The 57671-nt window shown below is 72.5% G+C and carries 43 protein-coding genes and 1 pseudogene (2 of these 44 cut by a window edge); 21 read left to right on the forward strand and 23 right to left on the reverse strand.

All coding sequences use genetic code 11. From position 1 onward, the window contains the following. The 4 genes from ACFXKZ_RS36835 to ACFXKZ_RS36850 all read left to right on the forward strand — a co-directional run. A protein-coding gene (locus ACFXKZ_RS36835) for a B12-binding domain-containing radical SAM protein (RefSeq protein ID WP_380006991.1) crosses the window boundary here: on the forward strand, window positions 1-521 show its end. Its footprint begins 1600 nt before the window's first position; 521 of the gene's 2121 nt are visible here — the last part of the coding sequence; its start codon lies beyond the left edge, outside the window; it ends in the stop codon at window positions 519-521. Then, complete coding sequence (locus ACFXKZ_RS36840) at window positions 518-1780, forward strand: MalY/PatB family protein (RefSeq protein ID WP_380006994.1); 1263 nt, start codon at window positions 518-520, stop codon at window positions 1778-1780. The genes ACFXKZ_RS36835 and ACFXKZ_RS36840 overlap by 4 nt, the downstream gene beginning before the upstream one ends. Beyond that, window positions 1777-3045, forward strand: a complete 1269-nt coding sequence (locus tag ACFXKZ_RS36845) for an MFS transporter (protein ID WP_380006997.1) — start codon at window positions 1777-1779, stop codon at window positions 3043-3045. The genes ACFXKZ_RS36840 and ACFXKZ_RS36845 overlap by 4 nt, the downstream gene beginning before the upstream one ends. 238 nt (window positions 3046-3283) lie before the next feature. Then, window positions 3284-5614 (forward strand): glycosyl hydrolase family 18 protein, encoded by a 2331-nt coding sequence (locus ACFXKZ_RS36850; protein ID WP_380006999.1) that lies wholly within the window; start codon window positions 3284-3286, stop codon window positions 5612-5614. 117 nt (window positions 5615-5731) lie between these two features. Here the strand turns inward: ACFXKZ_RS36850 and ACFXKZ_RS36855 are convergent, their stop codons facing one another. The 6 genes from ACFXKZ_RS36855 to ACFXKZ_RS36880 form a co-directional block, all read right to left on the reverse strand. Beyond that, window positions 5732-6541 (reverse strand): SAM-dependent methyltransferase, encoded by an 810-nt coding sequence (locus ACFXKZ_RS36855; RefSeq protein WP_380007002.1) that lies wholly within the window; start codon window positions 6539-6541, stop codon window positions 5732-5734. 228 nt (window positions 6542-6769) lie between these two features. Continuing rightward, entirely contained in the window at window positions 6770-6961 is a 192-nt protein-coding gene (locus tag ACFXKZ_RS36860) for a hypothetical protein (protein ID WP_380007005.1), read from the reverse strand. A 163-nt stretch (window positions 6962-7124) separates the two neighbouring features. Beyond that, the gene (locus tag ACFXKZ_RS36865; RefSeq protein ID WP_380007008.1) at window positions 7125-8096 is read right to left on the reverse strand and encodes an aldo/keto reductase; all 972 of its coding nucleotides are present in this window, start codon (window positions 8094-8096) and stop codon (window positions 7125-7127) included. A 160-nt stretch (window positions 8097-8256) separates the two neighbouring features. Beyond that, the gene (gene speB / locus ACFXKZ_RS36870; RefSeq protein ID WP_380007011.1) at window positions 8257-9219 is read right to left on the reverse strand and encodes an agmatinase; all 963 of its coding nucleotides are present in this window, start codon (window positions 9217-9219) and stop codon (window positions 8257-8259) included. After that, a complete protein-coding gene (locus tag ACFXKZ_RS36875) occupies window positions 9216-10160 on the reverse strand; it encodes a nitrilase-related carbon-nitrogen hydrolase (RefSeq protein ID WP_380007014.1) in 945 nt (314 codons plus the stop codon). Before ACFXKZ_RS36875 ends, speB begins: the two co-directional genes overlap by 4 nt. A gap of 1 nt (window position 10161) precedes the next feature. Beyond that, a complete protein-coding gene (locus ACFXKZ_RS36880) occupies window positions 10162-11700 on the reverse strand; it encodes a purine-cytosine permease family protein (RefSeq protein ID WP_380007017.1) in 1539 nt (512 codons plus the stop codon). Window positions 11701-11844: 144 nt separating this feature from the next. Between ACFXKZ_RS36880 and ACFXKZ_RS36885 the strand changes: the two genes are divergently transcribed. Further along, window positions 11845-13446: a PucR family transcriptional regulator gene (locus ACFXKZ_RS36885; RefSeq protein WP_380007020.1), complete on the forward strand. Its 1602-nt coding sequence runs from the start codon at window positions 11845-11847 to the stop codon at window positions 13444-13446. Window positions 13447-13739: 293 nt separating this feature from the next. On the opposite strand, the gene ACFXKZ_RS36890 is transcribed toward ACFXKZ_RS36885, so the two are convergent. Further along, the gene (locus ACFXKZ_RS36890) at window positions 13740-14282 is read right to left on the reverse strand and encodes a DoxX family protein (protein WP_380007023.1); all 543 of its coding nucleotides are present in this window, start codon (window positions 14280-14282) and stop codon (window positions 13740-13742) included. Window positions 14283-15561: 1279 nt separating this feature from the next. Here ACFXKZ_RS36890 and ACFXKZ_RS36895 point away from each other — a divergent pair. The 4 genes from ACFXKZ_RS36895 (at window position 15562) to ACFXKZ_RS36910 (ending at window position 20985) form a co-directional block, all read left to right on the forward strand. Beyond that, a complete protein-coding gene (locus tag ACFXKZ_RS36895; RefSeq protein WP_380007026.1) occupies window positions 15562-18075 on the forward strand; it encodes a nitrate- and nitrite sensing domain-containing protein in 2514 nt (837 codons plus the stop codon). Continuing rightward, window positions 18072-18584, forward strand: a complete 513-nt coding sequence (locus ACFXKZ_RS36900) for a hypothetical protein (protein ID WP_380007029.1) — start codon at window positions 18072-18074, stop codon at window positions 18582-18584. Before ACFXKZ_RS36895 ends, ACFXKZ_RS36900 begins: the two co-directional genes overlap by 4 nt. A gap of 328 nt (window positions 18585-18912) precedes the next feature. Continuing rightward, window positions 18913-20145, forward strand: coding sequence for an ABC transporter substrate-binding protein (locus ACFXKZ_RS36905; protein ID WP_380007034.1), 1233 nt, complete (start codon window positions 18913-18915; stop codon window positions 20143-20145). A gap of 48 nt (window positions 20146-20193) precedes the next feature. Then, on the forward strand, window positions 20194-20985 hold the full coding sequence (locus ACFXKZ_RS36910) for a class I SAM-dependent methyltransferase (protein ID WP_380007037.1): 792 nt from the start codon (window positions 20194-20196) through the stop codon (window positions 20983-20985). Between the two features lie 108 nt (window positions 20986-21093). On the opposite strand, the gene ACFXKZ_RS36915 is transcribed toward ACFXKZ_RS36910, so the two are convergent. From ACFXKZ_RS36915 to ACFXKZ_RS36930, 4 genes are all read right to left on the reverse strand, one after another. Then, window positions 21094-22290: a type III PLP-dependent enzyme gene (locus tag ACFXKZ_RS36915; RefSeq protein WP_380007040.1), complete on the reverse strand. Its 1197-nt coding sequence runs from the start codon at window positions 22288-22290 to the stop codon at window positions 21094-21096. Next, a complete protein-coding gene (locus ACFXKZ_RS36920; protein WP_380007044.1) occupies window positions 22287-24011 on the reverse strand; it encodes an IucA/IucC family protein in 1725 nt (574 codons plus the stop codon). The genes ACFXKZ_RS36915 and ACFXKZ_RS36920 overlap by 4 nt, the downstream gene beginning before the upstream one ends. Before the next feature lie 123 nt (window positions 24012-24134). Next, window positions 24135-25844, reverse strand: a complete 1710-nt coding sequence (locus tag ACFXKZ_RS36925; protein ID WP_380007047.1) for an IucA/IucC family protein — start codon at window positions 25842-25844, stop codon at window positions 24135-24137. Continuing rightward, on the reverse strand, window positions 25841-27049 hold the full coding sequence (locus tag ACFXKZ_RS36930; RefSeq protein ID WP_380007050.1) for an acetyl-CoA carboxylase biotin carboxylase subunit family protein: 1209 nt from the start codon (window positions 27047-27049) through the stop codon (window positions 25841-25843). The genes ACFXKZ_RS36925 and ACFXKZ_RS36930 overlap by 4 nt, the downstream gene beginning before the upstream one ends. A 348-nt stretch (window positions 27050-27397) precedes the next feature. Here ACFXKZ_RS36930 and ACFXKZ_RS36935 point away from each other — a divergent pair, with 348 nt between their 5' ends. Then, complete coding sequence (locus ACFXKZ_RS36935) at window positions 27398-28207, forward strand: siderophore-interacting protein (RefSeq protein WP_380007053.1); 810 nt, start codon at window positions 27398-27400, stop codon at window positions 28205-28207. A 253-nt stretch (window positions 28208-28460) separates the two neighbouring features. Here ACFXKZ_RS36935 and ACFXKZ_RS36940 read toward each other — a convergent pair whose 3' ends face one another. Beyond that, window positions 28461-28754 carry a hypothetical protein gene (locus tag ACFXKZ_RS36940; RefSeq protein ID WP_380007056.1) on the reverse strand — a complete coding sequence of 98 codons (294 nt, stop codon included), beginning with the start codon at window positions 28752-28754 and terminating at the stop codon, window positions 28461-28463. 161 nt (window positions 28755-28915) lie between these two features. On the opposite strand from ACFXKZ_RS36940, the gene ACFXKZ_RS36945 reads away from it, so the two are divergent. The 3 genes from ACFXKZ_RS36945 (at window position 28916) to ACFXKZ_RS36955 (ending at window position 30897) form a co-directional block, all read left to right on the forward strand. Next, window positions 28916-29203, forward strand: a complete 288-nt coding sequence (locus ACFXKZ_RS36945) for a hypothetical protein (protein ID WP_380007059.1) — start codon at window positions 28916-28918, stop codon at window positions 29201-29203. A gap of 81 nt (window positions 29204-29284) precedes the next feature. After that, window positions 29285-30232: a D-2-hydroxyacid dehydrogenase family protein gene (locus tag ACFXKZ_RS36950; RefSeq protein WP_380007062.1), complete on the forward strand. Its 948-nt coding sequence runs from the start codon at window positions 29285-29287 to the stop codon at window positions 30230-30232. 32 nt (window positions 30233-30264) lie between these two features. Beyond that, entirely contained in the window at window positions 30265-30897 is a 633-nt protein-coding gene (locus tag ACFXKZ_RS36955) for an AAA family ATPase (protein ID WP_380007065.1), read from the forward strand. A gap of 27 nt (window positions 30898-30924) precedes the next feature. On the opposite strand, the gene ACFXKZ_RS36960 is transcribed toward ACFXKZ_RS36955, so the two are convergent. Continuing rightward, window positions 30925-31764 (reverse strand): hypothetical protein, encoded by an 840-nt coding sequence (locus ACFXKZ_RS36960; protein ID WP_380007068.1) that lies wholly within the window; start codon window positions 31762-31764, stop codon window positions 30925-30927. Window positions 31765-32728: 964 nt separating this feature from the next. Here ACFXKZ_RS36960 and ACFXKZ_RS36965 point away from each other — a divergent pair. Continuing rightward, entirely contained in the window at window positions 32729-33547 is an 819-nt protein-coding gene (locus ACFXKZ_RS36965; RefSeq protein WP_380007071.1) for a SpoIIE family protein phosphatase, read from the forward strand. Between the two features lie 7 nt (window positions 33548-33554). On the opposite strand, the gene ACFXKZ_RS36970 is transcribed toward ACFXKZ_RS36965, so the two are convergent. The 7 genes from ACFXKZ_RS36970 to ACFXKZ_RS37000 form a co-directional block, all read right to left on the reverse strand. Then, complete coding sequence (locus ACFXKZ_RS36970; RefSeq protein WP_380007074.1) at window positions 33555-35216, reverse strand: PucR family transcriptional regulator; 1662 nt, start codon at window positions 35214-35216, stop codon at window positions 33555-33557. Window positions 35217-35507: 291 nt separating this feature from the next. Then, on the reverse strand, window positions 35508-36437 hold the full coding sequence (locus ACFXKZ_RS36975) for a GNAT family N-acetyltransferase (RefSeq protein ID WP_380007077.1): 930 nt from the start codon (window positions 36435-36437) through the stop codon (window positions 35508-35510). Next, window positions 36434-37339, reverse strand: a complete 906-nt coding sequence (locus tag ACFXKZ_RS36980; protein ID WP_380007080.1) for an ATP-binding cassette domain-containing protein — start codon at window positions 37337-37339, stop codon at window positions 36434-36436. The genes ACFXKZ_RS36975 and ACFXKZ_RS36980 overlap by 4 nt, the downstream gene beginning before the upstream one ends. After that, window positions 37336-39192, reverse strand: coding sequence for a dipeptide/oligopeptide/nickel ABC transporter permease/ATP-binding protein (locus tag ACFXKZ_RS36985; RefSeq protein WP_380007083.1), 1857 nt, complete (start codon window positions 39190-39192; stop codon window positions 37336-37338). The genes ACFXKZ_RS36980 and ACFXKZ_RS36985 overlap by 4 nt, the downstream gene beginning before the upstream one ends. A gap of 2 nt (window positions 39193-39194) precedes the next feature. Beyond that, window positions 39195-40184: an ABC transporter permease gene (locus ACFXKZ_RS36990; protein ID WP_380007086.1), complete on the reverse strand. Its 990-nt coding sequence runs from the start codon at window positions 40182-40184 to the stop codon at window positions 39195-39197. After that, window positions 40181-41752, reverse strand: a complete 1572-nt coding sequence (locus tag ACFXKZ_RS36995; protein ID WP_380007089.1) for an ABC transporter substrate-binding protein — start codon at window positions 41750-41752, stop codon at window positions 40181-40183. Before ACFXKZ_RS36995 ends, ACFXKZ_RS36990 begins: the two co-directional genes overlap by 4 nt. After that, window positions 41749-43221, reverse strand: a complete 1473-nt coding sequence (locus tag ACFXKZ_RS37000; RefSeq protein WP_380007092.1) for a serine hydrolase domain-containing protein — start codon at window positions 43219-43221, stop codon at window positions 41749-41751. The genes ACFXKZ_RS36995 and ACFXKZ_RS37000 overlap by 4 nt, the downstream gene beginning before the upstream one ends. Window positions 43222-43570: 349 nt before the next feature. Here ACFXKZ_RS37000 and ACFXKZ_RS37005 point away from each other — a divergent pair, with 349 nt between their 5' ends. Next, a complete protein-coding gene (locus ACFXKZ_RS37005) occupies window positions 43571-44470 on the forward strand; it encodes a serine hydrolase (protein WP_380007095.1) in 900 nt (299 codons plus the stop codon). A 91-nt stretch (window positions 44471-44561) separates the two neighbouring features. Here ACFXKZ_RS37005 and ACFXKZ_RS37010 read toward each other — a convergent pair whose 3' ends face one another. Further along, window positions 44562-45293, reverse strand: a complete 732-nt coding sequence (locus ACFXKZ_RS37010; protein ID WP_380007098.1) for a spermidine synthase — start codon at window positions 45291-45293, stop codon at window positions 44562-44564. A gap of 119 nt (window positions 45294-45412) precedes the next feature. After that, the gene (locus ACFXKZ_RS37015) at window positions 45413-46876 is read right to left on the reverse strand and encodes a carboxylesterase/lipase family protein (RefSeq protein WP_380007101.1); all 1464 of its coding nucleotides are present in this window, start codon (window positions 46874-46876) and stop codon (window positions 45413-45415) included. Window positions 46877-47135: 259 nt separating this feature from the next. Between ACFXKZ_RS37015 and ACFXKZ_RS37020 the strand changes: the two genes are divergently transcribed. The 3 genes and pseudogenes from ACFXKZ_RS37020 to ACFXKZ_RS37030 all read left to right on the forward strand — a co-directional run bounded on the left by ACFXKZ_RS37020 (window position 47136) and on the right by ACFXKZ_RS37030 (window position 52824). Beyond that, a complete protein-coding gene (locus ACFXKZ_RS37020; RefSeq protein ID WP_380007104.1) occupies window positions 47136-48779 on the forward strand; it encodes a CocE/NonD family hydrolase in 1644 nt (547 codons plus the stop codon). A 283-nt stretch (window positions 48780-49062) separates the two neighbouring features. Beyond that, window positions 49063-50935: pseudogene (locus ACFXKZ_RS37025) on the forward strand (M4 family metallopeptidase); the annotation flags it as partial. A gap of 614 nt (window positions 50936-51549) precedes the next feature. Further along, window positions 51550-52824, forward strand: coding sequence for a DUF3533 domain-containing protein (locus tag ACFXKZ_RS37030; protein ID WP_380007107.1), 1275 nt, complete (start codon window positions 51550-51552; stop codon window positions 52822-52824). A gap of 22 nt (window positions 52825-52846) precedes the next feature. Here the strand turns inward: ACFXKZ_RS37030 and ACFXKZ_RS37035 are convergent, their stop codons facing one another. Next, entirely contained in the window at window positions 52847-53587 is a 741-nt protein-coding gene (locus ACFXKZ_RS37035) for a TetR/AcrR family transcriptional regulator (RefSeq protein ID WP_380007110.1), read from the reverse strand. Window positions 53588-53805: 218 nt separating this feature from the next. Between ACFXKZ_RS37035 and ACFXKZ_RS37040 the strand changes: the two genes are divergently transcribed. The 3 genes in view from ACFXKZ_RS37040 to ACFXKZ_RS37050 are tightly spaced (at most 34 nt apart) and all read left to right on the forward strand, a layout consistent with a single transcriptional unit that may run on beyond the window. Further along, a complete protein-coding gene (locus ACFXKZ_RS37040; protein ID WP_380007113.1) occupies window positions 53806-55548 on the forward strand; it encodes an FAD-dependent monooxygenase in 1743 nt (580 codons plus the stop codon). 34 nt (window positions 55549-55582) lie between these two features. Then, on the forward strand, window positions 55583-56182 hold the full coding sequence (locus tag ACFXKZ_RS37045) for a VOC family protein (protein ID WP_380007116.1): 600 nt from the start codon (window positions 55583-55585) through the stop codon (window positions 56180-56182). Further along, window positions 56179-57671: the beginning of an indolepyruvate ferredoxin oxidoreductase family protein gene (locus tag ACFXKZ_RS37050; RefSeq protein WP_380007119.1), read on the forward strand. It continues 2101 nt past the right edge of the window; the window shows 1493 of its 3594 coding nt (coding positions 1-1493); it begins with the start codon at window positions 56179-56181; its stop codon lies off the right edge, out of view. The genes ACFXKZ_RS37045 and ACFXKZ_RS37050 overlap by 4 nt, the downstream gene beginning before the upstream one ends.

A 57671-nucleotide genomic window follows, 5' to 3' on the forward strand; every position in this document is an offset into this window, starting at 1 on the left:
ACGGGGAGACGCGCGGCAGCATCGACGAGACGATCGAGGCGGTGGGCGGCCTGATCGACGCGCGCCTGATCGACCTGGCCAGCCCGAACATCCTCACCTACCATCCCGCCACGCCGATCACCCGCGTACACGGCATGCACGATCGGCTCGACTACCACTCGCCCCGGGTGGACAACCGGCGTCCCTACACCTACTTCGAGGAGGCCTTCCCGGGCGTGGTCTCGGTGGTGCTGGCCGAGGACGACATCTGGCACATCCACCGCGAAACGGAACGCCGCTGGGGGGCGGTACGCAACGACTCGTCGCCGCTGCTCGGGGAGGGGGACGGAGGCGGGGTCGGGGTCGTGCCGGAGGAGGGGGAGGGCGAGACGGCGGACGACCGGGATGACGGGCCGGGGGGCGCGGAGCCGGGCGACAGGCCGGGGGGCGCGGAGCCGGGCGGCGGTATGCCCGGCGGCTCGCGGCTCGTGGCCGGTTTTGTACCGGACGTGGCCGCCGCTGCCGAGAAGTCCGGCCGATGAGCGCGGACGCGGCGCCGGCGGCCGACTTCGAACCCTCGTACCCCGCCGGGCACGAACCCGCCTTCGGGCACGAACCTGCCTTCGGACACCGGGTGTTCGACGCGCTCGACCCGGATGTCCTGGCCCGTCGCGACGGAGAGAAGTGGGCCTACGCACCCCGGGACACGCTGTCCGCGTGGATCGGCGACATGGACTTCCCGATCGCGCCCGAGATCCGCGCCGCGCTGATCCGGCGGATCGACGGCGACCTGGGCTACCCGGTGTGGTTCGACGCGACCGAAGGGGCGCCGCTGGGCGAGGTGTTCGCGGCCCGGATGAAGCGCCGGTTCGGCTTCGCCGCCGAGCCGACCCACCTGCGCCTGTTCACCGACGTCAACCAGGCGATGTCGGCGGTCCTGCACCTGGCCACCCGCCCGGGCGACGCGGTCGTCCTGCACACGCCCGCCTGCCCGCCGTTCGTCGACGACCTGCGCCGGATGGACCGGCCACCGCTGACCGTGCCGATCGAGGAGGGCCTGCACGGCTGGACGCTCGACCCGGACCGGGTGGCCGCGACGCTCGACCGGGCGGACCGTTGCCGGGTGTTGTTCCTGGTCAACCCGCACAATCCCACGGGCCGGGTGCTACGCCGGGACGAACTCGAAGGGCTGGCCGAACTCGCCCTGCGGCACGACCTGTTGGTGATCTCCGACGAGGTACACGCGGACCTGACCCACCCGCCGCACGTACACATCCCGTTCGCGTCCCTCGGACCGGAGATCGCCGCTCGCACGGTCACCGTGACCTCGGGCAGCAAGGCGTTCAACCTGGCGGGCATCCGCTGCGCCGCCGCGCACATCGGCCCGCCGGAGCTGCGGGTCGCGGTGGACGCCCGGCGGGGGCTGCTCTTCGGCCAGGTCGGCGTGCTGGCCGTGGCCGCCTTGACGGCGGCCTGGGCGGAGGGCGACGCGTGGCTGGACGAGGTGCGCGTCCTCCTCGACCGCAACCGCCGCCGCCTCGCCGCGGGACTGCCCGAGGGCATCCGCCACCACTCCCCCGAGGCGGGCTTCCTGGCCTGGCTCGACTGCCGCCCGCTGGGCCTGGGTGACGACCCGTACGTCTTCTTCCGCGACCACGCCAAGGTCCTGCTCTTCTCCGGCCCCTCCTTCGGCCCCGAAGGAAACGGCTTCGCCCGCCTGAACTTCGCCACATCGGCGGGAGTCCTCGACGAAATCCTGAACCGCATGCACTCAGCGCTCCGCGCACCCGGCCGCACATGAGGCGTGCAGCGGCGGCGAGCGTCGTTGCCGGGCCGCCCGCGCATCGTGATCGCAACGTGTTGCGTTGGCTGGTCGCGTATACGGCATCTGTGGTCGGCGACAGCGGGTTCTTTCTCGCCCTGGGGTGGGCCGCCAATCAGCACGGTGGGCCCGCGCGGGTCGGGTTGGTCATGGCGATCGCGGCGATCCCCCGCGCGGTGCTCATGCTCGGCGGCGGTGTGGTCGCCGACCTGTTCGGGCCGCGTCGGGTGGTGATCGGCAGCGATGCCGTGCGCTGCCTCGTCGTGCTCGGCGCCGCGGCGGTCCTGGTGTTGTCCGCACCCGGGCTGTGGCTGCTGATCGCCGTCGCGCTGGTGTTCAGCGTCGTCGACGCGTTGTTCATGCCGGCCGTGGGCGCGCTCCCGCCGCTGTTGGCCGCGCCCGGGGAACTGGTCCGGGTCCAGGGCATGCGCGCGCTGTCCATCCGGCTCGGCCAGACCGCCGGGCCGCCCTTGGCCGGCGCCGCACTGGCGCTCGGCGGCCCGGCCGCCGCGTTCACCGTCGCGGGCGGGCTGTTCGCGCTCTCCCTCGTGCTGCTGCTCGCGGTACGGATACCCGGCGCCGGATCGACCGCCGCCGCCGCGACGGATGCCCCCACCGGCGGCCGTTCGCGGGCCACCGCGTGGCGCGAACTCGCCGACGGCCTGCGCTACATCCGCCGCCGCCCACTGATCCGTCGCCTCGTCCTGGCGAGCGCGCTGATCGAACTCGGCGCCGGCGGCCCGCTGAACGTGGGCATGGTCGTCCTGGCCGACGCACGCGGCTGGGACGCCTCGGGCGCCGGCTGGCTCGCCGGCGCGTTCGGTATCGGCGCGGGCGCGAGCGCACTGCTCCTCACCGTGACCGGCCGGCTGCCCCGAGCCGGCGCCGTCCTGATCGCCGCCCTGGCCGCCGGCTCCGCGGGCCTGGCCGGCCTCGGCGCGACCACCGCCCTGCCCGTCGCCGTCGCCGTCGCGGCCTGCGCCGGCCTGCTGTTCGGCCTCAACGGCGGCCTGAGCCACGCCCTCGTGCAGACCGCGACCGAACCCGCCTACCAGGGCCGGGTCGCCTCCGTCCTCAGCCTGACCGCCTTCGGCCTCGGCCCGATCGCCTTCCCCCTGTTCGGCGCCACCGTCGCCGCCGGCGGCCCGGGCCCCGCCTATGCGATCTTCGCCGGGATCAGTGCCCTCGGCGCCGCCGTCGGGCTGACCTCCCCGACCGTTCGCCGCGCCGAACTCCCGCGCTGAGCACGGGCGGTCCGCCGCACCGGCCGGCAAAAACCGACGTCGGCGCCGCGTCCCGCGCATCCACTGTTGACCTTTTGGTCCAGACCACTTACCGTCCTAGAGGCGTTTTGGTCCAGACCAATTTCGCCGGCGACCGCTTCTCGACCGCGACCGACGTCCCCGTCACGCGGTCACCCCGGTGAGGCGCGCACGTGCACGGTTCCGCACAGCCCTGTTCCACGCACACAGGGAGAGAGCCATGTCCCCACACCCACGCACAGTCCGCGGCACACTCCGCGGCAGATTCCGCAACAGCCTGCGCAGCCGCGCGGCCGTCCTGATCGCCGTCCTGGCCCTGCCCCTGGCCGTACTCACCGGTCTCAACGCCGGCGCCGCGCAGGCGGCCGGCAAGCTCACCGCGACGTTCTCCGTCCAGGACAACGGCTCGTGGTGGAAGGGCACTTACGTCGTACACAACGGCGGCACCGCCGCCGTCACCGGCTGGCAACTCGAGTTCGACCTGCCACCCGGGGTCACCATCAACGGCAACTACTACGGCGACGCCACCGTCACCGGCAGCCACGTCTCGGTCAAGAACGCCTACTACAACGGCACCATCGCCGCCGGCGGCAGCACCGACCCGTTCAGCTACTGGTTCGTCGGCAACGGCCCCGCCGGCACGCCCACCCACTGCACCGTCAACGGCGACAAGTGCGACGGCACCCCCGACGTCCCGCCCACCGCACCCGGCACGCCGCACACCACCACCATCACCGCGCACTCCATCTCGCTCGCCTGGACCCCGGCGGCCGGCGGCGACTACCCGGTGGCCGGCTACGAGGTGACCTCCGGCGGCACCACCGTCGCCACCACCACCGCCACCACGGCCACGTTGACCAACCTGACCCCGGCCACCGCGTACACCTACGCGGTCCGGGCCAAGGACAAACGCGGCAACCTGGGCCCGGCGAGCGCCCCGGTGACGGTGACCACCGTCGACCCGGCAAGCGACCCGACCCCGCCGACCGCACCGGGCACGCTGCGCAGTACCGGCAAGACGTCCGCCACCGTCGCCCTGGCCTGGAACGCGTCGACGGACAACGTCGGCGTGGCCGCGTACGACGTCTATCGCAACGGCACCCTGGCCACCACCGTCGCCGGCACCGCCACCGCGGCCACCGTCGACGGCCTGTCCCCCGCCACCGCCTACACCTTCACGGTCAAGGCCCGGGACGCGGCGGACAACTCCTCGCCCGCCTCCAACGCGGTGGACGTGACCACCGACGACATCGCCGGCGCCGGCAAGAACCTGCGCGTCGGTTACTTCGTCCAGTGGGGCATCTACGGCCGCCAGTACTTCGTGAAGAACCTGGACACCTCCGGCTCGGCCGCCAAGCTGGACGTGATCAACTACGCCTTCGAGAACATCGATCCGGTCAACCTGACCTGCATGGCCGGCGTCACCAAGGGCACCACCGCCAACCCGCAGGACCCCGACCAGGGCACCGGCGCGGGCGACGCGGACGCCGACTACGCCCGGCCGATGTCGGCCTCGCAGTCGGTGAACGGGGTGGCCGACGACGGATGGGCCAAGCTGCGCGGCAACTTCAACCAGATCAAGCTGCTCAAGGCCAAGTACCCGCACCTGAAGGTGGTGGTCTCGCTCGGCGGCTGGACCTACTCGAAGTTCTTCTCCGACGCGGCGGCCACCGAGGCGTCCCGGCAGAAGTTCGTCAAGTCCTGCGTGGACACCTGGATCAAGGGTGACCTGCCGGTCTACAACGGCGCGGGCGGCCCGGGCACCGGCGCGGGCGTGTTCGACGGCATCGACATCGACTGGGAGTGGCCCGGCTCGCCCGACGGGCACGCCGGCAACCACTACAACGTCAACGACAAGCAGAACCTGACCCTGCTGCTCGCCGAGTTCCGCAAGCAGCTCGACGCCACCGGCGGACAGCGCAAGCTGCTCACCGCGTTCACCCCGGCCGACCCGGTCAAGGTGAACCAGGGCTGGGACCTGTCGAAGATCTTCGACTCCCTGGACGTGGCCAACATCCAGGGCTACGACTTCCACGGCGCGGGCAGCGACAACTCGTGGGAACCCAACCGCGCCGGCCACCAGGCCAACCTCTACACCGACACGCAGGACCCCTACCCGACCCACTTCAGCATCGACGACGCGGTCAAGATCTACACCGACGCCGGGGTCAATCCACGCAAGCTGACCATCGGCTTCCCGTTCTACGGACGGGGCTGGCAGGCGGTGGCCGACGGCGGGGTACACGGCGAGTGGCAGTCCGCGAACGGCGCCGCACCGGGCCAGTTCGCCGAGGAGGCCGGCACCCGCGGCTATCAGAACCTGCTGAGCAGCGTGCCGAATCTGACCGTCTATCACGACGCGCAATCCGTCTCGACCTACGGCTACACCGGAGCCGGCGGACAGTGGTGGACGTTCGACGACGCCTGGTCGATCGGCCAGAAGACGGCCTACCTGAAATCCAAACACCTACTCGGCGCGATGATCTGGGAGATGTCCGGTGACACCCCCAACGGAGCGCTGATGACGGCAATCGACAACGGCCTCAAGTAGCGCCACACAGCGCCGACTTCGGCACCACGCACAGCGCACCACGCACAGCGCACCACGCACCGACCGTGCCGCCGTCCGGACCACCGGGCGGCGGTACGGCCGCCTCCGGGCCGATCCTCACGCCTCCGGAACGCGGCCCAGGCCGCCGATCATGGTCAGGCCCGCGTACGCCGATTCGTCCGTCACCGGAGCGTCGGGACGCCAGTGCGGCAGCAGCACCACACCCGGCTCGACCGTTTCGGTACCCGCGAAGAAGCCCTCTATCGTCGCTCTACTGCGGAAGCGGCCACTACCGAGGGTGGACAGGAACAGGTGCTCCAACTCGCGCCCCTCCGGCGTGGAATCGCAGAAGTGGGTGATGAACAGGTAGCTGTCCGGGACCAGGGCCTCGCGGTAGGTGCGCACCAGCCCCGCCGGATCGTCCGCGTCCGCGAGATGGTGCAGCACCGCAACCATGAGCAGCCCCAACGGCCGCTTCAGATCCAGGAGTTCGGTGATCTCCGGCCGGGTGAGCACGTCCCGGGCATCCCGCACGTCGGCGTTCACCACCCGGATGCGATCGTTTTCCGCCAACAACGCGCGGCCGTGCGCGAGTACGATCGGATCGTTGTCCACGTAGACGACCCGGGCGCGCGGATTCTCCTCCTGCGCCACCTCGTGGGTATTGCGCGCGGTGGGTAATCCCGACCCGAGGTCGAGAAATTGATCGATGCCCTCCCGGGCCATATAGCGCACACCGCGCTCCAGGATCGCCCGATTCACCCGAGCACCCGTACGGGCGTTGGGCATCACGGCCATCGCCTTGTCGGCGATCACCCGGTCGATCGCGAAATGATCCTTGCCGCCCAGGATCGCGTCATAGACCCGCGCGACACTGGGCACCCCCATATCGACTCCCCCGGGCCCCCACTCGGGTGAAGTCTCCATCTCCGTCTCGTCGTTCGACGGAACCCACCACTCCTCGGACACAGTTGCCCCCCGACCGACTCATCCTCGGCGCCACTGCGGTCCCTACCGTCCACACCGGTGACGTCCGCGGATCCCCGCCTATGTCCCGGAGGCTATCCGCCAACCGCCCGGATAATCCGTCACATCGCCACTCCGTTCCGCGACTGTTACCCCACCGATGGTGATCTTGTGCCGGCCGCCGTGGGACTACCGCCGAGGCCGGGGCCGGATCCGGACGCGAAACCCGAAGGCGACACCACCCGCGGTCCCCGCCATCAGCGCGCTCAGCAGCCATTCCCGACTGCACGCCGCAAGTACCGCGATCAGCACCGCGATCGCCGCCGGCGGCCCCCACAGGAACACCTCCCGGCGCGCGTCGCGACCGCGCTCCACCGCCATCCACGCCCTCTTCCGCCCGGATCGACACCGACCCGGCAAACACGCCGATCCCGGCGGCGCCGCCCCGAACACCCACCGAGGCATCGGCTGCGCGCAGTGTACGCGCGCGCCGCCGACACCCCGTCGACCCCGGCGTCACCGGGCGGGTCGCCCGACCCGGGGATCAGGCGAATCCCGCCACCGGCCGCGGCGTGTACGGGCGTTCCAGCCGGTCCACCTCGGCCTCCGTGAGGGTCAGCGACAGGGCCGCGACGGCGTCGTCGACGTGTACCGGCTTCCCGGCGCCGACGATCGGCGCGGTCACCCCGGGTCGGCTCGCGATCCACGCCAGCGCGACCTGGGCCCGCGATACCCCGCGCTCCTCGGCGATCTCGGCCACCGCCTCGACGATCGGTCGATCCGCCTCGCCGTACAGCGTTTTGCCGAACTCGTCGGTCTCGCTGCGGGCGCTGTCCGCACCCCAGTCGCGGGTCAGCCGCCCCCGGGCCAGCGGGCTCCACGGGATCACCCCGACGCCCTGGTCCACGCACAGCGGCAACATCTCCCGCTCCTCCTCGCGGTAGAGCAGGTTGAGGTGGTTCTGCATGGAGACGAACCGGGTCCAGCCGTGCCGCTCGGCGGTGTACTGGGCCTTGGCGAACTGCCACGCGTACATCGAGGACGCGCCGATGTAGCGGGCCTTGCCGGCCTTGACCACGTCGTGCAGCGCCTCCATCGTCTCCTCGATGGGGGTCGCGGTGTCCCAGCGGTGGATCTGGTACAGGTCCACGTAATCCGTGCCCAGTCGGCGCAGCGAGTTGTCGATCTCGGTCAGCACGGCCTTGCGGGAGAGCCCGGCCGCGTTCGGCCCCGGCCGCATCCGCCCGTTCAGCTTCGTGGCGATCACGATCTCGTCCCGCCGCGCGAAGTCCGCCAACGCACGCCCGACGATCTCCTCGCTGGTCCCGTCGGAGTAGATGTTCGCCGTGTCGAAGAAGTTGATCCCGGCCTCCACGGCGCGCCGAATCAACGGCCGCGCCGCGTCCTCGGGCAACGTCCACGGATGGCTGCCACGCTCGGGCACCCCGTAGCTCATACACCCGAGACAGATCCGCGAGACGTCCAACCCGGTGCTGCCGAGCTTCACGTACTCCATTACCGCGCCACCTCTTCCCGTAGGCCCCGGACCGCCCACGAACATATCCCGCGACCGGGAAATCCCCTGGCCGGGGCCCGCCGAAAGCTGATCAATGGGGTGGTGGGAACGCCTCGGCCGACCGTCCCCCGTGCGGTCGGCCGAGGCGGCTCGGGGACCGTCAGGCCGGGATGCCGTCGCGTTGGTTGCGGGCCAAAACGGACAGGAGTTCGTAGCCGACGTGGGCCGCGGCGATGCCGGTGAGTTCGGCGTGGTCGTAGGCGGGGGCCACCTCGACGATGTCCGCGCCGACGACGTCCAGGCCCACCAGTCCGCGCAGGGTGTTGAGGAGTTCGCGGCTGGTCAGGCCACCCGCCTCGGGGGTGCCGGTGCCGGGGGCGTGCGCCGGGTCCAGGACGTCGATGTCGACCGAGACGTACACCGGGCCGGTGCCGAGCCGGCGCCGCATGCGCTCGACCACCGACGCGACGGTGGCGTCCTGGTAGTCGTCGCTGTGTACGACCTGGAAGCCGAGCACACCGTCCTCGCGCAGGTCGTCGGGGCCGTACAGCGGCCCCCGGATGCCCACATGCAGGCAGCGGGTCGGGTCGAGCAGGCCCTCCTCCGACGCGCGGCGGAACGGCGTGCCGTGGGTGTACGGCTCGCCGAAGTAGGTGTCCCACGTGTCCAGATGCGCGTCGAAGTGCACCACCGCGACCGGCCCGTGCTCGGCGGCGACCGCACGCAGCAGGGGCAGGGCGATGGTGTGGTCGCCACCGATGGTGAGCAGCCGGGTGCCGCTCGCGGCGAACTCGCGGGCGGCGGCTTCGAGCGTGGCGATCGCGGCGCCGATGTCGAACGGGTTGACCGCGATGTCGCCCGCGTCGGCGACCTGCAACTCGGCGAACGGCAACACGTCCAGCGCGGGGTTGTACGGCCGCAGCAGTTTCGAGGAGGCGCGCACGTGCGCCGGACCGAAGCGGGCGCCGGGCCGGTAGCTGACACCGGTGTCGAACGGCACGCCCACGACGGCGACATCGACCCGCTCGACCTCGTCGGCGCGCGGCAGGCGCGCGAAGGTGGTGGGGCCCGCGAAGCGCGGAACGCGCGTGGCGTCGATGGGTCCCTGGGGGGCGCCGGTCATCGCTCGGTCCTTTCGGTGGTGTGCTCGTTCGAGTTCGAGTTCGAATCCGAGTCGGAGTTCGAGTTCACGTTCGACGCGGGAAGCGGGGGCGGTTCGAGCACCGGCCCGTACAACTCGGGCCGTCGGTCGGCGAATACGTCGTTGTGGGCGCCGATCCGCTTGTCCCGGGCCTCGGTGAGTCGGCAGCGGGCGAGCAGCAGGTGTTCGGCGTCCTCGGCCGGCGGGCCGGCAAGGGGGAAGCCGTCCGGGTCGACGATGATCGAGCCGCCGACCCAGGACGTGCCGCGTTCGGGGCCGGCCCGGTCGCAGGCGGCGACGAACACCCGGTTCACCGCGGCGTTCGCCTGGACCCGGACGTCCTCCGCCGGCCGTTCGCCCGCCGGCCGGGGCGCGTACGGCCAGTTGACCGGCACGCACAGCAGATCCGCGCCGCGCAGGGTGGCGGTCCGCACCCATTCGGGGAACTCGACGTCGTAGCAGACCAGTACCCCGATCCGGCCCGCGTCGGTTTGCACCACCGGCGGCAACGCATCGCCGGAAACGAAGAGTTCGCCCTCGCGGCCCCACAGGTGTGCCTTGCGGTAGCACGCCCGTACGCCGCTCGCGTCGACCAGGACGGCCGAGTTGCGGATCGCGCCGTCGGCGTCGCGTTCGGCCAACCCGCCGACCACGATCACCCCGAGGCGCCGGGCCGCCTCGTACCAGCCGGTCACGGTCGGCCCGTCGACCGGCTCGGCGTAGTCCGCGGCTTCGGCGGCGTCGCGCATCACGTAGCCGCTGTTGGTCAGTTCGGGCAGGACGATCACGTCGGCGCCGGCCGCCGCGGCCCGCTCGATCGCGGCCAACGCCGTGCGCCGATTGCCCTCGATGTCGCCGACGGACAGAGCGAGCTGCGCGCAGGCCACCACGGTCTCGGTCGCGTCGCCGGTGCGGTCGCTCATGTCAGGCCCCCGACGGCGCGTCGGCGCCTTCGAGTTCGGCCTCGCTCGCCCGCTCGGCGGCGCGCTCCGCGGTCAGGTCCAGATCGCGGCACAGCCAGGCGTACAGCGCGCCGCCGACCACCAGTCCGACCACGAAGGACAGGTCCGCGCCGTCCAGCGCGTCGGCCATCGGTCCGGTGAAGAACGAGGTCTTGAAGAACGGGATCATCGCCGCGAAGCCGACCGCGTAGGCGGTCAGTCCGCGCCAGGACCAGCGCCCGTAGATGCCGCGCGGGTCGAAGATCGCGGTGACCGCATAGTGGCCCCGGCGGACGAGGTAGAAGTCGACGAGGTTGACCGCGGTCCACGGGATGAGGCCGTAGAGCATCATGAGGATGAAGTCGTTGAAGCTGCCCAGATAGTCCTCCGGCAGCACGATCGCCACCACGAAGACGATCGCCTCGATCGCCACGATGCCGATCACGCGCACCCGTACGGTCGGCCGCACCGGCCGGAACGCGTCGAGCGCGCTGGTCGTGGTGAGCATCGCGCCGTAGGCGTTCACCGCCATGATGCTGATCAGCGCGAGCGCGGACACGAGCACGGCGAACGTACCGAAGCCCGGCACGATGTCGTTGCCCACCTGCCGCACCGCCGCGATCGCGTCCGGGTCCGGCAGCGCCGAGGCGAGCAGCGCGCCCAGCGACATCAGCCAGGCCGCGGAGCCTGCGGCGCCCGCGTACGTCCACCAGATCACCTTGCGCGCGGGCACGTCGGCGGGCAGGTAGCGGGAGTAGTCGGAGACGTAGACGGCGTAGCTGATCTGGTAGCCGGCCGCGCCGGAGAAGACCACCAGGAACGCGGTCCAGGACATCCCGCCGCCGCCGGCGGGCGTGGACACGTCGAGGTTGACGATCGCGCCGATGCTGAGCACGCCGAACACGGCGATCAGGACGTATGTCAGCCAGCGCTGGACCAGGTGCAGCAGGTCGTGACCGACCACGGCGAGCACGATCGCGATGGCGATCAGTACCGCGTACCAGAGCGTCGAACCGCCTGGCAGCACGGTCTGCAGGCCCTGGGTGGCCAGGACCACGTTGAAGACGTTGAAGCCGACGTAGACGAACACGACCGCGACAAACGGCACGATCGCGCCGCGGATGCCGAACTGGGCGCGCGACTGGATCATCTGCGGCAGGCCCATCCGCGGGCCCTGGTTGGCGTGGAACGCCATGAAGAAGGTGCCGAAGCAGGCGCCGAGCACGACCGCCAGGATCGACCAGCCCAGGCCCAGGCCGAGGGCGGGGCCGATGAAGCCGGTGACCATCGTGGTCAGCACGAAGTTGCCGGTGAACCAGAACGGCCCCTGGTGCCAGACCTTGCCGTGCCGCTCCCGGGCAGGGACGTAGTCGATCGAGCGGGTCTCGATCGCCACGCCGCCGGGGCGGGGCCCGGTGGCGGACGCGGTGTCGGGGGTGCTCGCGGCCCGTACGGCCGTCGCGGGGGCAGTGGCGGAGCGGGCGGCGGCCGGGGCTGCGCGTGATGGCCTGGTGGCGTCCATGGGCTCTCCTGCGGTCCTGCGTCCTGCGCGGTCGACACGTCGGGGTCGACGGTCGGTGGGTGACGCCTGAAGGTACGCCCGGTTAACAACCGTAAACGATCGATATGATGTCGAATCTGATTGGTGAGGGTGGACACTATGTCCATGCCCATATCGCACTCGGCCGACCTTCCCGGCATTATCCGCATTTCCGACCTGGTGGCCCTCCCCGAATTGCGCCTGGCCGTGGTGTCCGGTGCCGAGCACCTGGACCGCCGGGTCGAGGCGGCGCATGTGTCCGAACTGCTCACCCCGGGGCAGTGGCTTCAGGGCGGCGAGCTGTTGATGACGATCGGCCTGCTCCTGCCGATGACCGATCGGGACTGCGCCGCGTACGTGCGCGATGTCGCGGGCGCGGGTGCCTGCGCGCTGGTCCTCGGTCTGGGTCGGGAGCTGCCCCACCAGAAGGCGCCCGAGCCGCTGATCCGGGCCGCCGGGGATGCCGGGCTGCCGCTGCTCACCGTGCCGGACGAGGTGCCGTTCATCGCGGTCACGAAGGCGGTCTTCGCGGCCCGGGCGGCGCAGCAGCGGTTGGCCCTGGAGCACGCCTTCGAGGCGCAGCGCCGGTTGACCATCGCGGCGGCGTCGGGCAATGGCGTGCTGGCCACGCTGCGGGCCTGGCGGGCGGCGACCGGGGTGGACGCGATCGTCGCCGACCCGGTGGGCCGGCTGGTCGCGGACAGTCTGGCGGGCCCGCCCGAGGCGCCGGGGGCCGACGGCTCGCCGGACGCGGTGGCGTTGCTGGCCGCCAGTACCGACCTGATCCGCCGGGTGGCCGCGCGCGGGCTGCACGGCAGCGGGAGCAGCAGCGACGCCGAGGGGGTGCGGGTGGAGGTGCAGCCGCTGGGCGCCCGGCGGCTGCGCGGGCTGCTGGTGCTGGCGGGGCCGGTGGAGTCGGCGGCTCGACTGCTGGTGTCCGGGTTGGTGTCCCTGCTGTCCCTGGAGTTGGAGCGGCGGCATCTGGCCGACGAGCCGGTACGTCGCCGGCGGGCCGCGCTGTTGGGCCGGCTGCTCGCTCCGGGGACCACGGCCGAGCAGGCGCGGGACGTACTGGCGGCGGCGGGGCTGGCGGCGGGGTCGGTGCGCGGGGTGGTGGTGGGTCTCGACATGGGGCCGGGGGACGGCGGGGATCCGGCGGTGGGGGATGCGGCGGACGCGGCTGAACTGGCCGCCGATCTGGCTCTGGCGTTGCCCGGCGGGCTGGTCCGGGTGGCGGGCGGGGCGGTGGAGGCGGTGTTCGGGGCGGATCTGGACGTGTACGCCATCCTGGGCCGGTTCGCGCCCGGGCGGCCGGCGGGCATCGGGCCGGCGGTCGAGCCGGACGCGGCCGGGTCGTCGATCCGCCAGGCCCGCAGTCTGCTGGCGGTCAGCCGGGCGGCGGGGCATCCGGTGGAGGCCCGGCACGGGACCGCGAGCCGGTTGCTGCTGGGTCTTGCGGACGCGCGCACGCTGGCGGGCTACGCGGACGCCGTGCTGGGGCCGATCGATGCGGCCGATCCGGGGGGCGAGTTGGTCGCGACACTGGCCGTGTGGCTGGAGACGGGTGGGTCGTGGGACGAGACGAGTCGGCGGCTGGACGTGCATCGGCACACCGTGCGCAATCGGGTGGACAAGGCGATGCGGGTGGCCGGGCGGCGAGTGGAGAGTGGGGACGATCGGTTCGATCTGTGGCTGGCGGCCCGCATCCGTCGCGACAGTCCGGGTTGATCGTCCCCACGCTCGGGCCGCGGGGCAGCCGTTGGCCTCAAACGCCGGCCCGGCTGCTTGACCTCAAACGCCGGCCCGGCCAAGTGGCCTCAAACGCCGGCCCGGCTGCTTGACCTCAAACGCCGGCCCGGCCAAGTGGCCTCAAACGCCGGCCCGGCTGTATGGGCTCAGGTGCCGGAGCGGCTGCTTGGCTCAAGTGCCGGAACGGCTGCTTGGGGTCAACCGCCGGAGCGGCTGCTTGGGTTGGGTGGTGGCTGGGGTGTTTGTGGCTTGGGCGGTGGTTGGGTTTGTTCTCAGCCGACTACCGCCGGGGCGGATTCGTTGGGACCGGTTGAGGCGTTGGGCTTGGTGGGTTGGAGCTTCCTGGCCGGCCTTTGGGTTTTGGTGGGTGTGTCCGAGTCGGGGTGTCCGCCGTCTTCGGTGGGGGGTGTGTTGCGGGTGAGCAGGTTGTCGAGGGCGAAGCTGCCGGCTCCGAAGACGACGATCAGGAGCAGGGACCAGCAGAACAGCACGGAGAGTTCGCCGCCGTTCTGCAGCGGCCACAGGTCCTCCTTCTGGTGCTCGGTGAAGTAGGCGTAGGCCATCGAGCCGGAGGACAGGAACGCGGCGGCGCGGGTGCCCAACCCGAGCAACACCAGCCCTCCGCCGACGAGTTGAATGACTGCCGCGTACCAGCCGGGCCATTCGCCTGCGGGGACGGTCCCGCGCCCGCTGTCCGGGAAGCCGAACAACGACGCGGCGCCGTGGCAGGTGAACAGCAATCCGATGACGATTCGGAACAGCCCGAGGACATGGGGTTTCGCCGATTCGACGGCGGCGTGCGGAACTGGGGACATCGGACGCTCCTGGGGGACGGATGCGGGAGATTGGTCCAGACCAGATTCGAGCGACCGGCCCGGTAGCGACAATGCCGGGCTCCGCAACTGTCACAAAATGGCACAGCGCCCGCGTGGACACCGAGGGCCGAACGGGCGACGCTGCCGATGCCGCCGACTTCCGGGACGGCGGACACCGCTCCCGGGCCGTCGCGCCCGGGAGCGGCGCACGAACCGGCTTCGGGCGGCGCCCGATCCGCCCCAGACGGGCGCCGGCGCCGAACACCCGTACCGGCGCGCGCCGTCGGTCGGCGCCGCTCCGCAATTGACCGGCAACCCCCTTTCACCGGGCTTTCGTTCGTTCTGCGGATCGGCTCGGACATCCCGGCCATCCGGTCGGTTCGATACCGCCGGAGGCCACCCCGTGCCCCGGCCGTCGACGACCTCGACGGGTGACGTGACGGTGACAACAGGGGCGCAACGAGACCCAAGTTTCGTTTGACGTCCGGTGGATTCGCAGGGACAGTGTGTGTGCGCACCGATGCGAACAGTTGCCCCAGCCGCTATCGGGCGTTTCCTGGTCGACCCCGCACCCCCTTGCGAGGAGTGATCCGTTCATGGGCGTTTTTGCGGCGAAAGCTCACGACCGAATGATCCCGGAGCGGTGGGCCGACTGTCCGAGGGCGCCGCAACGGGGCTCCAACTCCCGCACGTGGGCCGCCACTTGGTCTCGCGGGAGCCGGCCGCATCCTGTGCCCTGATGCCTCGGGCCCGCATCCGCCCCGAGCAGCCATGACCCGCTCACGGACACCCGCCCTCCCGGACACCGGTTCGGATCGTGTCGAGGCCCGGCACCGGGTGACCGGAATGTCCGCGAACCGGAAGCGGAGGCGCCGCTACCGGCCGATCGCGACCCGATCGGCCCGAACCGGGCGCAGACCCCCACCGGATCCGCCGATCCCGGACCACCCCGTCCCGGACCGGCCCACGATCCACCGGCCGCCGGAACCGACCGCGTCGACGCCGCCGCAACCCTTCGCCGGCGGCCCGCCCGCGGGCCCCCGCTCGTCGCAAGTCCTCCCCCGCCGACCATCGTTCAGGGATCACTACCCGTGTTGCGATTACTCCGCCGTCCCGCTCACGTCGCCCACGCGACCCGCGCCGGCCGGCCGAACCGGCTCCTCCCGACGTCCGCCGCCCGCGGTCCGGCCGCAGTCGTGACCGTGACCGCCGGTCCGCGGCACCCGTCGACGCCGAACCCGCCCGCGCACACCCGACCGGGCACGAGGGGCGAACACGGATGATGAGGATACGTCCCTCCCGCAAGGCGAGCGCGGCACAGCCGACCGCCGACGCGCCGCCCGACCTCTCGCCACCCACCGGCACGGTCTTCGCGTCGCTGCCGACCGTCGACCCGAACTCCCGTCCTCCGCTGCGGATTCGATTCGCCGCCCGGATCCGGCCCCGGGTCCGCGGGCTGATCACCCTCATGGTCGTCGTGCCCTCCGCGGGCATGGTCTTCTTCGCCGGATCGGCGATCCTGGACATGGTCGAGCAGGCTCGGGCCGCCGACCACGCGCACGACCTGGTCCGCGTCTCCGCCGACGCGGGCGAGGTGGGCCGCCGGCTCCAGGCCGAGAGCGCCGCCGCGGTCACCCTGCTCTCGCGCGGCCCCGGACCGATCACCAGCGCCGACTACCGCACCGCGATCGCCGCGAGCGAGACCGCCATCCGCCGCTACCAGGACCGCCGTCGCGGCCTGGAACCCGTCTCCACCGCCGAACGCGACGCGCTGGCCGCCGTCGACATCGCGCTGCGCGGCCTGCCGGGACTGCGCGCGCAGGTCGACCAGCGCGGCGTGGCCACCTCGGCGGCGGCCGTGCGCTATTGGGCCTGGATCGGCACCACCGTGGACCTGCGCGCCCGGGTCGCCCTCGACCCCGGCGTGTCCGGCGAGACCGCAGGCCGGCTGCGCGCGATCACCGCACTCGCCCAGGCCCGGGCCGCGCTCGGCCAGCAACAGGTCACCGTGCTGCGCTCGTTGGGCGCCGACCCGCTCGGCGGCCCGGTCCTCAAGGCCTCCTCCACCGCGCGCGCCGCGCACGACCAGGCGCTGGAGGCGTTCGCGGTGACCGCGCCGTCGAAGTGGCGCGAACAACTGGCCCGATCGTTGTCCGGTCCGGAGATGATCCGCGTCGCGCAGACCGAGGACGCGCTCACGCGCGGCCCGCTGGAGCCCGAGGTCTGGCGCGCGGCATTGGCCGAACGGGCCGACCGCGTATGGTCGGTGGAGCAGGAGGCCGACGCCGACGTGGCCCGCGAGGTGGCCGACGTGGCCGACCACCGGTGGTGGCTGGCCGGCATCCAGGGCGCGGTGCTGATCGGCGCGGTGCTCGCCGCCGCCGCGGCCGCCGCCTGGCTCGGGCGACTGCTGCACCGGCGCCTGCAGACCCTGGCCGAGCGGGTCACCGTGATGACGCAGGAGACGCTGCCCGCCGTGGAGGCCGACCTGCGCCGGCGCGACGCGCTGGCCCCGCACGAGACGGGTCGGACGTACGCGCTCAAGATGCTCGGCGCCAAGCCCGAACGCGAGCGCGGCGCCGACGAGATCGCCGACTTGGCCCGCGCGCTGACCACCCTCGCGTACAGCACGGTCGAGCACAGCGCCTCGCTGGTGCTGGCCCAGCGCGAGTACAACGACGCGCTCGGCGACGTCGCCCGGCGCATCCGGGTGCAGACCAGTCGGGTCAGCAGCGCGCTCGACCGGCTCCAGGAATCCAATCTGACGGTCGATCAGCTCGGTACGGTCTTCGAGGTCGACCACGGCAACGAGGGCACCAAGCGGCTCGCCGACTCGATCGCCGTGCTCAGTGGGCAACCGCCGAACCGGCTGTGGCCGGACACCCCGCTCTACGAGGTGGTCCGCGCCGGCGCCCAGCGGGTGACCAGCTACGAACGCCTGCCCGACATCGCGTTCAAGGGCATCCCGACCTCGGTGACCCTCGCCGGCGACACGGTCGGCGCGGTCACCCAGATCATCGGCGAGATCGTCGACAACGCGGCCCGCTTCTCCGGCCGGCACGAGGTGGAGATCACCGCCGCGCGCACCGAGGCGGGCGTGTTGGTACGGATCCTGGACCAGGGCGTCGGCCACCACGACCCGGACCTGCTCAACCGGCGGCTCAAGGCCGACGTGGACGCGCTGCCGTCGCTGCGCCAGACCGGTCTGACCGTGGTCGCGCTCCAGGCCCGCCCGCTGGGCATCGACGTCGAACTGCGGCCCGGAACCGACGGCGGCACGGTCGTCGACATCGTGCTGCCGCACGCGATCATCGCCTCCGTCGGCCGGCACCGCCGCCGGGTGGACAACGGCGCCCGGCCGATCGCACCGCGACCCGCACCCGCCGCCATCGCCGTCGGCGCCAATGGCAGCGGCCCGAACGCAGGCGGCCCCCACAGCCCCTTCGCGAGCGGCCCCAACGGCCACAGCCCCTTCGCGAACGGCCCGTACCCGCTCACCGCCAACGGCAGTGGCAGCGGCAGCGGCCCCGCCGACGCGCTCGGCGACGCCGCGAACGGCGCCGACCCGCACCTGCCCGGCCCGATCGCCGGCGGCCCGCTCCCCGCCAACCTCGCGCCCGAGTTGACCGCCCAGGGCCTGCCGCGGCGGGCACGGCGCACGGGCCAACCGACCCAGTTCCGTCGTAGCGCCCCACCCACCCGTGACATCGCGCAGGCCAGCGCCGCCGCCGCCTCCTTCGGCCGCGGCGCCCGCGATCTGCCCTTCACCCGGACCCCCAAGGAATCCCCATGACCGAGCCCGCCGTCGACCAGAGCGTGCTCGACGACTTCATGCGCCAGTTCGTCCACGACCACGCCCCCGACGTGTTGCACGCGGTGGCCGCCAGCGGGGACTCGCTGCTGGTCGCCCAGGCCGCGCTGCCCGGTCGAATACGCCCCGACGAGGCGTCGCAGGCGGCATGGCTCGCGAACGCCGAGAAGATCGCGTCGAGCGCACCCGGAGCCCTGCTCATGCAGGACTACAGCGCCGACCTGATGGGCCTGGGGCCGGTCAGTGTGCTGATGTCGCAGGCCGAGCACGGCCTGCTGCTCACCATGGGCAACACCGCTCCGGGCCCGGACGGACAGGTCCACCCCTCCGCGCTGATCGTGGCGACCACCTGGAACGCCGACGTCGGCGAGTTGATCCGGGCGATGCACGCGTTGATGGAGCGGGTCGGCCCGTCGCTGACCCCGCTCGCGCGCGGCCGCGGCCTCCAGCCGCAACCCGCGCGTATGCCCGCCCCCAGCCGGGTCTTCTGATCCGAACCGCCCGGCTGCCCCCACCGAGCGATCCGGCCATCCGCCCGAGTCGCCCGGCGTACTCGCGCGCCCGGCCCACCGGCCGATCCGGCGCATCGCGCCCCGCGTGGCTCCCGCACGTCCCGGGACACCCCGAGACCCGCGTCCCGTGCCGTCGCGGGTGAGCCGCCGACCCGAGGGGAGTTCGACCCGTATCGCGCGCCCCGTTTCGCGCACTCCGTTTCGCGCATCCCGTCCGCGCCACGACGGTCGGCGCCCGGCCCGTCCGGCGGCACCTCCGTCCACGCTCCTTCCGTCCGTGCTCTTCCAGTCCGAGAGAGAGACCGACATGCGCAGCTCCATACGTAGACGGATCCGCTCCACTCGCACCCCCGTGGCCCTCGCCACCGGGCTCCTCCTCGTGCTGTCCGCGTGCTCGGGCAGCGCGGCGGGGAACGACAAGGGCAAGGCCGCCGACGAGGTGGCCAAGATCGGCCTGCTCACCCCGGCCACCGGCCCCTACGCCGCGGTCGGCGAGGACACCCGCGCCGGCCTCGAGCTGTACCGGGACACACACGGCGGCAAGCTCGGCGGCCTCAAGGCGGACATCGTGGTGCGCGACGAGGGCGCGGGACCGCCGACCGCCGTCCCGGCCGCGACCGAACTGGTCAAGCAGCAGAACGTGTTGGCCATCACCGGCATCGTCAGCGGCGGCAGCGTGGCCGGCGTGTTGCCGATCGCCGCCGCCAACAACACCGCGCTGATGGGCGTGGCCGGTCGCCCCGAGTTCCCCGACCCCAAACTGACCGCGCACGTCTGGTCGTTCAACACCCAGTCCTACGAGGCCGGCGCCGCCGCGGGGCCCTGGGTCAAGGAGCACGTCAACGGCCCGGTCTACGCGATCGGCCCGGACTACCAGGGTGGCTGGGACCAACTCAAGGGCTTCACCGAGTCGTTCACCAAAGCCGGTGGCACACTGGCCAATCCGGACGGCAAGACCACGTTCACCCCGTTCCCCGGCACGCAGAACTTCCTGCCGTACCTGAACAAGATCGCGCAGAGCGGCGCCAAGGCGGTCTACACCTTCTACGCCGGCACCGCGGCGGTCGACTTCGTGAAGCAGTACCGGGCGTCCGAGGCGGCCAAACTCCCGCTGTACGCAAGTGGTCCGCTGACCGAGGGACGCCAACTCGACGCCCAGTCCGACGCCGCCGCCGGCATCACCACGTTCGCCACCTACGGTGCGGATCTGGACAACCCGGCGAACCGCGCCTTCGTCGCCGCGTGGCAGCAGCGCCACCCCGACCGCAGCCCGACGATCTACGCGGTCGCCGCGTGGGACATCGCCCGCTCCCTGGACAGCGCCATCGGCGCGGTCCGCGCGCAGAAGAAGCCGCTCACTCCCGAGGCGGTGAACACCGCCCTGGGCAACGTCGGTCAGATCGACAGCCCGCGCGGCGTGATGCAGCTGAACCCGGCCACCCATTCGCCGGTGCAGCAGTGGTACCGCTTCGAGGTGCGCAACGACGGTCCCAAGCGGGCCAATGTCGCGGTCGAGCAGCTGGCCGTGCTGGGCGGCTGATCCGCCCTCCCTCCCCACCCTCCACCCCACCCACGCGAGGAGCCGGCCTTGTACGCGTTCGCCGAAGCCGACGACATCACCTACCAGTTGGAGACCCTGCAACGCCTGCTCGACCCGACCACCCGAATGGTGCTGGACTCGCTCGACACCCCGACCGGCCAGGAGTGGCTGGAGATCGGGTACGGCCTGGGCAGCATCGCCCGCGAACTCTCCCGCCGGATCGGCCCGTCCGGCGCCGTGCACGCCACCGACCTGGCCGCACGCTCGGTGTCCGCGCCGACGGGTGGCGCGCCCATCCACACCTTCCCGCTCGACCTGCGCACCGACACCCTGCCGCCGCGCCCGTTCCTGGGCATCCACGGCCGGCTGGTGCTACTGCACATACCCGAGCGTCGGGAGATCCTGACCCGCCTGGTCGAGGCCCTGGAGCCGGGCGGCGTACTGGTCCTGGAGGACTGGTTCTGCCCGACCGCGCCGCGCGTGCTGAACTGCGCCGATTCGACCGACGCCAAGATCTTCACCGAGGTGGTCGAGGGCATCCTGGCGGTGCTGCGCAACCGGGGCGCCGACCTGGAATGGGCGGCGTCCACGCACGAGGCGTTCGCCGAGGCGGGGTTGACCGGGATCCGGGCGGTGCGTACCGAACCCGATTGCGCGGGCCCGGGCCCGGCGCACCGCCTGTACGCCTGCAACGCCCGGCAACTTCGGCCCCAGCTCCTTGCGTTGGGTGTGGCCGACGAACTCCTGGACCGCTTCCAGGAGATCGTGCTGCAACCGGACCTGGTCACCACGGGTTGGCGGCTGATCTCCACGGTCGGCACCAAGCCGGGCGAGCACTGACCGTCGACACCGGGCCGGCCGACCACCGTGCGCCGGCACCGCGTGCGACCACCCTGCGGCCCGAAGCCGACCGGCTTCGGGCCGCAGGCGTGTGCACGCAGCGCTCCGTCACAGGTGGTGGAACGTCGGGTGGGGGTGCATCAGGAAGTCGTGGTGGGAGATGTTCCACGCGTAGGCGCCGGCCATCGCGAACACGACGCGGTCGCCGACCGCCAGTCGGGCGACCGGGCGACGGCGGGCGAACACGTCCTTGGGGGTGCACAGTTGGCCCACCAGGGTGACCTCGGTGGCGGTCGTCCGCGGGCGCGGCCACGGATGCGGCCACGGGTGTGGGCTCTCCAGGACGACGAAGGGCTGGTCGTGTCCCTTGGCCGTGGGGGTGCGCAGGTGGTGGGTGCCGCCGCGGAGCACCGCGAAGGCCGCGCCGTGGCTGTGCTTGAGGTCCAGCACCTCGGTGGCGTACCAACCGCAGTAGGCGGTCAGCGCCCGACCCGGTTCGATGCGCAGGGACAAGTCCGCACGGTCGGCCAGGATTTCGGCCAGACCCGCGCCCAGGCGGGACCAGTCGAAGCGGGCGGTGGGGTCGGTGTAGTCGACCGCCATGCCGCCGCCGACATTGACCTCCGGCAGGGCGATCCGGTGCCGGTCGGCGACCGTTCGGGTCCAGTCGACGATCCGCGCGGCGACGGCGACCTGGGAGTCCGCGTCCAGTCCGCTGGCCAGGTGGGCATGGATCCCACGCACCCGGACCCGGCCCGCGTCCGGACCGCGCAGCAGGTACAGGCACGCCTCGGCGTCGTCCGGGTCCAGGCCGAACGGGGACGGATCGCCGCCCATGGTCAGCGCCGCGCCGCGCAACAGGCCGCCGCCCAGGGGCAGATTGACCCGGAGCAACACATCGACGTCGCGATCGGGCGTATGCCGGGTGGCGAGCACGATCAGGCGGTGCAGTTCGGCCCGGCTCTCCACGTGGATGCGCTCGACGCCCGCCCGCAGCGCGGCGATCAGCTCGGCGTCGGTCTTGCCCGGGCCGCCGAAGGCGATCCGGGCATCGGGCACGTGGGCGCGTACATGGGCGAGTTCACCGCCCGAGGAGACCTCGAAGCCGGTCACCGAACCGTCCAGCGCGGTCAGGATCTCCGGTGCCGGGTTGGCCTTTGCCGCGTAGTACACCTCGACCCCCTCGGGCAGCGCGGCGCGCACCGCCGCCGCGTGTGCCCGCAGCCCGGCCCGGTCGTACAGGTACGCGGGCAGCGCCTCGGGGGCGAGGTCGGTGACGTGGGCGCGGATGTGCGGGGGGATCATCGCATGCTCCGGACGGGGGTGCGGGCTGTGCCGTCGGGGGTCGGCCCGACCGGCGGCGCGGGGATGCGGACGTATTCCGCCTCGCGGTCGGCGCGCCGTTCCCAGCGGGCGAGGAGGTTGGCCTTGGCGGGCAGCGGCGCGCCCGCGAGCAGCGCGCGCAGCGGTTCGGGATCGCCGTGTTCGGCGGCGCACTCGGCCAGGACCGCGCGGACCAGTGCCCAGCAGCGGGCCTCCAGGGGCGGATGGACGTCGACCAGCGCGGCGAGCATTTCGGCGATGTTGTTGACCAGCAGGCAGTAGACCACCCGGTCCCGGCCACGCCGGGCGTCGTAGGTCATCGGCGCGGCCACGGACGGTGGCAGTGCGGCCAGCACGGCGGCGTGCGGCCCGGGGAGCAGCTTGGTCCCCTCCATGTCGCGCATCAGCACCTGCCGGGGCCGACCGCCGGCGTCCACCGTGACCAGGACGTTCTGGAGGTGCGGTTCCAAGACCACGCCGTGCGCGAAGTAGTGGGCCAGCACCGGCGGGACGAGCAGCCGCAGGTAGTCCTCCCACCAGTGCAGCGCCTCGTCGGGCCCGGCACCGTCGAGCAGTCGGGACAGGTGCGCGGACCCGGTCGGGTACTCGGCGGCGACGGCGGCGGCGAGCAGCGGCGTGGTCCCGGGCCGCAGCCGTGCGTCGATCCCGTCGCGGACGATCACCCCGAAACCTTCGAGGAGTTCGGGGGCGACGTCCGCCGACAGGCTGCGGTAGGCGGGCTCGCCGAGGAGGGTGAAGTCCGGGTAACGCACGGCGGTGCGGCCCGCGATCGGGGCCAGCGCCCGGGTGAGCGCGACGGCGCCGGACAGTTCGTAGGCGGCGTTCTTGCGTACGCAGTTGGTGATGCGCACGTTCAGGCTGAACTTGAGGAACACCCCGGCGCCGGCGAGGGTGCGTACCGACGCGGTCGCGGCGAAGTGCGGGCCGGCCTCGCCCAGGTCGCGGATGTCGCCGCGGAGCAGTGCGGCGCGCAGGTGTGGGTGGCCGGCGAGGAGTTCGTACTGCCACGGGTGTGCGGGCAGCAGGGTGTACCCGGCCGGCACCGGGGCGAGCCGGTCCAGGACGGCGGTGTCGGCGGCGGATATGTGTTCCTGGGCGACGAGTTCGCTGCGTACGGCCAGGTGTCGCAGCCGGAACTCGGCGCGGGCCTCGGGGGCGTAGGCGGCCCAGGTGGTCGGGTCGGTGCCGCGTGCCTTGGGGGTGGGGTGGAAGCGGTGTCCGAACAGCAGCGCCTGTTCCGACTCCAGGTAGCGCGACGCGGGCGGCGCGGCGCGGCGGGCCAGCCCGGCGGTCACGCCCGCGTGGCTGGAGGCGAGTTGGCCCAGGAACTCGTCGTTGGGCACTCCGGTACGCATGCCCAGTTCGCGGTGCACCCGCCGGCCCAACTCGGACCAGGACAGCGCATGCCAGCCGGGCCCGCGTCGTTCGCTCACCGGCCCGGTGAAACGGTGGTCGCCGAGGAGGGAGGTGCGTCGCAGTCGGACCCGCAGTTCGGTACCGGATCGGGCCAGCCACAACCGCAGGTGACCGCCGTCGGGCTCGACCACGCTGTGCCGTTCGGGACCGCAGACCTCCCGGAGCAGACAGTTGAACAGGGTGTGCGCGACGGCGTCGTCGGCCGAGGGCGGCGCGGGCGGGGCCTGGGCGGCGGTGGTCGTGGGTCGGGCCGACTGCGGCGACATGGGCGACTCCGGCGGTTCTTGGCAGGTGCGAGGTGCGAGATGCGCGATGTGCGGTGCGAGGTGCGCGATGTGCGGTGCGAGGTGTGCGGCTCGGGCCGTGGGATGGGCGGGCTGCTCCGGCTGCTACGGGGTTTCGGCCGGCCGGCGCAGGTAGTTCGGTCCGGTCGTGTAGTGCTTGTTGATGTCGGCCGCGCCGGAGCGCTCCTTGGTGAGCAGGGTCCCGGCGGTGACCATCGCCTTGATCGGGAGCCGATCCGCGTCGAGGATCCGGCGGCGCAACCACGGATCCGCCATCTCCGCCAGCCGGTCGCGCACCAGGCGCAGCAGTCGAGCGCGTTCGGGGTCCGACAGGGCGAATGCCAGGGCGCCGGCGCACAGATGCACGGTGATGGTGACGAACAGGGCGGCGAGCGGCCCGTCGTCGGGGCTGTAGGTGCGCGGGTCGTCGAAGCCGTCGTGCTCGACCGGGCAGCGGGCCCGGTTGATCCGGGGGCCGTCGTTGTCCTTGAGCAGGAGACGCACGGGTCGGTCGTCGGCGAGTACGAGGGAGAGGTTCTGCGGGTGCGATTCGAGTGCGACGCCGTACCGGAAGAGTGTGGTCTGCCAGTCCAGGAGCAGCGTGAGGTAGGCGTCGAGCAGCGCGAACCGGTCGCCGTCGTACCAGCGTTCGGCGACCCGGTCCAGGACGGACGTGCCGTCGTGTACCCGGGCGAGCAGGGCGGCGACGGGAAGTACGAGGGTGTCGTCGGGCAGGTTCGGGTAGCGGCGCACCAGGACGGCGAGCAGTTCGTGGCCGGCGTGCAGGTGGGTCTGTTCGTCGGTGAGCAACACCCTTTCTCGTAAGCGGGGTTCGTGGTCCAGGACGGCGGCGAGCAGGCGTTGGCCGGCGGCGCCGTCGACGAGGGTGCCGGGTTTGATGGTGCGTCGGTTGCGCATGCCGAGGGTGGCGATCGGCAGCGGGAGCTTGAGGTGTACGCCGGGGTGGTCGAGCACCGCGACGGTGCGCATCGACAGGGTCGGGCGTACGTCCAGGTGGGCCGGCGCGGTGGGCACGGCCGGTTCCGGGAGCCGGTCGAGGGTGAGGGGATGTACGGGCAACGCGAGCCGGCTGTGTTCCAGGTCGGGGCGGCCGAGTGTGGTGGGGGTGGGCCACCAGTCGGGCAGGGTGCCGGTGAGCGTGGCCGCGTCGTGCGGGAGCAGGGCCCAGCGCAGCCGGAAGGTCGGGTGGTGTTCGGGGGCGTAACGGCGCAGCGCTGCCTGGTCCAGACCGGAACGGGCGCGCGGGGTCGGGTGGATGGGGTGGTCGAGGTGTGCGGCGAGGGTGTCCAGGGCCGGGCCGGCGCGCAGTCCGGTCCAGGTGCTCGGGTCCGGGCCGTGGTCGGCGGCGAGCCGGGCACGGACTGCCGGGAGGGCGTCGGCCATGACGCGGCCGGCCCGGGCCGACTGGCGGCACTCCTCGGCGAAGTCGTCGAAGCCGGACCGGTCGCGGGGGTCGGCCAGGTCGCGCAGGGTGGCCAACACGGCATCGGTGGTGGTCAGTCGAGTGCCGGCGTGTTCGGCGAGCAGGAGCGGTTCGCGGGCCGCGTACTCGCACTGGAAGCCGTCGGGGCGTACGGGGATCAGCCAACTCGCCGCGCCGTCCGGGGCGTTCAGCCGCAACCAGGTGCCGTCGGGCCGGTGCAGGGTCTCGGCGGTGGAGCGCAGTCCGAGGATGTCCTCGCGCAGCACGGCGTCGAGCACCCGTCGCAGTTGTTCGCCGTCGGGGGCGTTCGCCGACGCGCCGCGCGGGGCCGGGTCGGGTGGCGCCGGGTCGGCGACGGCGGGTTCGGTCACGGGGTGATGCCCCACGTGCGGTCGGCGAGGAACGCCTCGGCCGCGTGGTCGACCGCCGACCGGTCGGTACCGATCGTGCGCAGCACGCCGAGGTAGTCCCGGTTGGAGTGGTGCAGTTCGTGTCGTTCGCCGATCGCCCGCAGCGGGTGGTAGTCGGTGCGCACACCCGCGTCGCAGGTGGTGTCCTCGCGGCCCGGAGCGGTGGCGAGCACGCCGGCACGGTCCGCGCACGGCCAGTCGATGCGGGCGTGCCGGTCGGTGTGCGCGCCGAGGTCGGCGGGGAGGTCGTCGCCGAGGTGCACGCGCAGGATGTACTCGAAGAGCGGGATGCCCAGGACGTCGGCGAGCAGCAGGTCGCACTGGTCGCCGATGGCGCGGTAGTTGACCTCGATGATCCGGGGGCGACCGTTCTGGAGCACGAACTCGGTGTGGCAGGCCCCGAATCCGACGCCGAGCGCGTCGAGCCGGGCCAGTACGCCGGCGGTGCTCGCGGCAGGCGGGTGCGGGACCAGATCCAGCCGCAGTTCGATGAAGTGTGGTGGCGGTGACAGGTGGGTGTGGAATCCGGCCACGACCCGTGTGCCGTTCCGGTCGCCGAGGGTTTCCAGGGTGTACAGCTCGCCGCTCAGGAACTCCTCGACCACCAGCGCCGCGCCGGGCCGACGGGAGCGGATCTCGGCGCAGCGCGCCAGGAGTTGCCCGTCGTCGGCGACCAGCACCACGTCCTCGCCCGCGACGCCCTCGCGGGGTTTGACCACGCACGGGAACGGCGGGTCGAGCGCGAGCAGTTCCTTCGCGTCCCGCTCCGGCGCCAGTTCGGCGGCCCAGACCGGGTCGACGCCCGTCGCGGCCAGTCGTCGGCGCATGTGCGCCTTGTTCTTGGCGTGCAGCGCGGCCCGCCAGTCCTTGGCCGGGAGGTCGAACCAGGCGGCGGCCAGGGCGGTTTGCACCTGGAGGTGGTCGCTGTTGCTGAACACCGCGTCGGGGCGGGGGCCGTCGGCGATCCGGTCGATCACCGCGCGAAAGTCACGGACGTCGCACTCCACGACCTCGACGAAATCCCGGCCGCCGCACACCGCGAGGTGAGCCGGCGCGTACGCGGGGTCGGTGAGCAGGGTGACGTCCAGGCCCAGTCGGTGGGCGGCGGGCAGGAAGCCGTCGGTCACCGAGTCGGTGGGGTTGAGCGCGAGCAGGTACAGCCGCATGCGTGATCGCTCCCCCTCGGACACGTCGACTCGTCGATCCGGACGCCGGGCCCGGGCACGCCCCGCCCTCGGCGAACACACCCGCCGCCGGGCGTCCCGACCCGGACCGGCCGGGGACCCGGACCAACTTAGGCTAGCCATACCTCCTGGCCAAATCCGGCCCTTGCCAAGCCCGTTCGGCCCTGTGTCGGCGCGTCGCGGGTGATCGTGAAACCTACGCGGTCAGGCTAACCTAACTCCGACATCGTCCCGTGTCGTCCACCGGTCGACCCGTGTCCGAGAGGGCGAGTTCCCATCACCACCGAACGTGAACGTCGTGCGCGGCTGTACCGGCCCTTCCACCTCACCGTGGTCCGCAACACCACGATCACCCGCAACGCGGTCCGGATCACCCTGACCGGCCCACGCCTGGCGAGCTTCGTGCCCGGCGGGCCGGATCAGCGGATCAAGCTGTTCGTCCCGCGCGAGGGTCGACCGGCACCCCGAATCACCCGGGCGGACCTGACCTGGCGCGAGGCGTGGGCGCGGATCCCCGAGGCGGACCGGCCGTACCAGCGCACCTACACCGTGCGCGCGCACCGTTCGGATCCGGTCGAGATCGACATCGACTTCGCGCTGCACACGCCCGGCGGGCCGGCGTCGCGCTGGGCGCGCGCGGCCCGCCCCGGGGACCCGATCGAGGTGCTGGGACCGACCGCCGCCCGCAACGGGGGCTACAGCTTCGAGCCGCCGGCGGGCCGGCGCCTGCTTCTGGTCGGGGACCACGCGGCGCTGCCGGCGATCGGGTCCATCGTCGAGTCGTTGCCGGCCGACGCCGAGGGGAGCGTGTTCGTCGAGGTGACCACCGAGGCGGACCGCCAGCGGTTGGCCGCACCGCCCGGCGTACGGGTGAATTGGCTGCACCGGGGTGGCGCGCCGGCCGGGGACCACCGCCTCCTGGAGGCGGTCCGCGACGCCCGGCCGCCGACCGAGCACGGCTACGCGTGGCTCGCGGGCGAGGCCGGTCGGGTGCGGGCGCTGCGCCGACACCTCAAGGACGAACGCGGCATGGACCCCCGCGCGATCGCGTTCATGGGCTACTGGCGGGTGGGTCACACCGAGGAGACCGCGCACACCGAACCGGGCACCGCTGCTCCGCGGGTGCAACTCACCCACTGATCGGGCGACTTCGGCACGACGGGTGAGCCCGAGCGGGGGAGACCGGGCCGAGCATCGGCGGGCCGGCCCGGAACGGGGCCGGCGCGCCCGGCCACCCCCGGCACCGCGCACCCGGCGGACACGGCGAGCGCCGGCGAGGTCCCGGGCGCGGCGTGCGGCGGCGCCGGTGGAGGGGCGGGCGGCGGCGCCGACCACGGTGCGCGCGCAAAATCCCCGGTCACGACGCGCCGACCGTGCGTCGAGGGCGATCGACTCACCCGGGTCGGCCGGACCGGGTCCGTTCCTCGCGCATCCGGCGGGCGATCACCCGCAGGTCGATCCAGGCGATCACGGCCGTGACGGCGCAGACGATCGCCGCGATCAGCCAGAGGGTGCGCACGTTGTCGGCGACGTCCCCGGCGGCGGCCACGGCGCACGCCGCGCACGCGACCACGAAGAACGGCAGCGCGATCCGGGACATGACCCGACGCGCGGGGAGGTCGCTGCGGGGATGGGCCGCCTCGCTGCCGGGAGGGCGCCTGCTCGAAGCGCGACGTCGCGCGTTCATACCTTTCGCATACCCGACGGCACACCCGATACGCGGTCGCGCGCCCGGGCGTTTGCACGGGTGGGAGCACGGGAGGACGCTGGAAACGTACGTGATCGAGTCCTCCGCGACGCCCGAGGCGAGTGTCGAGCGCGATCCGTACCGAAACGCAGGTGAGATCGATGCGCATGCTTCTCTCCGCACGGATGAACACCGAGGTGGGCAACCAGGCGATCGCGGACGGGTCGCTGGGCAAACGTATCCAGTCCATCGTCGAGCGGGTGAACCCCGAGGCGGCCTATTTCGCCGCGTTCGAGGGCGACCGTACGTGTCTGCTGGTGTTCGACATGCAGGACTCCTCCCAGTTGCCGTCCATCGCCGAACCGTTCTTCGAGATGGGCGCCAAGGTCGCCGTCCGGCCGGTGATGAACCTGGAGGACCTGCGCACGGGCCTGGCGGCCCTCGGCTGACCTCGCCGACACCGCGGGTAGGGTCGGACCCGGTCCGGCCGGGCGAGCCGCGCGACGGGGGCCGCAGGCGAGGGGGCGCACGTGTTTCGAGTGGCCGTGATCGACGACTATCAGGGGCAGGCCGCAGCGCTCGACTGCTGGGGCAAGCTGCCGGACGACACCGAGGCGGTCTTCTTCCCGGACCATGTGCCCGACCCCGACACGTTGGTCGAGCGCCTGTCGGGGTTCGACGCGGTGGTGGCGATGCGTGAGCGCACCGCGTTTGCGGCGGAACTGCTCGACCGGCTGCCCGCGTTGCGGCTGCTGATCACCACGGGGATGAACAACGCCGCGATCGATGTCGAGGCGGCGCGTGCCCGGGGCGTCACCGTCTGTGGCACGAGTCTGCTCCCGCATCCGGCGGCGGAGTTGACGTGGGCGCTGATCCTCGAACTGGCCAAGGGCACCGGCGCCGAGGAGGCGAGCCTGCGGGCCGGTACCTGGCAACGCGGCGTGGGCGTCGACCTCGCCGGCGCCACGCTCGGCGTGGTCGGTCTGGGCAAGCTGGGCACCCGAGTGGCCCGGGTCGGCGCCGCGTTCGGGATGCGGGTGCTGGCTTGGAGCAGCAACCTCACCGCCGAACAGGGCGCGGCGGTCGGCGTCGAGGTCGTGGCCAAGGAGGAGTTGTTCCGGCGCGCCGACTTCGTCACCGTGCATGTGCGCCACAGCGAGCGGACCAGGTCGCTGGTCGGCGCGGCCGAACTCGCTCTGATGCGCCCGACCGCGTATCTGGTCAACACCTCGCGCGCGCCGATCGTGGACCGGGACGCGCTGCTGGCCGCGCTGCACGAGGGCCGGATCGCGGGGGCCGGGCTGGACGTGTATCCCGTGGAGCCGATCCCGGCGGACGACCCGATCCTGGCCGCGCCCAACACCGTGCTCACCCCGCACATCGGGTATGCGACGCGGGGCAACTACGAACTGGCGTACGCCGAGGCGGTCGAGGACGTCGCGGCCTTCCTCGCGGGCGTGCCGGTACGGGAGTTGTAGGTCGTCGGCGTCGGCGGCTTAAGGTCGTGCGCATGCTCATCTGGATCAACGGCCCCTTCGGGGGCGGCAAGACGCAGACGGCGCACGAGCTGCACCGGCGGCTGCCGGGCAGTGTGCTCTGCGACCCGGAGGAGGTCGGTTTCGGGCTGCACCGGATGACGCCGCGTGCGCTGCGCGGCGACTTCCAGGATCTGCCCGCGTGGCGGCAGGGGGTGTACGAGGTGCTGGATCTGACCCTGGCCAGGCATCCGGGGCCGGTGTTGGCGCCGATGACGCTGATCGAGCCGGACTATTTCCGGGAGATCGTCGGCCGGCTGCGCGAACGCGGCCACGACGTACGGCACTTCGCGCTGTTGGCCGAGCGGGGCACGGTGTTGCGGCGGCTGGCCGAGCGCGGCTTCGGGCGGGCGGTGCGCGTGGTGGCGGGCCGGGAGGCGCCGCTGCGGCGGGAGAGCTTCGCGGTCGCCCGGCTCGATCTGTGCCTGGAACGCCTGGCCGGCCCGGAGTTCGCGGAGCACATCCACACCGACCACATCGACACGCCGAGGGTGGCCGACCTGATCGCCGAGTCGACCGGGTTGACCCTGGCGCCCAACACCGACTCCCCCGCACGGGCTCGGGTACGCCGGGCCTGGACGGGGTTGCGGCACATCCGCTTCGTCTAGCGCGTGTCTGCAAAAACCCCCGTCGGGTCAGATCCACTCCCGCGGCCCGTCGGGCAGGAGGGTGGCGAGGGGGAACGTGGTGGTGTGGTCCTCGGGGCGGGACAGGTGCAGCGCGGCGTGGAACCAACCCGCGGATTCGCGGCCTTCGGGGTCCTCGGCGGCGGCGATCACCGCGTCGACGGCGTAGCGCTGTTCCCGTTCGCTGGTGAAGCGGCGTTGCGGGAAGGTGTGCGGGCCGAACTTCTCGGTGACCAGGCCGTGGGCGGTGAGTCCGTCGGCGATGGCTCGGTAGGAGCCGGTGCGCAGGACGAACGCGGCCACCCACACGGGTGCCGGGGCGTCGGTCAGGAAGGGGCGGAAGCTGCGCGGGGACAGGAAGCTGGCGCCGCCGGTGACGGTGATCAGGCCGACCGGGCGCGTGGCGGCGAGCAGTTCCGGCGAGGGCGGCGCGACCTCCAGGTTCTCGGCGAACCCGGCGTCGAGCAGGCCGACGGCGCGCGCGTAGGCGATGGCGTTGGCCGCCGCGTCCAGGCCGATCACGGACACCGCGTCGGCGCGGCGGCGGGCGGCGTACCACTCGCGGTCGGCCTCGATCAGCTCGGCGGTGTCCATCGCGACTATGGGCGCGGAGCGGTACCGGTCGTACAACTCGGCGAGGGTCACGTCGTGGTTGAGCAGCGCCGCGTTGATCCCGTACGAGCAACACATGTCCAGGACCGCAACGCCCGCGGCACCTTCGGCCCGGGTGGCGACGAGCCGCCGAAACACGTCCTGCGCATGATGCGGCGTCTGGTAGCCCCACGCCCCGAGCGCCCGAAAGAACCCCCGAGGATCCGGCCGATCATAAATCTCGTCGAACGAGGTCATGGCCCCGGTCTCAACCCCACCACTCACCACACCAACCCCTCTCCTCCCCCAACCCTGCCCACCCCCCAAACCCCCAAAGCCTCCCCGATGGACAAACACGAGCCGGCCACGGGACACGGAGCCACGACCACGAGACGGCCCAGGTGAACGCGGCACGGGGCGCGAGCCGGGCCCGAGCGGACGCGGGTCAAATGCGGGAGAGGCCCGGGTGGGCGCAGGCGGGCACGGGGTGAGCGCAGGCGGGCACGGGGCAGGCCCGACCGGACGCGGGCAGGCAGGTGCGGGACGAGCACGGGGCAGCCCCGGGTGGGCGCGGAGCCAGCGCGGGTACGTGCGGGACGGGCGCGCAGCGGGCCTGGGTAGGCGCGGGGCAAGTGCGGGCCGGGCCCGGGCAGACGCGGGACGGACCCGAGCCGACGCGGGGCAAGTGCGGGGACGGACGGGCCCGAGCCGACGCGGGCCAGGCGCGGGGCGGACCCGAGCCGGCGCAGGGCAGCTGCGGGACGCCCCGGGTGGGCGCGGGGCGGCGCGGGGTAGATGCGGGGCAGGCCCGGTGAACGCGCGGCGGGACGAGCCGGCGCGGGACGGCCCCGAGCGGGTGCGGGGCAGGCCCGGGCGGACGCGGAGCGGGCCCGGGCGGACGCGGAGCGGGCCCGAACCGGCGCGGGATGGGGCCGAGCGGACGCGGGGCAAGTGCGGGCAAGCCCGGGCGGGCGCGGGGCGGGCCCGAACCGGCGCGGGGCAAGTGCGGGCGGGGCCCAGGTGGGTGCGGGCGAGCGCGGGCCTGCCCCGGGTGGGGGCGCGGGGCAGGTGCGGGGCAGGTGCGGGGCAGGCCCGGGCGGGCGCGGGGCAAGTGCGGGTGGGTGCGGGGTGGGTGTTGGGGGTGGTGGGTGGGGTTGGGGGCGTTTCGGGGGTTCGTGGGTGGGTGACACTGGTCGGAGGTATCCCGCCGGCGAGGAGATCCGTGAGCACCGACGCGCAGCCGCCCGAGTCCGATCCGTCCAGCAGCACGTCGAGTGATCGTGTGCATCCCGCGCCTGCCGGGTACGCCGTCGCGCCGAGGGTGGGGGAAACCACCCTTGCCCGGGTCGATGGGCTGCGCGTGGCCGCTCGGCGAATCGCCGGCCCGGCGGAGCCGGCCGACCCACCCGATCGGTGCTGGTTCGGCGAGATTCGCGAGACGCCGCTGGGGGCCCGGGCGCTCTTTGGTGACGTGGCCGGCGATCCGCTGTGCGCGCCCGATCTGGCGGCGGAGGTGATCGCCGCATTCGGTGCGGCCGCCGCCGAGGTGCCCTCGCCGGCCGAGGTCTCCCACCGGATCGCGCTGGCCCTGCGCGAGGACCATGCGCGCGGCCATCGCCCCCTCGTCCGCCTCCTGCTGGTCGAGCGCGCCGGCGGCCCGGCCGGCGACGGCTCGCTGACCCTGGTCAACCGCGGCTATCCGAACCCGCTCCTGGTCGTCGGCCGGCGGGTGCTCGGCCTGGAACCCATCTACGCCACCCCGCCGATCGGCGCGCTGACGCCCGGCACGTTCCGCCCGCCGGAGCTGACCGTCGCGGCGGGCCGGGGCGAGCGGGTGCTGCTGTACACGGACGAACTCGCCGAGGCCGCGGGCGCGGACGGCACGCCCTACCCGTTCGCCGAGCGCACCCCGAGCCACGTGGGCGGCGACTTCGCCGACGCGCTGCACCGCTTGGCGGTCGACGTCGAGGCACACTTCGCCCCGGCCTTCCCCGGCGACGCGGCGCTGTTCCTGATCGAACCGGGACCGCTCGGCACCTGACGAGGCCCTACCCCACCGTCCCCCGCATCGGCGTCGGCACCAGCCGCGCCGCGTCGAGCGACCGGCGTGCCGGGCCGCTCCCGTGCACCCCGTACAGCCGGAGCTGGAACATCGCGTCGAAGCGCGCGTCGCCGTCGGCGAGGTCGATCGCGCCCACCTCGGACAACCGGCGCAGCCGATAGCGGAACGTGTTCGGGTGCACATGCACCGCCGCCGCGGCGGCGGTCACGTCGCCGAACGTGTCCAGCCACGCCGCCAACGTCTCGGTGAGATGGGTGTCGTGTTCGGCGTCGTAGGCCCGCAGTCGGGCCACCGGCCCGGCCGGCGCGTCATCCGTGGCAGCCACCCGGTCGGCCACCTCGACCAGCAGCGACGACACGTACACGTCGCACAGCCTGGCCACCCGCAGCGGGGATCGGCCCGAGCGCAACACGCGCAGCGCACGATCGGCGTCCGCCCGGGACGAGGGCAGGTCGACGGCGCGGGCGGCCACCCGGCCGATGCCCACCACCGCCTCGATCCGCCCGCCGATCCGGGCCAGGAACTCCTCGGCCAGCCGTACCGCCCGCGCGTCCGACTCGGTCGGCAGGATCGCGTAGGTGAAGCCGCCGAGCCGGGCCGTCGCGGTCCGCGGATGTACCGCCGCCAGGTGCAGCGCCAGCGCGTCGACGATCCGGTGTTCCTCGGCGGTGCGTTCGGCCGGTGCCGCGTCGCCCACCACCGCGAGCGCGAGCACACACGCCGGCTGGTGCGCCAGGCCGAGTCGGCCCGCCGCGTCCACCGCCGCCGGCCCGCCTTCGAGCACCGTGGCCAGCAGGTCGGTGCGCAACCGGCGCTCCACGTCGGCGCCCGCCCGTCGGCGCAGCAGGTGCAGCGCGACCACCTTGGCCGCCTCGATCAGCGACCGCTGCAACTCGGCGGACAGCGGCCCGCGCACCACGACCCAGATCGAGCCCAGGATCTCGTCCCCGGCGCGCACCGCGATGGCCACCCGGGGCATGTCGGAGACGCCCGGCAGGTACACCGGCCCCTCGCTGCGATACAGCGCCTGGAACGCGCCGCGCTCCTCCAGGATCCGCAACCACTCGGCGGGCACCTGGCGGTCCAGGATGGTGGCGATCCGCGGCTCGTCCGCCTCGTCCTGGCGACTGGAGAAGGCCAGTACGCGCCCGCTGCGGTCCTCCACCGTGACCGGCCCGTCCAGTAGCGCGGCGATCGCGTTGACCAGCGCGAACAGGTCGCCGGAGGGCGCGCCGTCCAGGGTTTCGCCGGTCTGCGAGCTGCCGATCTCGTCCACCGCGAGCAGCGAGCGCAGCAGCGTGGCGACCTGGGACCAGGACGCCCCGGGGGTCAGCGCGAGCACCACCACGCCGGTCCGCGCCACCGCGTCGCGGATCTCCGCGTCCACCGCGAGCGGCCCGCGCACCACGACGGCCGACGCGGCCAGCGCCGCCGCGCGGTGCACCAGGGTGGCGATCGCCGAGGACCCGTAGACCGCGACGCCGAGCACCACCGCACCGGGCGGGTGCGCGGGTTCGTCGCCCGGGTCGTGGATGAGAACGCCGGTGACCTCGCGGTTCGGGTCCGCTTCGCCGGCGGCGACCTCGAACAGGGTCGAGCCGAGGTCGTCGATGATGCGCCCGAGCACGGCGCGCGGACGCGCGGTCATCGCGGGTCCGTCGAGGCGTCGGCGGGCACGGCGGCCCGAGCGGATATCGGCCGGTTGTCGGTCAGGTCCGTCACGAGGGGATCCATTCGGTCGACACGAGCCCCCGTCGAACGCACCGGAGCGGCCGTGTCGCCGGTGGCCGATCCGTGTGCGGGAGTCTAAACGATCTTGGGCCGAAAGTGGGGAAATCTCCGGCCCACGCCCGGTTCGATCCAACGGCCACACGTGCCGCCGAACCGAACCGGACCATGTGCGTCACAGCCCTTCGGGTCGAACCGAGCCGAGGTGTGCTCAGTCCCCGTCTCGTCGCCGGTCCACGACATAGCCCCCGAGCCGTCCGAAGCCGCGCACCACGCGGCCCTCCCCCATCAGGCCGCCGAGCACCTCGCGCACCGCCAGCCGCCACGAGAGTACGGCGTCCGTATCGGTACGCCGCAGGGCGTCGATGTCGCGGGGCACCCGGACGATCACCACGTCGGCATCGGTGCGCCCGAGCACGGGTCGACCATCGGCCCCCACGTCCAGAGCGACCGCGACCCCCTCCTCCCCCGGAGCGGCCGCGTCGTCCACCGGCTGCGGGATCCCCTCGCAGGCGAGGGCCACCCCAGGGGCGGTCAGATCCCAGCGCACCAGCAGCCGATCGGTATGGTCACCGGCGTTGAACGCGTCGGTCAAACGCCCGTAGAAGTCGACCAGATACTCGGCGGGCACCGCACCGAGCTTGGCCAGATTGAAGAACGCGTTGCGCCCCACCAGGGGGTCGAACGTCCAGCTGATCCGGGTGATCCCGCGGTCCAGGCACCACGCGCGCTGGTGCACCTTGAGCGCGTGGCCCACCTCGCGTCCGCGCGAGCGCACGTCCACGCCCGCGATGTGCGAGTGCAGGCCGTCGGTGGCGAGCAGAGCCACGCAGGCGCCGGTCAACCGGTCGCCCTCGTAGGTGCCCGCCACATAGCCGCCGGCATGCGCCAGGACCATCAGCAGTTCGGGCAACATCATCGGGTTCGCCGAGTCCACCTGCCAGATGCCGTCCAGCAGCTTGCACACCTCGGACACCTCGTCCAGCGTGTGCAGTTGGCGGATCTCGACGTGCGCCGCACGAGCCGCGCGGACGGCCGCCGCGGTCGCGCGGTCGCGGAGCGCACCGGAATCGGGTGCGGGCTCGGGTTCGGCACGGTACAGGTCGCCGCCGATCCGCGCGCCCGCCGGTGTCGGGGTCATAGGTTCCCGGTCTCCGTTCCCTCGTCCGCGGCGGAGGCGGCCCGCGCCACTTCCCCGGTCTGCGCGCCCTCGGTGCCCGCGCCCTCCGGCAGCGGCTCGCCGATCCGCGGTACGCCCGACAACAGCGCCCGCGTGTACTCGTGTTCGGGGTCCTCCAGGACCTGTGCAGCCGGCCCCTCCTCGACCAGGACACCCCGGTCCATCACCGCGATCCGGTCCGCGAGGTAGCGCACCACGGCCAGGTTGTGCGTGATGAACAACATCGCGAAGCCCAGCTCGCGCTGCAGGTCGCGGATCAGGTTGAGCACCGCGCCCTGGACCGAGACGTCGAGCGCCGAGGTGACCTCGTCCGCCACCAGGACCGCCGGTCGCGCGGCCAACGCGCGGGCCAGCGCCACCCGTTGCCGTTGGCCGCCGGAGAGCGCGCGCGGAAGTCGGGTGCTCATCCCCGGGTCGATCCCGACCAGGTCGAGATACCGGGCCACCTCCTCCGCCCGCCGCGCCCGGTCCTCGCGCGGCACCGCCTCGGCCACCGAGGCGCCCACGCTCAGCCGGGGGTTCAGCGACGCGAACGGGTCCTGGAAGACCAGTTGCACCGGCCTGCGCCCGGGCCGCCGACCCTGGTCGACGCCGTCCACCAGGACGTTGCCCGCGGTGATCGGCACCAGCCCGACCGCGGCCCGGCCAAGGGTGGACTTGCCCGATCCGGAGCCGCCGACCAGGCCGACCACGCGGCCCGCCGGCACCTCCAGGGACACGTCGTCGACGGCGGTCACCGCCGAGCGGCCACGGCCGTAGCGCACCGTGATGTGGCGCAGTTCGAGCGAACCGGACGTGCCGGCCCCGGCGGGCGCTGCGTCGGCCTCGGCCGCGACCGGGGCAACCGTACCTGCGGCTTTCATCGAACCTCCTCCAGTTCCTGCACGGCGGTGGTGATCGGGTCCCAGCACGCCACGCGGCGTCCGGGGCCGATACGTTCCAGGACCGGCTCCTCCGTCCGGCAGCGGTCGCTCGCCCGGGCGCAGCGCGGCGCGAACGGGCAGCCCACGCTCTCCTCGCCGGGCTCCGGCGGGCGGCCGGGGATGGTCGCCAGCGGGACGTCCCGGTCGGTGGTCATGGTCGGCACCGCGCCGATCAGCGCGGCGGAGTACGGGTGCGCGACGCCGTCGGCCAGGTCGCCGACCGGCAGTTCCTCGACGATGCGGCCCGCGTACATCACCACGACCCGGTCGCACACCTGCGACACGACGGCGATGTCGTGCGAGATGAGCAGCAACGCGGCGCCGGATTCGGTCCGTACGTCCCGCAGCAGGGCCAACACCTGGGCCTGGACGGTGACATCGAGGGCGGTGGTCGGCTCGTCGGCGATGATCAGTCGGGGCTCGCCCATCAGGCCCATCGCGATCATCACGCGCTGGCGCATGCCGCCGGAGAACTCGTGCGGGCGCTTGGCGACCCGCTGTTCGGGGTTGATGATGCCCACCGCGCCGAGTCGGGCGACCGCTCGGGTCAGTGCCGCCGCGCGGCCGGCGCCGTGGTGCACCTCGGCGACCTCGGCGAGTTGCCGGCCCACGGTGAGCGCCGGGTTGAGCGAGGCCATCGGGTCCTGGAACACCATGGCCAGCGAGGTGCCCTTGGGCGCCTGGCGGTTCAGGTCCCGGTCGGCGAAGCGCAGGGTACGGGCGCTGACCCGGCCGGGGTGCGGGACCAGTCCGGCCGCGGCCAGCGCGGTCAGGCTCTTGCCCGAGCCGGACTCGCCGACGATGCCGACCGCCTCGCCCTCGGTGACGCTGAGGCACACATCGTGTACGGCGGTGTGTCCGGGGAAGCGCACGCGCAGGTGGTCCACGTGGAGCAGGGCCGACTCCGCCTCGGCGGCGTCTTGTTCGTCGATCGAGACGACCGGCTCGGCCTCGGGCCGGTTCGCGCCGCGACCACCGCTGGCGCCCGCGACCACCTCGCCGATCAGGCCGAAGGTGATGCCGGTCAGCACGATCGCGGCGCCGGGGCCGACCGCCGACATCGGGTCGACCATGACCCGGTCGAGTTGTTCGTTGAGCAGACGCCCCCAGTCGTAGTCGGGCGCCTGCACGCCCAGGCCGAGGAAGGACAGGCCGGAGAAGGCGACCAGGATGCCGGCGGCGACCTGGGCGACGAACAGCGCGACCGGTTCGGCGATGTTGGGCAGGATGTGCCGCACGATGATCCGGAACCGGCCGACGCCCAGGATCCGCGCCGCGGCCACATAGTCGGTGCCGGCGATGGAGGCGGTCAGGTTCTGCACGAGCCGGGCGGTGGCCGGGGCCGCGCCCAGGCCGATGGCGAAGGCGGCGGAGAAGGTGCCGACGCCGAAGATGACCGCGAGGAAGAGCACGAACAGCAGGCCGGGGAAGGCCACGAGCAGGTTGACCGTCGCGGTGATCAGCCGGCCGGCGCGCCGGCCGAGCACCGCCGGGAGCACACCCAGGATCAGCCCGCCGAGCACCGCGATCAACGTGGCGAACAGGGTCAGTTCGAGGGTGAGTCGGGTGGCCACCACCACCCGGGCGGCGATGTCGCGACCGAGCGCGTCGGTACCGAACAGGTGCTCGGAGCCGCTGTGTCGGCCGATCGCGTCGGTGTCGATCCGGTCGGCGGTGTCGCCGGCCAGCATCGGGCCGAAGATCGCCACGAGCAGGATCAGGGAGCTGAGGATCGCCGTGGCGATCCCCATCGGGGTGCGCAGCGCCTCGCGCAGTCTAGGGGCCTTGGACATCGTCAGCTCCCGCGAATCGTGGACTTGGGGTCGGCGACGGCGACGGCGAGGTCGACCGCGAAGTGGATCGCGAGCGCGGCGGCTCCGTAGACGAGCACGATGCCCTGAACGAGCGGATAGTCCTTCTGCAGGATCGCCTGGACGATGGTCATGCCCAGGCCGGGCCAGGCGAAGACGTTCTCGATCAGCACGGTGCCCGCGAGCAGGCTGCTGAGGATCAGGCCGCCGAGGGTGAGCGAAGAGGTGAGCAGGTTCGGCAGCGCGTGCCGCAGGTAGAGCAGGCGGGTCGGCAGCCGTTTGGCGCGGGCGGTGCGCATGTAGTCGGTCTCGAACACGCGCAGCGCCTCGACCCGAACGATCCGCGACAGCGCGGCGATCGGGGTGATGGCCAGGGCCAGTACGGGCAGCACGTAGGAGTCGGGCCCCTCGCGCAGCGCCACCGGGAACCAGCCGAGGCTGACGCCGAACACCGAGGCCAGGCCGACGGCGAGGAGGAATTCCGGGATGGCCACGATCGCCCCGGTCGAGGAGGCGAAGGCCAGTTCGCTGCGTCGGCGGCGGCCGTTGAGGGTGAACACGGCCATCGCCATGCCCAGCGGGATGGACACCACCATGACCAGGATGAACGCGTAGATCGCGATCTCCAGGGTGGCGGGGAGCCGGTCGCCGATCATGCTCGACACCGAGACCCGGGCGGTGATCGATTCGCCGAGGTCGCCGTGGAAGAGCCCGCTCACGAAGTGTTTGTACTGGGTGATCAGCGAGTCGTTGAGGCCCAGTTGTTCCTTGCGGGCGGCGACCGCCTCGGGGGTGGCGTTCATCCCCAGGGCGCCGCGGACGGGGTCGCCGGGGACGAAGTGGATCATCGCGAACGCGGCGGTCACCAGAGCGGCCAGCGAGACCACCAGGCGACCGGTGCGCCGCAGGAAGAAGGAGGTCCAGGGGCCGAGACGGAAGTCCATGACCCGGCCGGACAGGGTTGCGGTGCTCATCGGCCACCGACCTTGTGCAGGGAGGACGGCACCACGCCGCCACCGTCGAGTTCGAAGCTGTAGCCCCGAACGAAATAGGGAGTCATCGAGTCCACGAACGTCACCACGTCGCCGCGCTTGATCAACTCGGATTCGGCGGCCGTCCATTCGGGACAGCCGGTGGTGTCGGGCTTGGCCATCGCCTCGCCCACGAGGCGCTGGTATTCGGGGTTGTCGAGCGATCCGAAGTTGAGCCCGTCGGGGGGCTTGGCCCCGCTGAAGAACGGGATGGCCTGGTCGGGCGTGGTCACCGAGAGCGGCGCCCACGCGACCTCCCACTGGCCACCCATCAGGACCGAGGCGTTGGTCGACGCGGTGGTCGGCTGAGTGCTCACCTTCGCCCCGAACGACTGCCACTGCTTGACCGCCAGTTCGACGGCCGAGACGAGTTGGGTACCGAAGACGGCGGGATACGGCATCGAGATCGACAGTTGTTTGCCGTCCTTGCTCCAGCGCCCACCGACCTTCTTCCACCCGGCCTCGCGCATCAGCGCCGCGGCCTGCGCCACGTCGTGCGGCGGGAGGTTGCCGGTGACCGAGTCCTCGGTACAGGGTGGGCTCATCGTGATCCCGAGCCGCAGCGGGGCCATGCCCTTGCCGCCGGTGGCCACCGCGCCGATCTGCTTGAGGTCGAGCGCGGACAGCAGGGCCCGGCGCACCCGGACGTCGGCGGTGACCCGGTTCGGTGCCTCGTTGAAGATCAGCATCCCCATCGGGTCCCGCTCGATCACCGCCTTGACCCCGGCGGCGCTGAGCCGGCCCCGGTCGGGGCCCATCACCGACGCGATGTCGAGTTGCCCGCCGAGCAGCAGGTTGGTCCGGGTCGACTCGTTGCCGACGACCTTGAAGACCACCCGATCCGGCGACCCGGTGTTGTCGACGCCGTCCGGCCCCCAGGTGTAGCCGGGGCGCTTGACGAAGGTGAAGTGGTCGCCCGCGACCACCTCGCTCAGCAGGTAGGGGCCGGTGCCGTCGGAGGTGCGCGCCAACTTGCCGGAGTCCTTGAGCGAGGAGGGGCACACCAGGCGCAACATCGAGGTGCTGCGGATCAGGAACGGGGTCGGCAGGGACGCCTTGAGGGTCACCGTGTTGGCCACGTCGTCGGCGGTGGCGGTGACCCCGGGGGGCACCATCAGGCCGTACAGCGGCGACTTGTTGGCCGGATCGACGATGTAGTTGTACTGGGCGGCGACATCGGCCGCGCTCAGCCGCGCGCCGTTCGCGCACGTCACGTCGCGCCGGAGGGTGAAGGTCGCCGAGTTCGCGTCGGCGGTCCACTTCTCCGCGACGCCGGAGACGATCCGCCCGTCGGAGCGGACGTTGATCAGCGCGTCGTACGAGAAGCGGTTCATCATGACCGCGAACGACGTCAGCGTGGTCATGGGGTTCAGGTCGTTGGGGTCGCTGGGGATCGCGACGGTGACGGTGTCGCCGTCCCCCGAACTCCCGCCCGCGCCGGTCCCGCCGCACCCGGCGGCGAACAGGCCCAACGCGAGCGCCGCGGCGGCCCCGCGCGAGGCCCGTCTCATCGCGCGCCTCCGCTACAGGAGTCGACGTCGACCCGCTCGGCACCGGACGTGGCGGCCGGCTCGCCGACCACCACCCGGGGCAGCGCGCGGGTCATGTGCACGAAGCGCGCCCGGTCACCGTCGCCGACGAAGGCGTACTGGTCGTGCTGCCCGCCCTTCGCCTCGACGGCGATCAGCGTGCGGGCGTCGCGGGCCACCAGTTCGGTCGTCCGGACGCTCTCGCCCATCATCTCGGCCGCGGTGCCCAGGGTGCGCATGGTCAGCTCGAAGCCGCGCTCCGACTCGACCACGTCCATCGCCAGTACCTGCGACGCGTAGCGACCGACGAAAAAGCGCGCGTCCACCACCGGCGGGTCGACGGGCGGCACCACGGGCTCGGGCATGGCGACGCCCGCGGCGCTCGCCAACACCTCTCGGACCAGCTCGTACATCACGCCCAAGTCGCCGCCGTTGGTCAGGATCGCGATCGAGACGCCGCTTTCGGGGGCCACTCGCAGGATCGCGGCCTGGCCGAGGGTGCCGCCGTCGTGGCCGATCACCGGGCCGCCCGCCCAGTCGAACAGATTCCAGCCCAGGCCCCACGCGGTGCCGACCGCGCCGATGTCGGGCACGTCCACCTGCGACTCGCGCATGGCCAGAGCCGACGCCTCGGACAGCAGGCGGGTGCCGTCCGGCAGCAGGCCGCGCGCGACGTGCGCGGCGGCGAACGCGACCAGGTCGGTCGCGGTGGTGGCCAGCGTCGAGCCGGCCGGCGCGTTGGAGCGGGGCAGCTGCCATACCGGCGCCTTCACGCTCGTCCCGTCGGGGCCCTCCACGTGCCCGATCGCCACCCGGTGCAGGATCGCCTCGGCGGCGCCGGTCGCCACCCGGGTCAGTCCGAGCGGGACGGTGATCCGCTCGCGCAGCGTGGCCTCCCACGTCTGCCCGGTCAGCACCTCGACGATCCGACCGAGGGCGACGTATCCGCTGTTGCAGTAGGAGAACATCTCGCCGGGCGCGAACAGTCGCCCGCCGTGGTCGGCCAGATGCCCGACCAGCCCCGCCACCGCGTCGTCACCGGGACCGAAGTCCTCGAACAGGTCGCCCTCGAACCCCGCGGTGTGGCACAGCAGTTGACGAACCGTCACGCTCGCCGCGGCAGCCTCGTCGAGCAGCTTGAAGTCGGCGAGGTAGGTGCGCACCGGTGCGTCGAGGTCGAGCACGCCCTCGTCGACCAGCTGCATGATCAGCGTCGCCGTCCACACCTTGGTGATCGAACCGACCTGGAAGATCGACTCGGTCGTGGCCGGGTACGCGATCTCCGTGTCGAGCACGCCGGTGGCGGCCGCGACCGTCTCGTCGCCCATTCGTACCGCGACGCTCGCGCCGGGGATATTGCCACGCTTGGCCAGCTCGCCGAGACGGGTCGCTAGGTACTCGGGAGTCGGCAGCACCCGGGCAGCGGCCCCGGGCACATCGGATCGTCCCATCGTGGGATACCTCCTCGGAAGGCGGCGGCGAGTGCCGCAGAGGACGATCACGGTAGGCAGCGTCACAAACCCCCGAATCGTCGTCCCGGACGAAGAACGGTCGGCGAACCTGTCCGAATCACCGACGCCGAGTCATACCGCGGAGGACGATGCTCGGCAGGGGCCGCCGCGGGTCGTGAACCGGACCGACCGCGGTCGCACGACACGCGCGCACCACCTTCTCGCGGGCGACCCGACCGACCACGGACCCACCCGCACCGCCTCCCCTGGCACCCCACATCGGCGCCGAACGGCAACCACCACCGGCGACCGGCCCTTCGGGGCATCCGACCACCCATACGGAGCGGACATGAGCACCGATCGAGAGCCGGTAGAGCCCACACAGCGCATCCGGGCGATCTTCGACGCGGCCCGGGTCGACGGTTTCCTGCACGTACGCGACCTCGACACCGCCGACGAGGTCGCCTACCAGGCCGACGACCCGGTCGTGCTCGCGTCGGTCCTGAAGGTGCCGATCGTCCTGGAGTACGCCCGCCAGGCCGCCGACGGCCGGCTCGACCGGGCCGGCCGGCACCTGGTCACCGCCGCCGACCGCGAGGGCGACGGCATCGGCACCGACGGCTGTATGTACGACGTGGAGATGAGCGCGCGCGACCTCGCCTTCATGATGATCACCCAGAGCGACAATGCGGCGACCGACATCGTGCTGCGCCTGGTCGGCCGGGACAACGTGCGGGCCACCCTCGACGCGCTGGACTGCCGAGACACCTCCGTCACCGGCTGCAAGGACCTGTTCGAGTCGGTGCTGAACGACCTGGGTGTCGACCCGAGCGGCAACGTCGACGAGCAGGTCGCCCGGGCCACGCCCGAGCAGATCCGCGCGCTGACCGTGCGCGACCCGAAGCGCACCGCCGCGACCACCCCGCGCGAGATCACCAAGCTGCTCGCCGCGATCTGGCGGGACGAGGCGGGCTCCGCCGAGGCCTGCGCCGAGGTGCGCGACATCATGGGCCGGCAGATCTGGCCGCACCGGCTCGCGTCGGGATTCGCGGACGAGATCCGGGTCTCCGGCAAGACCGGCACCCTGTGGGGCGTGCGCAACGAGGTCGGCGTGGTCGAGTACCCCGACGGCAAGCGCTACGCGGTGGGCGTGTTCCTGCGCCTGGAGTCGCTGGGCTTTCGCGCGCCCGCGGCCGATGCCTCGATCGGGCTCGCGGCCCGCGCGGCGATCGACCACCTGCGCGCCTGATGACCGGGGTCGGGTCCGGCGGCGCGTGCCCTGTCGCCGGGCCCGATACCCCGACCCGCGTCCCGACCCGTCGGCCGGCCCTCACGGCGGGTCAGGACGCGGGCTCCTCCAATGTGCGGGCCACGTACACGGTGTTGGTGGCCGTACCGCCCTGGAGCGGGTTGTCGAAGTCGACGACGTGCGCGGCCGAGTCGGCGAAGACCTCGCCGAGCACCGCGCCGAACTCCAGGTCCGGCGGGTCGTTGGACCACAGCGCGAACACCCCGCCCGGACGCAGCCGATCGGCCAGCGCGCGCAGCCCGGCGGGCCGGTACAGCGCGGCGTGGCTCGGGTGCAGCACGTGGCGCGGGGAGTGGTCGACGTCCAGCAGGATCGCGTGGAAGCGCCGACCCGGCTCCCGCGGATCGAACCCGCGCGCCTCGCCCGCCAGTGCGAAGAAGTCGCCCTGGACCAGCCGGCAGCGGGGATCACCCGCGAGGCCGGCGCCGAGCGGGACCAGGCCGCGCCGGTGCCAGTCGATCACCTCGCCGAGCGCGTCGACCACGATCAGGTCGCGTACGCGCGGATCGTCCAGCGCCGCGCGAGCGGTGTAGCCCAGGCCCAGACCGCCCACCACGACGTCGAGTTCGACGTCGGGCAACTCGGCCAGGCCCAGCCGGGTCAGCGCGATCTCGCCCGCCGTGAACAGGCTGGACATCAGGAACTCGTCGCCGAGCTTGACCTCGTGCACGTCCTCGCCGGAGACCGGGTCGCGCCTGCGGCGCAGACTGATCTCGCCCATCGGCGTCGTCCGCCAGTCGAGTTCCTCGAAACGCGCGCTCATCCGTGCACCCTCAACCGTGTCGATACCATCCACCGGCCGCGCCGGTGGGCGGAAGCCTATGGTTTCGGGCGCCCCGCCGCCGTCGGGCTCGCCGTCGGGCGGGGCGGCCGGGGCGGCGATCAGCCCCAGGCGGCGCGTTCGGCCTCGCGCGGGGCGAGCACGGTGGTCGTGGTCGGCGCGTCGAACACCCGTACCGGCCGCCGAGCGTCCCACGGTTCCCAGCCGGGATCACCGGTCTTGGCGAACCGCACCCAGGCGGCGTGCATCTCGTCGGCGAGGGACTGCGGCGGCGCGTCGCCGGTGAGCGAGGTCCACGCGCCGGAGTCGAGCCCATCGAAGACGAACGGCAACTCCATCGCGTGCGCGGCGCCGAGGTCGCGCACCGGGCTGCGCCAGGCGAACTCGTAGACGTGGGTGGTGACTCCACGATCCAGGCGGGCATCCGCGAGGCGGTTGATCGGTAGCCGGACCAGGAGATCCGTGGCCAACGCGCCGAGCAGTTCGCCGCGCCCGGCGCCGGGTCGCGCCGCCCGGTACGCGGCCAGGATCCGCCGGCCGATCCGGAACTTCAGCCGCGCGCCCGCGAACAACACCGGCCCGACCCGATCGAGCAGACCGGTGGGCACGAACCACAACCGGTATTCCTCGGTGTTCGAACCGAGCAGCAACCCGATGCCGGAGCCCGCGCCGGCCGGCAGCGCCGCCTGTGGGTGGGCGGGCACCAGGTCGTCGCCGATCGCCAGGGCGAACCCCGCGCCGCCGGTCATCGGTGTGCCGCCGGCGGTGACCGCCTGTTCGGCGGCGACCAGTTCGTCCGGCGGCACCTCGGCGAACGCCGCCCGGGTCTCGGCACGGCCCAGCCTCTTGGCCACCAGCGCGGTGATCCGCCCGGCCTTCGCGGGCGGCAACGCGTCCGGCATCCCGCTCTGCAGGATCGCGCGCGCGAACAGCGCCTCGGCGTCCGGGTGCGCGACCAGCGCCCCGAGCAGGATCGATCCGGCGGACTCGCCGAACACGGTCACCCGCGCCGGATCGCCGCCGAAGGCCGCGATCTCCGCCTGTACCCAGCGCAGCGCCGCGACCACGTCGGCGAGGCCGACATTGCGCGGCGCGCCGTCGAGCACGGAGAAACCCTCCGACGCCAGCCGGTAGTTCACTGCGACATACACCACGCCGTCGCGAGCGAACGCCGCGCCGTCGTAGCCGGGCAGCGCGTTCGCCCCGTGCGCGAGCGAGCCGCCGTGCACCCACACCATCACCGGCAGCCCGCTCGCGTCGGCCGGCGCCCAGATGTTGAGGTTGAGGTATTCGTCGCCCTCGATCACCACCGTCGGCAGCAGTTCCCCCAGGGCTCCCCGGTACGGCGCCTGCGGCGCGGTCGGGCCCATCGTGTCGGCGTCACGCACGCCGGCCCAGCCCGGGTGCGCGACCGGCCGCTCGAAGCGCGACTCCCCCACCGGAGCAGCGGCGTACGGAATGCCCAGCCAGCGGTGGACGCCGGCGGCCAGGGCCACGCCCCGAAGCGATCCGGCGGAGATCGTCACCGTGGTCCGCCCCTGCTCGGCTTCCGGGGGAACGCTCATGACTGGCCATCCGATCCGCGGGTCGGCCCGCTCGACGATTCCGGCAGATCGGCCGAGGGTAGCGAAGCGGGCCGCCGCGAGGTCGCGGACGTCCGGCGCTCGGGCGGCACCGGAACGGGCTCTACCACTTCGGATTTTCCACGCATTCCGGCCACACGCACCATCGTTCGCTGACACTGTGTTGCCGGGTGGACACCGACCGCCATGCCCGGTCGATCACACCCCGACCGAAACGTTCGCGAAGTGGGAAGGGATCGACGTGAGTTCACACGAAACGCACACGACCAGCCTGTATCCGGAAGTGGACGAGGCGACCTTGGCACAGTTGGTCGAGGCGTTGGAGAGCGGGGACACCACACGGCTCGCGCCCGCGCGGGCCGCCGAGATCGAGGAGGCCCGGGCGCTGGTCCGGTTCAGCCCGGTGCGGGTGCCCGGTGCGGGCGGCACCGAACTGGACGGCGCGCTCTGGCTGCACCCCGGGGGCCGGGCTCGGCCGGTGGTCGTGATGCCGTCCCCGTGGACGCACTTCGGCTGGCTCCTCTACGTGGCCCAGGCAACCCGGTTCGCGCTCAGGGGATATCACGTACTGGCCTACACCGCACGGGGGTTCGGCCTGTCCAAGGGCAACGTCGAGGTGGCCGGCCCGCTCGATGTCCAGGACGGTATCGCGGCGCTCACGTACGTGTTGTCCCGGATCGAGGGTGAGACCTCCGGCGTCGGCTTCCTCGGCGACTCGTACGGGTCGGGCATCAGTCAGTTGGTGGCCGCGCACGATCCCCGGGTGACGGCGGTGGTGGCCCTGAGCACGTGGGGCGACCTGGGCGCGGCGTTCTACGAGAACGAGACCCGGCACATCGCCGCGGTGGAGACCCTGCGCAAAGCCGCGGACGAGAAGCGGCTCAGCGAGGACACCCGCACCCGGTTCGACAACGTGCGCGACAACGAGGACATCGAGGGCACCCTGGAGTGGGCCAGGGAGCGCTCGCCCATCCACCACATCGAGGCGATCAACAATCGTGAGCAACCACTGCCCGTCCTGTTCGCGAACGCGTGGCACGAGACGTTGTTCCCGACCAACCAGCTGCTGACCATGTTCAACGCGCTGACCGGCCCCAAACGCCTCCTGCTGTCCATCGGCGACCACTCCGGGCCGGAGATGTCGGGCATCATCGGCCTGCCGAACCGGATCTGGGAGGACGCCCACCGGTGGTTCGACCACCACCTCCTGGGTGTCGACACCGGCATCGACCTCGAGGACGAGGTGGTCACCGAGATCATGTGGAGCAAGGCCCTGGAGGGGCAGCCGACCTGGGGCGCGGTCACCGGACGCACCGAGCGGCTGTACCTGTCCGCGCCGCAGAACGGCGGCGACGGCATCCTGTCCGACAAACCCGGCGCCGGCGGGGAGGTCACCTTCGCGGCGGGTACGGACACCCCGGCCACCGTCGCGGACAAGATCATCGGGACCGGGAACGCGGAACTGGCCGGCAACCCGAAGATCTACCCGACCGCCGAGATCAAGCGGGCGCACGCGGGCGTATGGGCCACCGCACCGCTGCCGGTGCCGGCCAAGCTGCGCGGCGTCCCCCGGCTGCACCTGACCTACACGGTCGACGCGGCCGAATCGACGTTGATCGCCTACCTGTTCGACGTCGACGCCGAGGACAACGCGCACATCATCACGCACGCGCCGTTCACTGAACTGCGCGGGGAGAGCGGCCGACCGGTCTCCGTCGACATCGCGCTTCAGGCAACCGGCTACGACGTGCGGGCCGGCCACCGGGTGATGCTGGTCATCGACACGATCGATCCGTTCTACGGCGACGCCACCGTCGCGGACAGCACGATCTCGCTCGCCCTCTCCGACGAGGATCCGTCCCACCTGGAGCTGCCGCTGAGCTGAAGCGGACACGCCGGCTGCCCGGCCCACCCGGGTCGGGCAGCCGGTGCGCAAACTTCGTGGAGACATTCTCCGTTGGGCGCAACTTCCCTGCCCGATAAGGAGTTTGACAGATTTTGCCGACCTCGCGAAGCCGCATTGTTCGGGACGCCGCGGCCGTGTGAGCGTTTGCCGATCGGGCACGAACCCGGCGGTCACGCTCGTCGGCGGTTCGCTCACGTCGCGAATACGCGTACGACGAAGGCCGGTTCGTGGTCGAGGTTTACCTTCCACTCAAGGAGCCTCGATGAATCGCAAAACGGTGACGGCCGGGACTGTCCTGGCCGTACTCGCCGGATTGGCGGTCTCCACCACCGCACAGTCGGCGTCCGCCGACCCGTCTCCCCCTCCCGGCTCGCAGGCATTGGCGGTAGCCGCCGCCGACCAGGCCGTCTCCAGCGGTCTGGACACCCTTGCCAAGGGTCCCGACGAGCAGTACCAGCGCCAGACGGTGACCCCCTGGGTCAACGGTCTCTACTCGGTCGCGTACGAACGCACCTACCACGGCCTGCCGGTCGTCGGCGGGGACGCGGTCGTGCTGGCCGACAACCAGGGCCGGGTCCGCGCGACCCAGTCCGCCACCGGTACCCGCATAGCCGCGAAGACCACGGCCACCATCGACGCGAGCGCCGCGGAGGCGACGTCGAAGGCCCGGCTCGCCGCCGTGGACAAGGTGGAATCGCACCGCCTGGTCGTCCGGGTCAAGGACGGCGTGAGCAACCTCGCCTGGGAAACCGTGGTCGTCGGCCGTACCGCGACCGCCCCCAGCCGCCTGCACGTTTTCGTCGACGCGAGCACGGGCACGGTGCTCGACCAGATCGACGACGTGAAGGCCGGCAGCGCGAACAGCCAGTGGAACGGCCCGAGTCCGCTGACCATCGACACCACCAACTCGGGCGGCACCTACTCCCTGCGCGACCCGAACCGGCCGGGCCTGACCTGCGCCGACTACAGCACCGGCACGATCTTCTCCAAGTCCACCGACTCCTGGGGCAACGGCCAGGCGTCCAGCAAGGAAACCGGCTGCGCCGACGTCATGTGGGCGGCGCAGAAGGAATGGAACATGCTGCGCGACTGGCTCGGTCGCAACGGGCACAACGGGACCGGTGGCAGTTGGCCGGTCAAGGTCGGTCTGAACGACGTCAACGCCTACTGGGACGGCTCGTCGGTCTCCATCGGCCACAACCAGGCCAACCAGTGGATCGGCTCGATGGACGTCGTGGGCCACGAATTCGGCCACGGTATCGACCAGTTCACCCCCGGCGGCGCCGGGACCGAGCCGGGTCTGGGCGAGGCCACCGGCGACATCATGGGTGCGCTGACCGAGGCGTACACCAACGAGCCCTCCCCGTACGACACCCCCGACTACACCGTCGGCGAAGCGGTGAACCTGGTCGGCCAGGGCCCGATCCGCTACATGTACAAGCCGTCCACCAACGGCGACCCCGACTGCTACAGCTCCTCCATTCCCAACACCGAGGAGCACGCGGCGGCCGGACCGCTCAACCACTGGTTCTACCTGCTCGCCGAGGGCACCAGCCCGGGCGGCGGCAAGCCGACCAGCCCGACCTGCAACAACACCACCCTCACCGGCGTGGGCATCCAGCAGGCCGGCAAGGTCTTCTACGGCGGCATGCTGCTCAAGACCAGCGGCATGACCTACAAGAAGTACCGCACGGCCACGCTCAGCTCGGCCAAGACGCTCGACCCGACCTGCGCGCTGTTCACCAAGACCAAGGCCGCCTGGGACGCGATCAGCGTGCCCGCGCAGACCGGTGACCCGACCTGCACCGGCGGTCCCGCGCAGAACGACTTCTCCATGAGCTTCAACCCGAACTCGGGTACCGTACAGCCCGGTTCGTCGATCACCGCGACCCTGGGCACGACCGTCACCTCGGGTAACGCGCAGTCGGTCTCGCTGACCGCGGCCGGGCAACGTCACCGTGGCCCTGAGCCCGAACCCGATCCAGTCCGGCGCCTCCTCGACGCTGACCGCGACGGCCGCGGCGGGCGCCGCGAACGGCACCTACGTGATCACCGTCACCGGTACCGGGCCCAACGCCACACACACCGCCCAGTACACCCTGACCGTCGGCACCGGCGGCCCGGGCGGCGACGCGATCAAGAACGGCGGCTTCGAGGACGGCACCGCCAACTGGACGCAGAGCGCGAACGACATCACCAACAGCTCGCAGAACGCGGCACACGGCGGCACCTGGTACGCGTGGATGATGGGCTACGGCTCCACCGCCACCGAGACCCTGTCGCAGTCCAACGTCGCGATCCCCAACACCGCCGCACCCACGCTGAAGGTGTGGATCAAGACCACGACCCAGGAAACGGGGTCCACGGTCTACGACACGCTCAAGGTGCAGATCAACGGCACCACCCTCGCCACCTACTCCAACGTCGGCGCCACCGGTGCCTACGTGCAGCGCACGGTGAACCTGAGCGCCTACAAGGGCCAGACGGTCACCCTGCAGTTCGCGGGCGCCGAGGACTCGTCGCTGACCACCACGTTCCTCGTGGACGACGTGACGATCTCCTGACCGCGCGCGGCCGATGACGGCCCTGCTTCCGGCGCCCCACGCCGGGAGCAGGGCTTTCGGGCGTACCGAGCGTGTTCGCGGGTTTGGTCGCCCGCCGATCCGGCGACCATCTCGCCCACGGTGGCCGTCCCCCGCGCGGGCGGGCGCGCGGCGGCCGGACCGCTACGCCGCGCGTCTGGAGAACGATGGCCTCGAATCAGTCCGTGCCCTGGGTCGGCGCGTGGCGGGTGCTGCGCAATCCGCGGATCTGGGTGGGCCCGTCGATCATCGTCGGCCTGCTGGCCTTCCTGCTGTCGATGCTCTACATGGGCGGCATCCTCGATCCGCGCGGGGACCTGCGCAAACTGCCGATCGGCGTGGTCGACGCGGATCGCGGCGCCGGGGACGGCACGCCGAGCCTGGGCTCGCGGATCACCGCCGGGATCGCGGCCTCCCCCGGCGGCGCGGTGTCGTGGAAGCGGCTGGACGAGGCGGCGGCCCGCCGGGACCTGGCCTCGGGCAAGCTGTACGGGGCGATCCTGGTGCCGGCCGGCTTCACCGCGTCGGTGGCGGCACTGAACACGCCCGCGCCCAACCCGCCCGCACCGACCCGCCCGACGATCCTGGTGCTGACCAACCCGGGCGTGGGCAGCCTGGCCTCGTCGCTGGCCACGTCCATCGCGCAACAGGCCGTGCACGGCGCGTCGTTGCAGCTCGGCGCGACGCTGAGCGCGAGCACGCCGACCGGGCCGGACACCGCCGGCCGGCTGCTGCGCGCCGATCCGATCGCCGCCGTCGTGACGGTCGGCCACGGCATCGGCCCCCGCACCGGCCTGGGTCTGACCGCGTTCTACTACACGCTGCTCCTGGTGCTCGCGGGTTTCCTGGGCGGCAACATCATCGGCAACATGGTCGACGTCGCGCTGGGCTACGTGGCGAGCGAGATCGGCCCGTGGCGTACCGAGCGACCACTGGTGCACATCACCCGTACGCACACCCTCGCGGTCAAGTGCACGATGTCGGCGGTGTTGTCCATGCTGACCGCCACCCTGATCATGGTGGCCACCGTCGGGATCCTGGACATGGACGCCGCGCACCTGCCGCTGCTCTGGCTCTTCTCGGTCTGCGCGACCACCGCGGTCGGTATCGGCGTCCAGGCGATCAACGCGGCCTTCGGCGGAATCGGCCAGTTGGTGAGCATGTTCGTGTTCATCGTGCTGGCGCTGCCCTCGTCCGGCGCGACCATCCCGCTCCAGGCGCTGCCGCCGTTCTACCGGGTGTTGTCGGTCTTCGAGCCGATGCGCCAACTCGGCGACGGTGTCCGGGCCATCCTGTATTTCGACGCCCGCGCCGACGCGGGACTGACTCGGGCCTGGATCGGGATCGGGTTCGGGATCGTCGCCGGACTGGTCTTCGGTTTCGCGATGACCACCTACTACGACCGCAGACAACTGCACCGCATCCCACCGAAGACCGAGTAGTCGGCGGCGGGTCCGGCTCGGCTCAGGCCGCCCGGTGCAACTCCCTGAGCATCGCAGAGATGTCCGCGTGCCCGCCCTCCACGCTCCGCAACCCGGCGATCAGCGTGTCGACGGCCAGTTGCACGATGTCGTCGACGGGGACGTCGCCGTGGGCCAGCCAGTCCAGGCTGATCTCGTCCAGGTATCCCACCCAGCCGCGCAGCGCCGCGCGCAGGATCGGCGGCGGTGGTGTCTCGGATTCGAGGTCGAACAGTTCCAACACCAGGTCCACACCCGCCTGCCGGGCGGACTCGAAGATCCGCCGCACGTCCGCGTCGCCCAAGCCGGGGCGCATGAAGCCGATGAACGTCTGGGTGTGGCTGCCGATGTACTCGAAGTGGCGCCGGACCATGCCGTACAGGCGCGCCTCGGCGGTGACCTCGTCGGGGCGGGCGCGCTGGTACTCCTGGATGTCCCGGGCCACCTGGCCGAGCGCCTCCAGGTAGATCCCGCGCTTGTCCTTGAAGTAGTAGAAGAGCAGGCCGTGCGCGACACCCGCGGCGTCGGCGATGTCGGCGATGAAGATGTCCTCGTAGGGCCGCTCCGAGAAGAGCGCGACCGCCGCTTCGAGCAGTTGCCGACGGCGCTCGCCGCGCCGACCGGTGCCGGGGCCCGTGCCCGTGCCCAGCCGGTTCGACGTGCGCTTCTTCGCCGGCGCGACCGCCGCCGCGGCGCGCTTGCCGGCTCGCGGTCGAGCCGCCTTTTCCTCTGCTCCCTCAGCCATTCGTCGAGCATATCGAGCCGCGCGGAGTCGTCCGCATGAACTCTTTGACTTGAAATCAAAGTCTGGTTAACGTTGCGGCCACATCGACGGACGGCGTCCGGCCGAGGTGGCTCGACGACGCGCTCCATGCCGCTCGGTGCCCCTCGGCCGGTGCCGCTCGGCGCCGCACGACGACGCCGCACGACGACGGCGCGTGACCAAGACAATGGGGAGTGCCGATGACCGTGGCAGACGTGGACGTGCTGGTGGTGGGCGCCGGTCCGGCGGGTCTGAGTACCGCCGTGCTGCTCGGGCGACTGGGCATCTCGACCCGGGTCGTCGAGCGCCGGGCGGCCGGCTCCGCCCACCCCAAGGCGCACGTGGTCAACGCCCGCACGATGGAGCTGTTCCGTCAGTGGGGCGTCGCCGACGAGGTACGCGACGCCGCGCTGCCGCTCGACCGGGGCATCGGCGTCGGGTGGGTGACCCGACTGACAGGGATCGAGATCGGTCGGATCACCGCGGCCGACGCGCCCGACGAGTGGGACAGGATGTGCGCCGATTCGAGCGAGGCGCTGGTGTCCTGCCCACAGGACCGGATCGAGCCGATCCTGCTCGCGGCGGCCCGGCGACTCGGCGTACGGGTGGACTTCGGCGTCGAGGCGACCGGGCTCGGGCAGACCCCGGCCGGCGTCGACGTGCGGGTGCGGCGCGCGGCGGACGGCGGTACGGAGACGGTGCGGGCCCGCTACGTGGTGGCCGCCGACGGGGCCCGCAGCCCGGTCCGCGAACTCCTGGGCATCGGCAACGACGCGGTCGCCCCGGTCGGACACCTGCTCAACGCCTATGTCGACGCCGACCTCGGCCCGTACACCGGCGACCGGCCGTACGCGCTGTGGTGGATCCTCAACGCCCGAACGCAGGGCGCGATGATCGCCCTCGACGGCAAACGGCGCTGGACCTACAACTTCGCGTTCGACCCGGAGCGGGAGAGCATCGCCGACTACCCGCCCGAGCGCTGCGCGGGGCTGTTCCGCGAGGCGGTGGGCGTGCCCGACCTCGCGGTCACGGTGCGCAGCGTGCTGCCGTGGAAGCTGGAGATCGCCATCGCCGAGCGGTTCCGGGCCGGCCGGGTCTTCCTCGTCGGCGACGCGGCGCACCGCTTCCCGCCCACCGGCGGCTTCGGGATGAACACCGGCATCCAGGACGCGCACAACCTGGCCTGGAAACTGGCCGCCGTACTGCGGGGGTGGGCGGGCGAGGAACTGCTCGCCGGCTACGAGGACGAGCGTATGCCGGTGGCCCGGGTCAACGCCGCGCAGAGCATGCGCAACGCGGAGCGGATGGCGGGCACCGGCGCGCTGTTCACCGATCCCTCGGTGTTGGCCTCGATCGAGGACGCCGCCGGGAAGGACCTGCGCGCCGCGCTGGCCGCGGGGATCCCGGCGCAGCGGGACCACTTCCTGTTCCAGGGGCAGACGTTCGGGCACGTGTACCGGTCGGCGGCGGTGGTGCCCGACGGCACGCTCGCGCCGCGCTCGACGGTCGCGGAGTACCGGATGGAGGCGCACCCCGGCGCGCTCGCGCCGCATACGTGGTTCCGCACGCCCGAGGGTGCGCGGCGGGCCACGGTCGACCTGTCGGCCGACACGTTCGTGCTGCTCGCGGGCGCCGAGGGGCGGGCCTGGGTCGAGGCGGCCGACGTCGCCTCGCGTCGGCTCGGCGTACCGATCGCGGCGTTTCGGGTCGGCGCGGACGGCGACCTGGTCGCGGAGGCGGACGGGTGGCGACACGTGTGGGGGATCACCCCGCACGGGTGCGTACTGGTCCGCCCCGACGGCCATGTCGCGCTGCGTGTGCCGGGCGCGGGAGCGGACGGTGTGGCGGACCTGATCCCGGCACTGCGCGCCGTCCTCGGCCGCCGCGCCGAGGCGGAAGCCCCGGCCGACACCCTCGATCCGGCCGATCCCGCCTTCCCCTGAACGGCTTTCCCACCACACCGAGAGGGATACGACGATGACTCCCAAGCTGCGCCTGGCGCACACCGTGTTGCAGACCAACCGCAAGCCCGAGATGTGCGACTGGTACGTGCGCGCGCTCGACGCCCACGTGGTGCACGAGACCGAGATGATCACCTTCCTGACCTTCGACGAGGAGCACCACCGGCTCGGCCTGATCGCCGCCCCGGTCCCGTTCGAGGAGCGCACGCCGATGACCGTCGGACTCGCGCACACCGCCTACACGTTCGCGAGCCTCGCCGACCTGCTCGACCGGTTCGCCGTGCTGCGCGCGGCCGGTGTCCGCCCGCACGTGTGTGTCGCGCACGGCCCGACCACCTCGCTGTACTACCGCGACCCCGACGGCAACACGGTCGAGTTGCAGATCGACAACTTCGCCGGCGCCGAGGAGACCACCGCATACCTCACCGGGCCCGAGTTCACCGCCGATCCGGTCGGTCCGGCGTTCGACCCCGACCGACTGCTCGCCGACTACGAGCGTGGTGTCCCGATCGCCGAACTCACCACGCGGACCTGGGCGGCGGCCGGAGCCGTACACAGCCACCCGCTGCTCGCGCTGACCGGCGACGAACCCGCCCGACCGGTATCCGCCGAATGACCGCCATCTCCGTCGACCCGCCGCGTCGACCCGGGGCGCCGACCGCCCCGCGGGCATCGGCCGACGCCGCTGCCCGCGGTGACCGCAGCGCGTCCGACGACCGGTTCGGCGCGCCGGACGGGCGGGTCCTGCTGTCCGGCGTGCAGGCCCTGGTTCGGCTGATCCTGGACCAGCGCCGGGCCGACGCCGCCGCGGGGGCGAACACCCGGGCCTACGTATCCGGCTATCAGGGCTCGCCGTTGGGCACCGTCGACCTGGAGTTCGCCGGGCAGTCCCGGCTCCTCGACGAACTGGGGATCGTCTTTCGGCCCGGCGTCAACGAGGAGTTGGCGGCGACCGCCGTCGCGGGCAGCCAGCTCGCCGCCGGGCACGACGACGGCACGGTCGACGGCGTCCTGGGCGTCTGGTACGGCAAGTCGCCGGGCGTCGACCGCGCCGCCGACGCGATCCGGCACGGCAACCTGGTCGGCACCGGGTCGACCGGCGGCGTACTGATGCTGGTCGGCGACGATCCGGCGGCCAAGTCCTCCACCGTGCCCGGCGCCTCGGAGGCACTGCTCGCCGCGCTCGGCGTACCGGTGTTCTCGGCCGGGGACATCCAGGAGCTGCTCGACCTGGGTCGGCACGCCATCGCGTGTTCGCGCGAGTCGGGCCTGTGGACCGCGCTCAAGGTGGTCACCCGGGTCGCCGACGCCACCGCGACCGTCGACGTGGGCGGCGAGCACGCGCCCGACGGGCCGCCGACCGGGCCCGGACACACGCCCGACGCGATGATGATCGGCCCACGACTGCTCGCCATGGAACGCGATCTGGTCGAGACCAGGCTCGCCCGGGCCCGCGCCTACGGCCGACGGCACGCGCTGACCCGGCTCACCTCGACGGCGCCCGACGCACGCCTCGGCGTGGTCACCGCCGGTACCGCGTACCACGATCTGCGCCAGGCCATGGATCATCTCGGCGTCGAGGACGCGCTGGTGCGGGTGCTCAAGGTGGGCATGATCCACCCGATCGACGCCGAGGCGGTGCGCGAGTTCGCGATCGGCCTCGACGAGGTGCTGGTCCTGGAGGAGAAGGGCCCGTTCCTGGAGCCGCTGGTCAAGGAGGCGTTGTACGGCGCGCCGAGTACCCCGACGGTGACCGGCAAGCACGACCCGACCGGCGCGGCACTGGTCCCGCTCGCCGGCGTGCTGGACGCGGGCGTGGTCTCCAGGGTGCTCACCACCCGGCTGCTCGCGCATCACGATCTGCCCGACCTGCGCGCCGGCGGCGAGCCGGTCCCCGCCGCCCGGCGCACGCTGCTGCCGCTGGTGAACCAGCGCACCCCGTTCTTCTGTTCGGGCTGCCCGCACAACATTTCGACGAAGGTGCCGGCCGGCACCCTGGTCGGCGCGGGCATCGGCTGCCACGGCATGGTCACGGTCAATCCGCAGGACCACGGCGAGATCACCGGCCTGAGCCAGATGGGCGGCGAGGGGGCGCACTGGATCGG

This window comes from Embleya sp. NPDC059237, from assembly GCF_042754105.1.
Classification (GTDB): domain Bacteria; phylum Actinomycetota; class Actinomycetes; order Streptomycetales; family Streptomycetaceae; genus Embleya.

Excerpts from the sequence above, each read along its gene's own strand:
- ACFXKZ_RS37000 (WP_380007092.1), bottom strand. The coding sequence starts at position 43,221 with ATGGGACGATCCGATGTGCCCGGGGCCGCTGCCCGGGTGCTGCCGACT.
- ACFXKZ_RS36855 (WP_380007002.1), bottom strand. The coding sequence starts at position 6,541 with ATGGAGACTTCACCCGAGTGGGGGCCCGGGGGAGTCGATATGGGGGTG.
- ACFXKZ_RS36875 (WP_380007014.1), bottom strand. The coding sequence starts at position 10,160 with ATGAGCGACCGCACCGGCGACGCGACCGAGACCGTGGTGGCCTGCGCG.
- ACFXKZ_RS36890 (WP_380007023.1), bottom strand. The coding sequence starts at position 14,282 with ATGTCCCCAGTTCCGCACGCCGCCGTCGAATCGGCGAAACCCCATGTC.
- ACFXKZ_RS37040 (WP_380007113.1), top strand. The coding sequence starts at position 53,806 with ATGACCGTGGCAGACGTGGACGTGCTGGTGGTGGGCGCCGGTCCGGCG.
- ACFXKZ_RS36955 (WP_380007065.1), top strand. The coding sequence starts at position 30,265 with ATGCTCATCTGGATCAACGGCCCCTTCGGGGGCGGCAAGACGCAGACG.
- ACFXKZ_RS36985 (WP_380007083.1), bottom strand. The coding sequence starts at position 39,192 with ATGTCCAAGGCCCCTAGACTGCGCGAGGCGCTGCGCACCCCGATGGGG.
- ACFXKZ_RS36980 (WP_380007080.1), bottom strand. The coding sequence starts at position 37,339 with ATGAAAGCCGCAGGTACGGTTGCCCCGGTCGCGGCCGAGGCCGACGCA.
- ACFXKZ_RS36905 (WP_380007034.1), top strand. The coding sequence starts at position 18,913 with ATGCGCAGCTCCATACGTAGACGGATCCGCTCCACTCGCACCCCCGTG.
- ACFXKZ_RS36900 (WP_380007029.1), top strand. The coding sequence starts at position 18,072 with ATGACCGAGCCCGCCGTCGACCAGAGCGTGCTCGACGACTTCATGCGC.
- ACFXKZ_RS36930 (WP_380007050.1), bottom strand. The coding sequence starts at position 27,049 with ATGCGGCTGTACCTGCTCGCGCTCAACCCCACCGACTCGGTGACCGAC.
- ACFXKZ_RS36895 (WP_380007026.1), top strand. The coding sequence starts at position 15,562 with ATGATGAGGATACGTCCCTCCCGCAAGGCGAGCGCGGCACAGCCGACC.
- ACFXKZ_RS36850 (WP_380006999.1), top strand. The coding sequence starts at position 3,284 with ATGTCCCCACACCCACGCACAGTCCGCGGCACACTCCGCGGCAGATTC.
- ACFXKZ_RS36990 (WP_380007086.1), bottom strand. The coding sequence starts at position 40,184 with ATGAGCACCGCAACCCTGTCCGGCCGGGTCATGGACTTCCGTCTCGGC.
- ACFXKZ_RS37030 (WP_380007107.1), top strand. The coding sequence starts at position 51,550 with ATGGCCTCGAATCAGTCCGTGCCCTGGGTCGGCGCGTGGCGGGTGCTG.
- ACFXKZ_RS36945 (WP_380007059.1), top strand. The coding sequence starts at position 28,916 with ATGCGCATGCTTCTCTCCGCACGGATGAACACCGAGGTGGGCAACCAG.
- ACFXKZ_RS36970 (WP_380007074.1), bottom strand. The coding sequence starts at position 35,216 with ATGACCGCGCGTCCGCGCGCCGTGCTCGGGCGCATCATCGACGACCTC.
- ACFXKZ_RS37005 (WP_380007095.1), top strand. The coding sequence starts at position 43,571 with ATGAGCACCGATCGAGAGCCGGTAGAGCCCACACAGCGCATCCGGGCG.
- ACFXKZ_RS36915 (WP_380007040.1), bottom strand. The coding sequence starts at position 22,290 with ATGATCCCCCCGCACATCCGCGCCCACGTCACCGACCTCGCCCCCGAG.
- ACFXKZ_RS37015 (WP_380007101.1), bottom strand. The coding sequence starts at position 46,876 with ATGAGCGTTCCCCCGGAAGCCGAGCAGGGGCGGACCACGGTGACGATC.
- ACFXKZ_RS36840 (WP_380006994.1), top strand. The coding sequence starts at position 518 with ATGAGCGCGGACGCGGCGCCGGCGGCCGACTTCGAACCCTCGTACCCC.
- ACFXKZ_RS36845 (WP_380006997.1), top strand. The coding sequence starts at position 1,777 with ATGAGGCGTGCAGCGGCGGCGAGCGTCGTTGCCGGGCCGCCCGCGCAT.
- ACFXKZ_RS36920 (WP_380007044.1), bottom strand. The coding sequence starts at position 24,011 with ATGTCGCCGCAGTCGGCCCGACCCACGACCACCGCCGCCCAGGCCCCG.
- ACFXKZ_RS36860 (WP_380007005.1), bottom strand. The coding sequence starts at position 6,961 with ATGGCGGTGGAGCGCGGTCGCGACGCGCGCCGGGAGGTGTTCCTGTGG.
- ACFXKZ_RS36880 (WP_380007017.1), bottom strand. The coding sequence starts at position 11,700 with ATGGACGCCACCAGGCCATCACGCGCAGCCCCGGCCGCCGCCCGCTCC.
- ACFXKZ_RS37045 (WP_380007116.1), top strand. The coding sequence starts at position 55,583 with ATGACTCCCAAGCTGCGCCTGGCGCACACCGTGTTGCAGACCAACCGC.
- ACFXKZ_RS36940 (WP_380007056.1), bottom strand. The coding sequence starts at position 28,754 with ATGAACGCGCGACGTCGCGCTTCGAGCAGGCGCCCTCCCGGCAGCGAG.
- ACFXKZ_RS37010 (WP_380007098.1), bottom strand. The coding sequence starts at position 45,293 with ATGAGCGCGCGTTTCGAGGAACTCGACTGGCGGACGACGCCGATGGGC.
- ACFXKZ_RS36995 (WP_380007089.1), bottom strand. The coding sequence starts at position 41,752 with ATGAGACGGGCCTCGCGCGGGGCCGCCGCGGCGCTCGCGTTGGGCCTG.
- ACFXKZ_RS36960 (WP_380007068.1), bottom strand. The coding sequence starts at position 31,764 with ATGACCTCGTTCGACGAGATTTATGATCGGCCGGATCCTCGGGGGTTC.
- speB (WP_380007011.1), bottom strand. The coding sequence starts at position 9,219 with ATGACCGGCGCCCCCCAGGGACCCATCGACGCCACGCGCGTTCCGCGC.
- ACFXKZ_RS37035 (WP_380007110.1), bottom strand. The coding sequence starts at position 53,587 with ATGGCTGAGGGAGCAGAGGAAAAGGCGGCTCGACCGCGAGCCGGCAAG.
- ACFXKZ_RS36975 (WP_380007077.1), bottom strand. The coding sequence starts at position 36,437 with ATGACCCCGACACCGGCGGGCGCGCGGATCGGCGGCGACCTGTACCGT.
- ACFXKZ_RS36885 (WP_380007020.1), top strand. The coding sequence starts at position 11,845 with ATGCCCATATCGCACTCGGCCGACCTTCCCGGCATTATCCGCATTTCC.
- ACFXKZ_RS36865 (WP_380007008.1), bottom strand. The coding sequence starts at position 8,096 with ATGGAGTACGTGAAGCTCGGCAGCACCGGGTTGGACGTCTCGCGGATC.